A 43,885-nucleotide genomic window follows, 5' to 3' on the forward strand; every position below is an offset into this window, starting at 1 on the left:
GTAGTAATCGACCTGCACCGAGTGATCGACCACCAGATCGACCGGTACCAGCGGCTCGATGCGCCGCGGATCGACCCCACGCGCCACCGCCACCTGACGCATGGCGGCCAGGTCGCAGAGCAGCGGCACCCCGGTGAAATCCTGCAGGACAACACGGGCGACAACGAAAGGAATCTCCTCGCTACGCAGCGCGTTCGGCTGCCAGTTCGCCAGTTCGCGGATATGCTGTTCGCTCACCCGTTTGCCGTCGCAGTGGCGCAGCAGCGCCTCAAGCACGATACGCAACGAGACCGGCAGGCGCGAGATGTTGCCGACGCCGGCCCGTGCCAGCGCCGGCAGCGAGTGGAACAGCGCGTCCGGACGGTTCGGGAGATTGGGGCAGGAAAAACGCGAAAGTGTAGCGAACGGGGAGTGTGTCATGGCAAGTCTCAATCAATCCTGCAAAAGGGGCAGGTTCAATGATGACAGGAAAATCGTCTGTGCGTTCCCCCACAAACAATCGGGGTAGCAACCGAGGGCAATTGCACCAAACTTCAAAGTCCACCGCAGAGCCGCAAAGAAGCAAAGGAAACGCAAAGAAAGCCAAAATGTATTAATCGCCTTTGATTTTCTTTGCGAAATCTTCGCGTCCTTCGCGCCTTCGCGGTGGATGTAGTTTGATGCAATTGCCCTGCGCAAACCTGACAAAACCGCCTCGCCGGCTCCCTTATGGCATACTCCGGCCCATGACTCTTTCCCCGGAAGCCTTCCTCGCCCGCTGGCAGCATGCCGACGGTTCCGAACTGGCCAACTACCAGTTGTTCGTCACCGACCCGTGCAAGCTGCTTGGCGTGCCGTCGCCCGATCCGGCGCGCGAGGATACGCGGGACAACGCTTACGTCTTCGAGCGGCGTATCACCTTTCACCATGGCGACGGCAGCACCTCGATGGGGCGTATCGACTGCTACCGGCGCCGCACCTGCGTGCTCGAAACCAAGAAGATCAAGCTCGGTGCCGCAACCAAAGGCTTCGACGACGCCATGCAGCGCGCTCGTGCTCAGGCCGAAAACTATGCCCGTGCGCTGCCGGCCGAGGAGGGCCGACCGCCCTTCCTGATCGTCATCGACGTCGGCCACGTCATCGAGCTGTACGCCGACTTCACCTGCTCCGGCGCCACCTACACGCCGTTCCCCGACCCGCGCTCGCATCGCATCAGACTGGCCGAGTTGTGCAACCCCGCCGACGAAAGCATCCGCGCCCGCCTCAAAACACTGTGGCTCGACCCGCTGGCGCTGGATCCCGCGCGCGCCTCGGCCAAAGTGACGCGCGAGATCGCCGGGCATCTGGCGAAAATCGCCAAAACGCTCGAAGGCGCCGGCCACCATCCCGAACTCGTCGCCGGCTTCCTGACGCGCTGCCTGTTCTCGATTTTCGCCGAAGACGTCGGCCTGCTGCCCCGGCAGAACGGCAAAGGCACCTTCACCGCACTGCTCGAAACGCTGCACGGCAACCCGCAGCAATTCGTCCCCCTGCTCGCCGCGCTGTGGCGCGAGATGGACAGCGGCGGCTTCTCCGTGGTGCTGCGCGCAACGCTGCCACGCTTCAACGGCAAGCTGTTCAAACAGCCCGAGGTGATCGCGCTCGACCGCGAGCAGATCGGCCTGCTCATCGAAGCCTCAAGCGCCGACTGGACGCAGGTCGAACCGGTCATCTTCGGTACCTTGCTCGAACGCGCGCTGTCGCCCGGCGAACGCCACGCGCTCGGCGCCCACTACACGCCGCGTGCCTACGTCGAACGCCTGGTCCTGCCGACCGTCGTCGAGCCGCTGCGCGAGCAGTGGCGCAACGTGCAGGCCGCCGCGCTGCTGCTGGCCAACGAAGGCAGGCTCGACGCGGCACGCAGCGAAGTCGACGCCTTTCACCACCGCCTGTGCCAGGTGCGCGTGCTTGACCCGGCCTGCGGCTCGGCGAATTTTTTGTATGTCACGCTCGAACACATGAAGCGCCTCGAAGGCGAAGTGCTCGACCAGATGCAGGCTTTTGGCGCCGGACAACAACGGCTCGAAGCCGCAGGCCTCAGCGTCGACCCGCACCAGTTCCTCGGCCTCGAACTCAACCCGCGCGCCGCCGCCATCGCCGAACTCGTGCTGTGGATCGGCTATCTGCAATGGCACTTCCGCACCAACGGCAGCGGCCTGCCGCCGCAGCCGATTCTCAAGGACTTCAGAAACGTCGAATGCCGCGATGCGGTGCTGGCCTGGGATGGCGTCGAAAGCGTGCTTGATGAACACGGCGTACCGGTCAGCCGCTGGGACGGCGTGACGATGAAAACGCACCCGGTAACCGGCGAGCCGGTGCCCGACGAAAACCACCGCCAGTCCTTGCAGCGCTACATCAACCCGCGCCGCGCCGAATGGCCGCAGGCCGACTACATCGTCGGCAACCCGCCTTTCATCGGTGCCGCCAGCATGCGTGCCGCGCTCGGCGACGGCTACGTCGACGCCCTGCGCAACACCTGGCAAGACGTTCCCGAATCGGCCGACCTCGTCATGTTCTGGTGGCACCACGCCGCGCAACTCGTCGCCACAGGCGAGGTTCGGCGTTTCGGCCTGATCACCACCAACAGCCTCAAGCAGACTTTCAACCGCCGCGTCGTGCAGGGCGCACTGGATCAAGGCGTGGCGCTCGCCTTCGCCATCCCCGACCACCCGTGGGTCGATAGCGCCGACGGTGCGGCAGTGCGTATCGCCATGACCGTCGGCACGATCGATAACGTCGAAGGTCGCCTGCTCAGCGTGACCGACGAGCGCGAAGGCAAGGGCGAAGGGCTGGACGTGACGTTGCAGGAACAGCTCGGACTGCTGCATGCCGATTTGCGGATCGGAGCAAATGTGGCGGCGGCGAGGGCGTTGCGAGCCAACACTGAATTGAGCAATCGTGGCTTCTGCCTATTTGGCGCTGGTTTTATCGTACCGCCAGAGGATGCCATCCGCCTCGAAGCCAACGCGCCGATCAAGGCTTACCGCAACGGTCGTGATCTGACCGAACGGCCACGTGGCGTGAAGGTGATTGATCTTTTCGGACTCACCGCAGAGGAAGTTCGCGCTTGTTATCCGGCGACTTTTCAATGGGTGCTCGAACGGGTAAAACCCGAACGCGACAACAACAACCGAGAAAGTCGTCGCCTCAACTGGTGGCTGTTCGGAGAGCAAAACCCGAAACTGCGCTCTCAGTTGACTGGTCTGCCGCGCTACATCGCCACAGTCGAAACCGCCAAGCATCGAACCTTCCAGTTCCTCGAAGCCGACATCGCACCGGACAACATGCTTGTCTGCATCGCTAGCGACGATGCCATCCAACTTGGCGTGTTGTCCTCGTGCGTTCACGTTTCCTGGGCGCTTGCTGCCGGTGGCACGCTGGAAGATCGACCGCGTTATAACAAATCCCGCTGCTTCGAACCTTTCCCCTTTCCCGCCGCCACGCCCGAACAAGCCACCCGCATACGCGACCTCTCCGAGCAACTCGACGCGCATCGCAAGCGTCAGCAGGCCGCGCACGCCAGCCTGACGCTGACCGGGATGTACAACGTGCTCGGAAAGCTGCGCAGCGGCGAAGCGCTCAACGCAAAAGAAAAAACCATCCACGAGCACGGTCTGGTAAGCGTGCTGAAAACCCTGCACGACGAACTCGACGCCGCCGTGCTCGATGCCTACGGCTGGGGCGACCTCGCCGCGCCGCTGGCCGACCCGGTGCTGAAGGAAGCCGCCAGCGAAACCCTGCTCGTCCGCCTCGTCGCGCTCAACGCCGAACGTGCCGCCGAAGAAGCGCAAGGCCAGGTCCGCTGGTTGCGCCCGGACTATCAGCACCCGGCCGGGAGGCCGCAGCAATCGGTCATCGCCATCGACTATGCCGTACCGGCAAGGCAGGACGCGGTGGATGGCGTTGCCCTGCCGGAGATGGCCATGGCACGCGCCTCCTGGCCGAATACCTTGCCCGAGCAGGTCGCCGCCGTTATCCGCGTGCTGGCCGCGTCGCCCCTGCCACTCAGCACCGCCGATCTCGCCGCCCGCTTCACCGGCAAAGGCGCCTGGAAAAAACGCCTGCCGCAAATCGTCGACACCCTCGAAGCCTTGGGCCGCTTGCGGCGGCAGGGCGAATTGCTGAGCGCGAGCGATTGATTGCGCAATGCCCTTGATACTGACTAAACTCGTACCATGAAGTACACGCAATACTTCCTTCTTACGCGGCAGCGGCCGGATCGTTCGCCGATTGCTTTGGAATGGATAGCGCGCGTGGTGTTGTCGCCCGAACATGAGTTCGTGCAGGAAGATGGCCGCATCCGGCGCTGGAAACGTATCGACGAGGCCGAAGGCAGGTTCTTGCGGGTTGTCTTGCTTGACGACGGTGAAACGGTTCACAACGCTTTTTTTGATCGGAGTTTTTCGCCATGAACATCAAGTATTTTCAGGACACCGATACGCTTTACATCGAATTCCGCAAGGGTGAGATCAGCGAAACGCGCGATCTCGACGAAAACACCTTGCTCGATGTCGATGCCTCGGGGCAGATCGTGGCAATGACCATCGAGCACGCCAGCGACCGTGCCGATATCCCGCAGTTTTCATTTGAGCTGATCGCGGCCTGATCTGGCCATTTTTCGGCGCATTGGTAGTGTGTAGGCGATGCCAGGATCGCCGATTGACTGGCGTAGCAAGGGTGACTTAAGCACTGCCCGAACCAACCAATTTTTACACCATTTTTACGTTCGTCGCGGGACAATGACATCAGAGTCTGTGAATAAATCATTAGTGCCTGATTTCCACGCTCGTCACCCCGGCGGAAGCCGGGGTCCAGTTCGTTTATCTGATTTTATTTATGGATATCAGTGGCAGTGACTGGATTCCGGCTTTCGCCGGAAAGAGCGCGAAGCCTGGCCTCGGGCCACGGCTTGGGAGGTTTTATCCATTAATGCACCGCCTCTGAGGCCGGGTTTATTGGCGAACCCGGCAAATTGTTCAGGTTACCCAAACCATGTCGTTCGTCCCGAAGCCGTCTGTCGGTGCCTTTCCTTCCCTCCTCGCCTGGCAGCGATTTGCCCTGGCTTTGCTCGCCTGCGCGGCTACAGCGCTGATCGCCACCCCCCTGCTCAAGTATCTGGATCTGGCCAATATCGTGATGCTGTTCCTGCTCACGGTTCTGCTCATTGGTGTCAGCCTTGGTCTGGCCCCGGCCCTGCTTGCCGCATTTGTCAGCGTCGGGATGTTCGACTTCTTTTTCGTACCGCCGCGCTTCTCGTTTGAAGTGCATGACGGTCAGTATCTCGTTACCTTCGCCGTCATGCTGGCGGTGGCGATCATCACCGGCCAGTTGACCGCCGGCCTGCGCCGGCAGGCCGATGAATCGGCTGCGGAGGCCTTGCGTACGCATGCGCTGTACGAAATGGCGCGCGACCTGTCCGGCGCGCTGATGCTCGAACAGGTCGTGGATATCACGCGCGACTTCCTGCACAAGGTGTTGAACGCCGAGTCCACGATTCTGCTGCCCGACAGCACGGGCCGTCTGCAAGCCTGTTCCGGCCAGAAATCTGCCCGTCTCCAGATCGAGCCGCGGCTGGCGATCATGGCTTATGACGGGGGCAAACCGGTCGATTGCGTGCAACTGGCCGACAGCGGCTATGCCGAGCTCTATCTGCCGCTGAAGGCGTCGCAGCGCGTGCGCGGCGTGGTCGCGGTGGCGTCGAGCGAAAGCGGGCTGGCGCCGGAATTCCTGCACACTCAGCAGCAGCGGCTGGAAACGATGGCTTCGCTGGTGGCCATTGCCGTCGAGCGCGTGCACTACGTCGATGTGGCCCAGAACACGCAGGTGCAGATCGTCTCGGAACGACTGCGCAGTTCGATACTTTCCGCCCTCTCGCATGACCTGCGCACCCCGCTGACGGCGCTGGTCGGGCTCGCGGATTCGCTGACCATCAGCAAGCCGCCGCTCGCTGAAGCCGCGCTGGAGACGGCCGAGGCCATTCGCGAGCAGGCTGAACGGCTGGCCGGTCTGGTCGGCAATCTGCTCGACATGGCCCGCCTGAATGCCGGTGACGTGACGTTGCAAAAGGAGTGGCAGCCGATCGAGGAGGTCATCGGGTCGAGCATCAAGCTGCTTGGTCGCGCGCTGGCCGAGCATCCGGTCAAGGTATCGCTGGCGAAGGACGTGCCGCTGATCGAGTTCGACGCCGTGCTGATCGAACGGGTTTTCTGCAACCTGCTGGAAAACGCCGCGAAATATTCGCCACCGGGTTTAGCCATCGAGATCGCCGTGCACCTCCGTGACGGTAAGCTTGAAGTCGCTGTTTCCGACAGTGGCCAGGGTTTTGCCGTGGATAAAGATCATGCCGTGTTCGAGATGTTTGTCCGTGGCCAGCCTGAGTCGTCCACGCCGGGGGTCGGGCTGGGGCTGGCCATTTGCCGCGCCATAGTCGAAGCGCATGCGGGGACGATCACGGCGGCCAACCGTGCGCAAGGGGGGGCCTGCGTCACGTTTTCTCTGCCGCTCGGCGAACCGCCGCGCATCGAAGAGGAAGTCCTTGCTCAGGAAGACGGTCGTCAGTCGTGCAATCCGTGAGCGCAAAAGTCACTGAGCGAGTCAGCGAGCGTGCCGCGACAGTCCTTGTCGTCGAGGACGAAAAGCTGATCCGCCGCTTTGTTCGCACGGCACTGGAAGGAGAAGGCTGCCGCGTTTTTGAGGCGGCAACGTCAGCGCAGGGTCTGATTGAAGCTGGCCAACAGAAGCCCGATCTGGTGGTGCTCGATCTTGGCCTGCCCGATGGCAACGGCATCGACTTCATCCGCCATCTGCGTGGCTGGTCGGATGTGCCGATTCTTGTGCTCTCGGCACGTGCGCACGAGAAGGACAAAATCCAGGCGCTGGATGTCGGTGCCGACGACTACCTGACCAAGCCGTTTGGCGTTGGCGAACTGCGTGCGCGAGCGCGCGCGCTCTTGCGGCGGCAGAGTCGGGATGGCGAGGGCGCGACGCCGATCATGGAATTCGGCGACGTGCGCGTCGATTTCTCACGACGCGCGGTGACCCGGAAGGGCGATGCGTTGCATCTGACGCCGATCGAGTATCGCCTGCTCTGCGTACTGCTGGCCAATAGCGGCAAGGTGATGACCCAGCGCCATCTGTTGCGCGAGGTCTGGGGGCCATCGTGTGTCGAGAGCAATCATTACCTGCGTGTTTACCTTGGTCATCTGCGCCAGAAACTGGAAGACGACCCGACGCAACCGAAGTATCTTTTAACCGAAACCGGGGTGGGTTATCGCTTCCAGCCGTGAAATTCAGCCGATCCACCAGAAGGTCATGTTGAATCTCTTTACAACCCGTGGCACGAAGCCTGTCCTCGTGCCGCGAGTTGAATTTCATGGCTAATCAGGACATTCAATGAGCCATTCAAGCCCGGCTGACCGGACCCGCTTCAACGCCCTGGCACTGGCGGCGCTGGGCGTCGTCTACGGCGACATCGGCACCAGCCCGCTCTATGCGCTGAAGGAGGTATTCGGCAGTACCCACCATCCGGTACCGATCACCACGGATAACGTACTCGGCATTCTGTCGCTGGTGCTCTGGTCCTTGATGGTGGTGGTTACCGGCAAGTACGTCTTATTCATCATGCGTGCCGACAACCGGGGCGAAGGCGGCATCATGGCCTTGATGGCACTGGCCTTGCGCAACAGCAAAGAAGGCTCGTGGCGACGTTCTATCATTGGCATGCTCGGCCTGTTCGGCGCGGCGCTGTTCTATGGCGACGGCGTGGTGACTCCGGCCATCTCCGTCCTCTCGGCGGTCGAGGGGCTGGAGGTCATCACGCCGGCATTCAAGCCATTCGTCATCCCGCTGGCGCTGGTCGTACTGGTTTTTCTTTTTGTCATCCAGCGGCGCGGTACGGCCAGCGTCGGCAAACTGTTCGGGCCGGTGATGCTGCTCTGGTTCAGCGTTCTGGCGGTATTGGGTGCCCTCAATATCGTCGCTGAACCCAATGTCATTCGGGCGCTCAATCCGTACTGGGGCGCCTCATTTCTTGTGGATAATCCGAGACTGGGTTTCTTGTCGCTCGGCGCAGTTGTGCTGGTACTCACCGGTGGCGAGGCGCTTTACGCCGACATGGGGCACTTCGGGCGCAAACCGATTCAACTGGCCTGGTTCGCGCTGGTGCTGCCCTCGCTGCTGATCAACTATTTCGGACAGGGCGCACTGCTCCTGAGCAACCCGGCCGCCGTCGCCAACCCGTTCTATCTGCTGGCGCCCGAGTGGGCGCTTTTTCCGCTGGTGGCACTATCGACCCTCGCCACCGTCATTGCTTCTCAGGCGGTTATTTCCGGCGCCTTTTCGATCACCCTGCAGGCGATGCAACTCGGTTATGCGCCACGGCTCAAGGTGGAACACACGTCCGACAGTGAAATCGGCCAGATCTATCTGCCGGCAATCAACTGGATGCTTCTTGTTTCCGTGATCGCGCTGGTTCTTGGCTTCGGCTCGTCTAGCCGTCTCGCCGCGGCCTACGGCATTGCCGTCACCGGTACCATGCTGATCACCAATCTGCTGGCCTTTTCCGTCGCCCGCTGGCTGTGGGGCTGGAAACTCTGGCACGCCATCTTGGGCGTACTGCCCTTTGTGCTGATCGATCTGGCCTTTTTTTCCGCCAATTCGATCAAGATCGCCGACGGCGGCTGGTTCCCGCTGATCTTTGGCCTCGCCGTTTTTACCCTGTTGACGACGTGGAAGCGCGGTCGCTCGCTGTTGCACGACAAGCTGGGACAGGATGCGATTGAACTGGCCCCCTTTATCGAAAGCCTGGCACTCGGCGGCGCCACACGCGTTCCCGGAACGGCCATCTTCATGACCGGCAGGCCGCAAGGCGTGCCGCGCGCCTTGTTGCACAGCCTCAAGCATTATAAGGTGCTGCACGAGCGGATGATGATCGTGACCATCCGCATCTTCGACGTGCCCTATGTTCCCGAGATCGACCGCGTTGAAGTCGCCGCCCTCGGCCAGGGTTTCTGGCAAATCACCGTCCAGTACGGGTTCAAGGACGAGCCGGACCTGCCGGCAGCGCTCGCTCTTTGCGCCCATTTCGGGCTGCAATTCGACATGATGGATACCTCTTTCTTCCTTGGCCGGGAAACGCTGATTGCCGGCTTCGGAAAGGAAATGAGCTACTGGCGCGTCTTGCTGTTCGCCGCCATGTTCCGCAACGCCAGCAGCCTTACGGCCTTCTTCAAGATACCGTCGAACCGGGTGGTCGAGCTGGGATCACAGATTGTTATGTAGGATCATCGCCAGGCAGGCCGTCAGGATGGACATCTATAAAGGCAGTGCCGTGGTCGAATTTGCACATACGGTTACAACGCAGGCCGCGCCAGGAGGATTCTTCAGGCGCGATCACGCCTGACATGTTCATTGGAACTTTGCATTTCCTTCAAACCGTTTTTATAGCTTGAATTAATGGCAAAATCGAGGCGGCTGAATATTTGTGAAAGCTAATCCGATGACCTGGCTGCGCCTGTTGTTCTCACTCCTCGCCGCGCTGGGGGCAAGCTCCAGCCCGGCGCTGACGCCGCCGTTGGATAACCATCCCGGCTTTTTCGCCGGGGACTGGATCGGCATCGGCGCTGATGACCTGTTCTGCTACATCCGCTTGCAGCCCGATGGCAATGGCACGGTGCTCGTCAGCAGCGCCAGCGGCGACTGGCTGGGGGCGCACATTCGCTGGAGCAATCGGCAGCAAAGCATGGTACTGATCGAAGTCAGCCCATTACCTGCAGATCCAGGCCGACGCCTGCTGCCGCTGTCCGGGCTGACCCTGCGCAGTGGCATCAACCAGACCCTTCAACTTAAACCGGGTGAGCGAAGTCCGCTCTGCGAACTTCAATTGCGCGACAGGGTGGAGCACCGTGCCGGGCAGGCCGGGATGCTGTTTGACAACCCGACCGAAGTCAGGAAATCCGATGGCAGAAAATGATCCCGCCCAGCCCGAGCCCGGCTCCGTCCCGGGCCGCCCCAAACAGTCTTTGGCCGCCGGCTTTCTGAAACTCTGCTGGCCGCTGCCCGGCGCACTGACCGGGGCGGCCGTCGGCTTCCATGTTTACTTTCGCCAGCCGGGTCTGAATACCGATACCGCCGCACCGCTCGTTTTCGCCGGCTTCTGGGCCTTTTGCGGGCTGTTGGTCGGGATAGTGGGCAGCAGCGCTGCCGCCTGGCTGATCGAACGCGGACTACGCCGCTGGCTACCCGGCAAGCCGCTGATCACCACCAGCCTCACCCTGCTCTGGCTGATCGGGTTCTGCTACGTGCTGCATGCGCCGCTCGAAGCTCGCCTGCCCGAGCTATTCTGGCCAGCACTCCAGAAGTTGCCGGTGCGCCAGCAAGCGGTGCCCCCGCCTTCGCCATGCTCGCAGGCAGCGCCCACCGAGCGCAAGGCTCGTCAAGCATGGGATCTGGAATGCCGGTGAACACGGGATAGAGTGACCTGAGCAGGCGAGGTTGCAACACCCTGGATACCGGCTTTCGCCGGTATGACGGCAGTTTCAGACTTCTTCGGAGCGCAGCAATAAGTCACTGGCATGGACAGGCACGAGACAAGCCCGGCAGTGGATTTATTCTGTGATTTCTTAGCGGATCGCCCTGGCAATATCGGCACTCACTTGCATGAGTGCACGGCTTTGCGCGGCCACCAGAGGTTCGTAACCGGCACCGGACACTGCTTCGCGCACCAGGGTGCGCCCGCTCCTGGGCAGGACGGGTGATGCGAGCGGTGTTGTTTCGGCGGGTTTTCCGCCGGCCTTGGCGGGCGTCACGCTGGCCGCAGGGCTTGCCGAGGGCCGAATGGTCCACAGCACATCAAGGACGACCACTTCGCCGAGTCGGGCGTCAAAAGACTGGACATCGATCAATACCTGATAGTCCGCTTTCGTCTGCATGCTTTGTGCGTAACTCCACACCCGTGTGGTGCCCAGATCGTTAGCCAGATTGGCTGCGATCACACGGGAAATATCGCCCTTGAGCGAACCGGCCCAACGGTGGAATTCGCTCATGCTGACCTGGTTATTGCCGTTCTGTACCACCAGCAGCGCCTGGTCGACCGACTCGGGCAAACTCACCGGCCCGACAATGACGCTGGTTCCCGTGCTGGTTACGGGGGCGGAGGGCGCGGGTGCGGCACTCAGGGTGTAGTAAGACGTTTTGGGCGAACTGCTGCACGCCGACAACAGTAAAACCAGCAGACCGACAGTGACTGAACGTGATTTCATTTTTTGGACTCCTCTGGCGGCTTGCCGAAGATCAGCGATTGCGGTTGACGATCAAGGGAATCGCTCAGTGTTTTTATCGAGGCCGCAGTTCGCGTCAACTCGCGCAAGGCGTCGCGCAGATCGGTCTGCAAAGGCGAATCGCTGGCCATCACGTTCTCGGCGTGCTGCATCGCACGCCTGGCCTCAAGCAGCGTCTGGTTAAGCTCGGGAACGGTTTCGGCATCGAGGCGTTTGATCAGCGTATCCATGTTGCCGAGCAGGACATCCATTTTCTTGACGATTCTGGCGCCGGTTTCCTCCAGTTCGTCGAAAGTCCCCGGAATGGCGGGTATCTCGATCGGAAACTTGCTCGCATCGAATTTGACTTTTGGCGCTTTGGGGAAGAAATCAACGCCGACATACAGTTGCCCGGTGAGCAGATTGGCGCTGCGCAATTGAGCGCGAAAGCCCTTTTCGATGAACAACTGATCCCGCTTGATACGCTCGGCTCTTGTTTTGGGTGTTGGAAGTTCGGCACCACCGGTACGCGAGTTTGCACGCAAACGCTCAGGATAGAGATAGATTTCGACCGGCTGCACAAAATCAAAGATCTTCGGCTCAAACTCGGTATGGATGCTGATGACCTCGCCGATATTGATCCCGCGGAATTCAACCGGCGCGCCGACCGACAGGCCGCGAACGGATTGTTTAAAAACAATCACGAAGCGCTCGGTATGTGCATCCGGGCGTTTCATGGCTTCGCCGCGGGTGGCAAAGAGCTGGAATACGGCATCCTTCTCGGCGCGCTCGACTGGCGCCGCGTCGGCAGCCGTTGACGAAGCGGACGCCGCCGTTGCCGGTTTCTCCTGGCTGGCGGGAATGATTTCACTGCTCGGCGCGGAAGGCGCCTCAAAAGCGATACCGCCAATCAAAATGGATACGAAGGATTCGGTCTGCACTTGCAAGCCTGCCGCACTGAGTGACACATCGACGCCGCTCGCGTTCCAGAAGCGGGTGTCGTTCGTTACGTATTTGTCGTAGGGTGCATGTACAAACACCCGTATTGTCACCCCTTTGCCGTCCTTGTCCAGATCGTAAGCCACGACCTCGCCAACCGTCAGCCGGCGGAAATAAACCGGCACCCCGACATCGAGGGAACCCAGGTTGGCAGCACGCAGCACAAACTCCCGCCCCGGGGTATCCGCCGTCACGATAGGCGGCACATCCAGTGCGACAAAATCAACCCGTTTATTCGTCGACTCGCCAATATCCACCGCAATATAAGGCCCGGCCAGCAAGGTTCCGAGGCCGGTTACGCCGCTCGCGGTAATGCGTGGCCGGACTATCCAGAAACGCGTGTCTTCGAGAAGAAAATCCGACGCTTCCTTGTTCAGCTCTACGCTCGCAATCACCTGATTGTGGTCATCCGACAGCGCCACGGTTTTGACCAGACCAATATCGACGTCCTTGTATTTGACGTGGGTTTTACCCGCCTCAAGCCCCTCGCCCGTCTTGAAGCTGATGGTGATCGTCGGGCCGCGTTCAAGAATCACCTTGGCCGCCAGCCCGGCGCCGACCAGCACCGCCACGATCGGGATGATCCAGATAAACTGTGGCGCCCAGCGCCTCTTTGGCCTGGATACGGCCGCGGGCAGGTTCGGCAGGTCAGATTCTAGCCGCTGATCAGTCATTCACGTTCTCCAAATTACTTTCCGGTTCTGCGGGTTCTGCGGGTTCTGCCAAATCCCAGATCAGCCGGGGATCGAAGCTCTCCGCAGCAAATATGGTGAGTACCACCACCGCACCAAAGGCAATCGCACCACTGCCGGCACGAATCGACATCAAGCTGCCAAACTGTACCAGCGCGGTCAGCATGGCGGCCACATAAACGTCAATCATCGACCAGCGCCCCACGGCCTCAACCACACGGTAAAGCCGGGTTCGTTCGCGTGGCGCCCACAGCGAACGACGCTGTACCGAAACCAGCAGAAAGGTCAGGGAGAGAAGTTTGGCGGCCGGGATGGCAATGCTCGCGATAAACAAAATGATCGCCAGCGGCTGCGAACCCGAGGTCCACAGATAGATCACCCCGCTCAGGATCGTATCTTTCTCGCTACCGAAAAGCGATCCCGTTTGCATCACCGGCAACAGATTGGCGGGGACAATCAACACATAAGCGGCGATCAACAAGGCCCAGGCACGTGAAATGCTATCCGGCTTGCGAAAATGCAGGCTCGAACCGCAGCGCCCACAGGCCAGCCCGTGCGCTTCAGGCGCAGCACGCTGCGTCAGTCCGCAGGTGTGGCACGCAAGCACGCCTGCCGAAGCCCCGGTGACAAGCGCCGATGCGGCATTCATCGCAAGGCTCCCACGCGCGCCCAGAAAATGCGCACATCAAACCCGGCCACGGCAGCAGACACTGCAAACATCAGCAAAACAAAGGACCACAGCGCAATGCCCGGCACCACCGAGGCCATGGCCGCCAATTTGCTGATCGTCACCAGCAGGCCCAGCATGAACACTTCGACCATGCTCCACGGTTGCACAGCGTGCAACAATCGGAACACGCGCGGCACGGCGGGCGGCACGCGCCCCAGTTTAAGCGGCAGGAGAAGATAGATCAGTGCGCCGATCTCCAGTGCCGGCATCAGAAAAGTGGTGACGAAAACGAGCAGGGCGACGCTCGGCATGTCGTCGCGCAGCAGCACACTCACGGCGCCGAGCAAGGTGGTAGAACTGGTCAGGCCGCGCGAATTCATGCTCACGATCGGGAAGGAATTGGCGATGACAAACAGAACCAGCGCCGTCAGCGCGAAGACCAGACTGCGCTCAAGCCCCTCCGGCTGGTGACGATACAGATTACAGCCACAGCGCGTACAGCGCGCCACGCCGCCGGCCTCCAGGGGCACTTCGCGCAGCAGTAGATCGCATTCATGGCAGACAACAAGTGCCTCTGACGACATTGAAAATCACCTGTTTACAACGCATTGTCGGAGCGCGGATGGTAGCAGCCTATACATCCACTGGCTAGGGTCAGCCTTGTCCAATGTGGTATGAGCCTGAGCGAGGCGCGTATTTCCACCCAGAAATGAGCCTGAGGGAAAGAAATTGAGTATGAATTGAAAATGGGTCGATCATCACAAGCATGGTGATCAACATGAACGAAGCACGGCTGACCACGATTGAGCAGATCGAGCAGTTTCTCTATGCCAGCAAATCGATTGAGTTCTCGGCGGCAGGCGACGATAGCGTGCGTTATGCGCACAACAGACGGGTACTCAAGCGCTTTGACTACCCCGGCCGCAACAAACGCGAACTTGGGCCGCTGCGCAGGTACCTGCAGCAAACCAGCGGCTACAGCCGGGCTCAAATCAATCGCCTGGTGGCTGCGCTCGAAAGCGACGTCGTCTTGCTGAAGTTGCTTGCACATCCATTCGCGAGCCTTAATGTAGATCCGAACTGAGTACGGTGCACAGTTCTGGAGGTGCACAGGCATCCAGCCAAACTCGGGATGGATCAGATATCATCGAGCAGTGTCGAGGGAACGACTCACTTCTGAACCAGACGAATTTTCCATGAAACAATCAAGCGCAAAGATCGTCAGCTTTGTCAGGACGATTGAAACCTCGTCTGCCGGGACAGAGTTCTGGTCAGGCGACGATGCGGATTGGGCAACCCGCCTCGCCACCCAGGAGCTGGGAGATGCCGCGCCCGTCGAGCGCTTTATCGATGCCCGGGCACGCATCGCCTGGCAGCGTATCTCCGATCGTCGCCCGGATCTGGAGCGAGCACTGGAAAAACGCTACCAGGGCACGCTTTTCGGGTGGGCGATCATTTTGCTCGCCTTGATTGCTGGAATCCTCACCGATCAGATCGGCGATTCCAGGCAAGTCAATCTCCTGGCTCTGCCGTTCGTTGCGATCATCGTCTGGAACCTGGCAATCTATGCCTGGCTTCTTCTCCTGCGCCCCGTCCTGGGACTTTTCGGCTTCAAGGGTTGGGTCCGGCGCTGGTTGGAGAGGAGACTTTCCGGCCATCCGAAAGCCGGTCGTGACCAGCAGATCGCTGAGATGATTTCACTGAGCGTGCGTTGTCAGGCGGACTGGGCCAGAATGTGCCTTCCGGTTACAAGCGCGCGGGTCGAGCGGGTGTTCCATTTGGCGGCGGCCATGTTCGTGTTCGGGTTGATCGTGGCCATCTATTCGCGCGGGTTCTACACCGAATATCGTGTCGGCTGGGAAAGCACGCTTTTGGACGCGCCCGACATCAGCGCGGCCCTGGCCGCATTTTTCAACTGGATGCCGATCACTTTTGGCCTTGCCGCACCGGACCCATCGACTGTCGAACTGATGCGCTTCTCGGCAGGCGGCGGCCTGGTCGGTGCCCGTCCCTGGCTTCATCTCCTGGCGTTCCTCGCCATTGTTCTGGTAATTCTGCCGCGCCTTGCCCTGGCCTCCTTCGCCACCTTTCGGCTGAGGATGATCGAACGTCGGTTCCCCATCGACCTGACACGCGGCTACTTCCAGAAACTGGCGGCAAGGTTCGCCAGGAAGCACAGGGATGTTGTCGTCATTCCCTATGCCAAAGCGCTTCTCCCCGAGTCGGCTATCGTGCTCAATCAAGTCGTGCAGGACGTTTTTGGCACACCAGGCACTGTCAGGATTCTGGATACGGTTCAATTTGGCGGGGAAGACGACATGCCGGTGCTGGCCTCAAAAAGCCGGGACTCGATCCATCTTGCGCTGTTCGATCTGGCTTCGACCCCGGAAAGTGAGAATCACGGCGTCTTCCTCAAGGCGCTGAAACGTGAGGTGCCGACCGGACATTCCGTCATTTCACTCGTCGATAGCCGCGAATTCAAAGCGCGCTTCGGCAGCACAGGCGACCGGGTGGAACAGCGGACGAAGCTCTGGCGCCGCTTTCTGGCGGATTGCGGTGTGCCTTGCGTCATCGGTGATCTGGCCGAGGTGGGTAGCGATGAATTGCGCCGGAACTTCGAGTCGGCATGGGCGGAAGCAGGCGGTGGTCACCATGAGTAGCGAGAACCTCTCGATCAACCTGAGCCTCGTCTCGCATACCAACGTCGGCAAGACCACGCTGGCCCGCACCCTGCTGAAAATGGATATCGGCGAGATCGGAGACAGGCCGCATGTGACGGCGTTGTCCGAGCCCCATCTGCTGATACAGGACAGTCAGTCTGCTTCACTCACCCTCTGGGATACCCCTGGTTTCGGCGACAGCGTCCGGCTTGCCAAACGTCTGAGCCAGCGCGGAAACCCTGTCGGCTGGTTCCTTTCGGAGGTTTGGGATCGCTGGATGTCCAGGCCCCTGTGGTCAAGCCAACAGGCCATGAAGAATGTGCGGGAACAGGCTGATGTGGTCCTCTATCTGGTCAATGCCTCGGAATCACCATCGGCCGTCGCCTATGTCGAGGCGGAGATGCAAATCCTTTCATGGGTCGAGAAGCCGGTCCTGGTCCTGCTAAACCAGATGGGGCGACCGCGCCCGAAAGACGCCGAGGAAAAGGATCAGGCTGCGTGGCGCCAGTATATGGAGCGCTTCCCCTGCGTTTTCGGGATCCTGCCGATGGATGCATTTGCTCGCTGCTGGATTCAGGAGATCGCCCTCTTCGAGATGATCGGCAGGGCGATACCGGACTCCAAAAAGGCCGCATTCGAAGCGCTTCAGATGTCCTGGACCGCCGAACGGATCAATGACTACCGGCTGTCGGTTGCCGCCATCGGGAAATTCCTTGCCGCTTTGGCAGCGGACAGCGAGCGATTCGAGAGCGATGGGTTAAGCGGCAAGCTCAAGGCGATGGCGCGCAAGTTCGGGCGGTCTGACGAAAAAGATGTGCCGCCCGAGGCGAGGGCGATGGAGCGACTGGCAGAACGTGCCGCAGTCGCAATGAAATCGCTGACAGATCAGCTCATCGAACTGAACGGTCTCAAGGGTGAGGCGGCCAGGGAGATTCTGAACCGCGTTCAACAGGATCTTTCGATCGACGAGGAGATCAGCGAAGGCAGCGCTGCGGTGGTTGGCGCCGTAGTGTCGGGAGCGATTTCCGGCCTGGCGGCCGACCTGATGGCAGGGGGCCTCACCCTGGGTGCCGGAGCGATCGCCGGTGCAGTGCTCGGAGGGCTTGGTTTCGCTGGCGTGGCCAAGGGCTATAACCAGATGACTGGCAAGGACGGTAACGTCGTGCGCTGGAATCAGGAATCAATCGAGCGATTCTTCTCCGACAGCCTGCTTCTCTACCTTGCGGTCGCACATTTCGGCCGGGGCCGCGGCGAGTGGAGCCGATCCGAGCATCCTGAACACTGGCGTTCCGAAGTTCAGCGAGCGATCCAGGGTGATTCGGCCGATCTCCACAAGCTTGCCCAAGGCGGAGCGGAGCTTGAACGTCGCCACCTGGAAGAAGCATTTGGACGATGCGCAGCCTGGGCAATCGAGCGGGTGCTGCGCAATCTGTATCCCGACGCGAAGCTGCCAAAGACCGGTTTGTGATTGAAACAGAACGTTTGACATGAGCGGGGCACAAAAGGCGCAGCCTATTGGGCATCCCCTCGATGGAAGGGTTGGGTTTCATGCCCAACGGACGCTATTTCGCTGGGACGACCAGCACGGCTTTCGGATTTGTGCCGGCGATAGCAAGCAACGTTCGGACGGCGCCGCTCGGTTGCTTGCGACCTTGCTCCCAGCCCTGTAGCGTGCGGACAGAAACGCCCAGAAGCGCGGCGAACCGCGACTGCGATAAGCCTGTCTTTTTGCGCGCTTCAATGACTGGTGACGTGACGACACCAACTTGACCAGCTTTCATCTCGCGGACTGACTGCAACAGATCAGCCGCAAGATCGCGTTTTGCTTCGTAGGCTCCGAGATCAGCTTTGGTAAGGCGTTTATTTTTCAAGGGCACGGCGAATCTCCTTTAGCTTGGGCCCGGTGAGGTTGTCTGTCTTTGACTTTGCATATAGCGAAAGCAAGACAACTTCTCCTTCGGCGTTGCGAGTAACGTAAATGACCCGCACACCACCCGACTTGCCCGAGCCTGCTCGCTTCCAACGTACTTTGCGAATACCCTACTATGCCCTCTGCTGACTTCTCCACGGTATTCAGCGCCGGTTGCCAGACGCCCAGCTTCGATCCTTTGAAGCACCGGAGAGATCTCCCGGGGTAAGACACGTTACCTTCGCTGCATAGACGCCGGATTTATGACCGAAGGAAATCCCTGTGGGATAAAATGCGCCCTACTGCCGCAGATGGAGGGCTTTGCGGTCACGTTCCCACTCGCCCCGGATGCACCACGCCTCATATCCGGTTTTTTGTTCATCGTCCCGCAGTTTCGGATTGGGCGTCCCGGCCGCTCGCGGGGCTCGTAGCGTTCAGTCGGGCAACGGCAAAGCAGTTTGCCATTGCAAACCCCGCCTTCATCCTTCAGACCCCGTCTCGCGACGACGCCCTTGCCCCTCTCCTTGCCTTCGGCTCTGCGTAGTGGGGTTGGACGCACCGAAGGTGCGGCAAAACCCGGCCATAGGACTTCCACCTATGAAGTAACGCGCCATGCCCGGCGCACTCGTCTGAATTCACAGGCGCTGCGCGGCTATATCGCGCAGCGTCCGGTGGAATGATGGGTTCGGCCCCGCCGACCTACGAGATGCTATTGTTTCAGGCTGCTTCGGCATGGAGCCGTACGCCAAGGGCATGAGCAACTTTGAGAACAGTCGCAAAGCTCGGGTTTCCACTTTCGCTCAGGGTTTTCAGAGACTCTCGCGGCTAAGGCCAGCATCGCGTGCCACCTGCGACATTCCTTTTGCACGAGCAATATCACCGAGTGCACGAGCAATACCAGTTGCATCCTCAGGCGCCTCGGTGAGCCAAGCATCAAGGTACTCAGCCATCTCTGCTGGCGTGCGAAGTTGTTCCGCAACATCGTATGGCACAGTCTTCGTTTTGGTAGTTGGTTTGTGCAAAGTCTTGGGCATTTCAGTTTCTCCTACAGATTCCTTGCTAGCAGCCTGTCGGACTTAAGAAGTTAAAATATGCCAAAAGCAACGTATTGATTAAATGATGATTTTGTAAAATTTTTCGGACGTTGCATATGGGGTGATCTGGTTTTTTGGCCGTAAATCACACGAAAATATACAAATTGCATTGTTTAGCCAGCTTTACGGATCATGCACTTCTTGTAACTAGCTGTTTTTACATCGGAAGTAACTTTTCGGAAAGTCCGACAGGCTGCTAGTGCAATCGCTGTCTTAGCGTCTTGCTGTTGGCTTGACTTATCACCGCCAACCAGAAGAACAATGATTTCGCTTCCCCGTTGGGTGTAGTAGACCCGATAGCCCGGCCCGAGGCTAGGCTTCCTGAATTCCGGCTTGCGCCGGAATGAGCGAAGCCTGGCCTCGGGCCGGGTGTAGAACTTCATTACCAACCATGCACGGTTTAGCGGCTATTCGGCGATCAGCGCCGAAAGCTCCCGCTCCAGCAGAGCCGAATCGCCGAGGTTGAGTTCAACCAGACGGCGCAAATGCGTCACGCTGTCGATGTCGATGCTGATGCACAGCAGGCCGGCCTGGGGGCCCTCGACATGGGCAACCTTGGTCTGCATGCTGATTCGATCGCTCGCTTCGCTCTCGTTGAGTTGAACGTGCAGCATGCCGCTCGCACCTGCGCTGATGGGTGTGCCGGCCGGCAGACGGATCAGTGCGCCCTTGAGCGAAAGATCGAGAACAACAACTTCAAGGCTGCACTCGCCGAGAACCAGTCGGGCTGGTGCGTGGAAAGCGATGCGGGTGTGATGGCGGCGCTCGTCGGTCATGGCGGTTTCCTGGACAGTATTACTTGCCCCGCATGTTACCCCAAAGCAGCTTGTGCAGTTGTACCTGGAAACGAACCGGCAGCCGATCGGCGAGAATCCACTCGGCCAGCGTTCGCGGTTCGAGCGTCTCCTGCACCGGCGAGAAAAGCAGCGGGCAGAGCGCGTCGAGCCGGCGCTCGATAACGGTGTGGCGTGCCCATTCGTAGTCGGCACGGTCCTTGAGCACGAACTTCAGTTCGTCACGCGGGGTGAGCCGTTCAAGGTTCTGCCAGCGGTTTTTGCCGGATTCGCCCGAGCCGGGCGCCTTGAGATCGACAACCCGGCTGACGCGCGGGTCGACACCAGCAATATCGAGTGCGCCGGAGGTTTCGAGCGAGACATCATAGCCGGCGTCGCATAGCGCGGTGAGCAGCGCCAGACAGTTCTTCTGGGCGAGCGGTTCGCCACCGGTAACGCAGACCTGCCGCGCCTGGTAGCCGGCAACGGCGTCGAGAATGCGGGTCAGCGTCATGCGCTGGCCGCCAGAGAAAGCGTAATCGGTATCGCACCAGACACAGCGCAACGGGCAGCCGGTGAGGCGGACGAAGACGGTTGGCAGACCGGCGCGCGAGCTTTCGCCCTGTACGGAAAAGAAAATCTCGCTGATCGTCAGCGCCGGAGGTTTGCTACGGCCTGTCACCCGGCTACTTCTTCAGGCGTTGCTTCGCAGTGGCCGCCGCCGGGCTGTCCGGGTATTTGACGAGCACGCTTTCAAGCGTGATTTTGGCTCCCTTGGCATCGCCGAGTTCCTGCTGGCAGGTGGCCATGTTGATCATTGCATCCGGCGCTTTCGGGTGCTGCGGCCACTTGCTGACGACGGCCTTGTGCGCGTCAATCGACTTCTTGCAATCGCGTAGCGAGTAATATGCGTTGCCGAGCCAGTATTGCGCATTCGGCGTCAGCGTGCTGTCCGGGTGTTCTTTGACAAAGGCCTCAAAGGCGCCAGCGGCTTCCTTGATCTTGTTGGCCTTGAAGAGGTTGAGCGCGGCTTCGTATTCACGCGCTTCGACGGCCGGGTCGCTGGCGGCCTTCTTGCCGGGAACAGCCGCCGGTTTTGCCTCGTCTCCCGGCCTGCTCTCGGCGGCAGAGGCCGACTGCGGCTCCAGCTTGCGCAGACGACCGTCGAGGTCGATATAGAAATCCTGCTGCCGCTTCTTGGCCGATTCCAGTTCGTAGCTCAGTGTTTCGACCTGGCCACGTAACTTGGCGTTCTCTTCGCGCAGTGCCTGAATCTGGTTGACCAGCTCGAATTGGGCCTTCGACAGCGTATCGAGACGCTCATTGGTCTTGATCGACAGATCCTTGATCTGCCGCCGTGCCTCGTCATCGTCGAACATGCCGGCCTGTGCTCGCGGCGCAGCGAACAAGGCAAGCAGCAAGGTCAATGTCAGCAAACCCGTTGCCAGACCCTTTGCGCTGCCCGATGCAAGCCCCGAAGCGAATCGCAAGCGGTGCCCCGGCATCCTAGAACTCACCGTTGTAGAGCATGTCGCCGCGACGGTTCTCGGCCCAGGCGGCCTCGTTCTGGCCTTCGTTCTTCGGCTTCTCTTCGCCCAGACTGACCGATTCAACCTGCTCTTCGCGCGCACCCAGCAGGGTCAACATCTTCTTTATCGCATCGGCACGCTTCTGGCCGAGCGCGAGGTTGTATTCGCGGCTGCCGCGGTCATCGGTGTTGCCCTGGATCAGCATCTTGAACTGACGGTTGTCGGCAAGGAACTTGGCGTGGGCGGTGACCAGATCCTTGTATTCGTCCCTGACCTCATATTTGTCGTAATCGAAGTAGACGCTACGCTTGGAGAGTATGCTTTTCGGATCGGTGAGTATCGCCGGCAGACGGCTTCCATCGACGCCGCCGGCCGTCACCGTTGACACCCCGCCGCCACGCGTTTCAACCGGAGCGCCGTCTTGCCCGGAGGTATCGGGCGTCGAACTGCAACCCGCGATGAAAAATGCGAAAAGGGCGGCGATGATCAGTTGCTTCATGGTGTTTCTCCTGCGTCAAGATTCGGAATGCCCGGAGCCCGTTCAGGGCTGGAACGATTATCGGGTAAAGGGGCCCCACGCCGGCTCGCGCACATCGCCGGCCGGGATGGAAAGTCGTTGTTTGATGCGGCCGTCGATCGAGACGGCAGAAAGAACGCCGCGTCCGCCGATCTCGGTCGCTATCAGGATCATGCGGCCATTCGGCGCGAAGCTCGGCGATTCATCCTTGTTCGAGTCGGTGAGGATCTGCACCTGCTTGCTGGCCAGATCCATGACCGCCAGACGGAAACCGCTCTCGCGCCGGCTGATGAAGGCCATCGACTTGCCATCCGGCGAGATGCGCGGCGATACGTTATAGCTGCCTTCAAAGGTGATGCGCTGGGCGTCGCCACCATTGATGCCACTACGATAAATCTGCGGGCTGCCGCCGCGATCCGAGGTGAAATAGATCGACTGGCCATCCGGCGAGAAGAACGGCTCGGTATTGATTCCGGAGGACGTGGTCAGGCGCTGCACGCCGGAGCCGTCGGCATTGACCGTGAAGATCTGAGAACCGCCTTCCTTGGACAGCACGACGGCGAGCTTGCGCCCGTCGGGTGACCAGGCCGGCGCCGAATTGGAGCCCTTGAAGTTGGCGACGACGATGCGTTGGCCGCTGGCCAGTGAATGCACATAAACCACCGGCTTCTTGTTTTCGAACGAGACGTAGGCCAGACGGCTGCCGTCGGGCGACCACACGGGCGAGATGATCGGCTCCTTCGACTTCAGCGCAGCCTGCGCGTTTTGCCCGTCGGCGTCGGCAATTTGCAACTCGTAGCGGTTGGCTCCAGACTTCACTACATAGGCAATGCGCGTTGCAAAAACGCCGGGTTCGCCGATCAGCTTTTCATAAATGACGTCGGCAATACGGTGGCCGGCGGCGCGCAGCATCGGCGTCGAGGCAACAAAAGCGGCACCGCCGAGCGAGCTTTGCTTGTTGATATCGTAAAGACGGAAGCGGGCTTCCTGACGGCCGTCGCCGCTGGCACCGATGCTGCCGGCTGCCAGCGCGTCAGCGCCACGGTTCTTCCAGTCGCCATAGGACGGGCTGGACGACTCGGTCATCGCGACGCCGCTGCTCTCGATCAGCTTGAACAGACCGCTGCGTTCGAGATCGCTGCGGATAACCGAAGTCAACGCCCGCGAACTGGCTGGATCGCCGCCAAAGTCGGCAATGGCCAGCGGAATCCGGTTGGCGCCGGCACCGGTGATTTCGATCGTCAGTTCGGCACGGGCCGGTGCTTGCAGCAGCGCCAGGGCGCTGAAAGCAATCAGGCACAGGCCGCGCAGTTTGAGCAAAGATCGACGCATGGAGCAAAGGCATCCGTTAAACAATGCGCGATTATATCCCCTTGGGGTGCGCGGCGTTTGTAACGAAAAGTAATATTGCATCAGGACGGTCTCTTGCCTACTCATCAAGCGGCCGGTAAGGAATCTTCAATACACGCTCAAAGAGTCCGGGGTCATCGGGTTTGGGAAGTGGCGAGGATTTCAGGATGGCGCGTTCGATGGCCGCATCAAGCGTCAGATTGCCGCTTGATTTGCGTACCTTGACGCTCAGTACTTCACCCGAAGGAAGCTGGGTGACTTCAAAAACGGCTTCCGGGTTGCCCTGAATCGCTGGCGGCAGGACAATATTGCCGCGAATCTTGCCGCGCACCTTGGCCGCGTAGTCGGCCAGCCCGCGCGCGCGGCCGGCCGAAGCCTGCTCGGACTTGAGCTGGGCCAGCAGGTTGGCCTCGGCTTCGGCGCGTGCCCGCTGCTCCTGCGCCACTTTTTGCTGCTGAGTCTGTTTCAGGTCGCGCTTGAGTTCGTCTTCAAAGCTCGACCGGCGCTCAGGTTCGGGCTTTTTAGGTTCTTCCTTCTTCGGCTCCGGCTTCTTTGGCTCCTCCTTCTTCGGCTCGGGCTTCTTTGACTCTTCCTTCTTCGGCTCGGGCTTCTTTGTTTCTTCCTTCTTTGGTTTCTTTTCGTCCTTGATGGCGATATCCGGCTTGATCGTCGGCGCCGGCTCGACTCGAGGGACGGGCTTCGGTTCCGGCCTGGGTTCAGGTTTTGCTACGGGTGGCGGTTCAGCGATCGGCTCGCGTTTGGCAACGGGCGCCGCGACCGGCGCCGCACGCCAGACTTCAACCTCGACCGACGAGGGTGCCCGGCTCTTCCATTGCACACCAAGAAACAGGGCCGCGATGAGCAGCAGGTGAACGAGCGCCGAGAGGATTAGCGAGGTGACGTTCGACTCTTCAGGCGGCGGCTGGTGTGAGGCGAGTTCCACGGCATCGTCTTTCAAGCGCGGGACCCTACTTGCCGGTAGGCTGGACGAGCAGGCCGATGCGCTTGACCTGCTGGCGTTGAAGTTCGTCCATGACAGCGAGAACCGCTTCGTACTTGACGTTCTTGTCGCCGACGATGAGCACCGGCTGTTCCGGGTTCTTGCGCTGGGCATCGACAATCGCCTGCGCCAGCTCGCTACGGCTCAGGCTGCGCCCCTCGGACTTGCCCGGCGCACTCAGCGACAGCGACTGATCGGCGCGGATGTTGACCTGCAGCGCCTCGGCCGGAACCTGCGAGGCCTTGCCGACCGAAGGCACATCGATGCTGGCGGTGGTCATCATCGGCGCGGTCACCATGAAGATGACCAGCAACACCAGCATGACGTCGATGTAGGGAACGACGTTGATTTCGTTTTTAAGGCGACGTGGGCGCATGCGATCTCCTGGTTAGCGCATCTGGCGTTGCAGGATGTTGGAAAACTCTTCCATGAAGGATTCGAAGCGCGTCGACAGGCGGTCGATCTCGTGCGCGAAGCGGTTGTAGGCAACCACTGCCGGAATCGCCGCGAAGAGGCCGATGGCCGTGGCGACCAGCGCCTCGGCAATGCCCGGCGCGACGGCGGAGAGTGTTGCCTGCCCGACGTTGGCCAGGCCGCGGAAGGAATGCATGATGCCCCAAACCGTACCGAACAGGCCGACGTAGGGGCTGACCGAGCCGACCGAGGCGAGGAAGGCGAGATGCGAGTCGATGCTGTCGACTTCGCGCTGATAGGTGGCACGCATGGCGCGACGCGAACCGTCGATCACGTCTTTCGGATCGAGGTTTTTCTGGCTGCGCAACTTGGTGAATTCACGGAAACCGGATTCGAAGATGCGCTCCATGCTGCCCGTTCCATGCCGGTTATTGACGGCGCTCTGGTACAGGCTGTTGAGATCGCCGCCGCTCCAGAAGTCACGCTCGAATTGCTCGGTTTGCGCACGCGCCGTCTTCACGGTGAACCATTTGCGGAAAATGTAGTACCACGACATGAAGGAAACGCCGGCGAGCAGCAGCATGACAGCCTGCACCACGGCGCTGGCGTTGAGGATCAGATGCAGAATGGAGAGATCTTGCGAAACGTTCATTGCAGGGTTTCCAGTTTGGTGCGGATTAGTGCAGGTATTGAAGTGACCTTCATCAGGACGGGGTTTACACAAACAACATGGACCTTGCCGCTCACCAGCTCGGTCCAGCCGCCCTCGATTGTAGGATTGGCCCGCCGGATGTGTTGACGAAAAAATAACTGGGAGCGGGAAATTTTTTCGACTTCGAGGCTGACCGAGAGCAGTTCATCGAGCCGCGCCGGTTTCAGGAACTCAAGACTCACGCTACGCACGACAAAGGCAATGCCCGGTTCGCGCAGCAGATCGGCCTGGTCATGACCGATCTCGCGCAGCCATTCGCTGCGGCAGCGTTCGAGAAATTTCAGGTAGTTGGCGTAGTAAACAACCCCACCGGCGTCGGTATCTTCGTAATAGATGCGAACGGGGATGGTGAAGGCGTTGGGTTTCTGTTCATGCTTCATGGGCAGATTTTAATGCAATGTCGAGGAAAATGATGTAAGTCATTGTAACGTAAAACCCTTTACGTCAAATGTAAAGGAGGGCGAAGGGCGCAAGGATTACGCGTTCAACTTCGGCCTGCGTTACCTTTGCCAGCTTTGCGACTTTGCGATGGATTTTGAAACAGCTTACTGCCCTCGCCACAGCTCGTTTTGCCCGTTGCTGGCCGGGTTGTCGAGGCCGAGGTGGCGGTACACGGCAGCCGTGGCAATGCGACCGCGCGGCGTGCGCTGCAGGAAGCCCTGCTGGATGAGATAGGGCTCGAGCACGTCTTCGATGGTGTCGCGCGCTTCGCCGATGGCGGCTGCCAGATTATCGATGCCGACCGGTCCGCCGCCGAATTTGTCGATCACGGCGGAGAGCAGTTTGCGATCCATGATATCGAGTCCGCCGTGGTCGACATCCAGCATGATCAGCGCCAGATCGGCCACCTCCTGCGTGATGTGCCCCGCCGCCCTGACCTCGGCAAAATCGCGTACGCGGCGCAGCAGGCGGTTGGCGACGCGCGGCGTGCCGCGCGAGCGTCTGGCAATCTCCAGCGCGCCGCCCGGATCGGCCGGCACCTTGAGCAGTTGCGAGGAGCGCGTGACGATCAGCATCAGTTCTTCCGGCGTGTAGAACTCGAGCCGCGCGACGATGCCGAAGCGGTCGCGCAAGGGGTTGGTCAGCATGCCGGCGCGGGTGGTCGCGCCGACCAGCGTGAACGGCGGCAGATCGAGTTTCACCGAACGCGCGGCCGGGCCTTCGCCGATCATGATGTCGATCTGGAAGTCTTCCAGCGCCGGATAGAGAATTTCCTCGACGACCGGCGACAGGCGATGAATTTCGTCGATGAACAGCACATCATGCGGCTCAAGATTGGTCAGCATGGCGGCCAGGTCGCCGGCGCGCTCAAGCACCGGGCCCGAGGTCGAGCGCAGGTTAACGCCCATTTCGGCGGCGATGATGTGCGCCAGTGTCGTCTTGCCCAGCCCCGGCGGGCCGAACAGGAGCACATGGTCGAGCGTGTCCTGGCGCCGCCTGGCGGCTTCGATGAAGATCGAGAGCTGCTCGCGGATCTTGACCTGACCGACGTAATCGGCCAGCCGCTTGGGGCGCAATGCGCGCTCGATCGCCTCCTCCTGCGTCGATTTCGATTCCGCTGAAATCAGCCGATCAACGGGAGTCTCGCCAAAGCTGTCGTCCGGCTTGTCATCGTCGAGCTTGTCTATTTCGATCATGGCTAAATTGAGGGGTCTTCGTAATCGGGGTGCGCCAGCCATTCGCGGATCAGCACTTGACCGAGCGCAAGCAGTGTCGGCCCGAGGAAGAGCCCGATAAAGCCGAAAACGAGTACCCCGCCGAAGACGCCGACGACGATCAGCAACAACGGCAGACTGGAGGTCCGCGAAATCAGGATCGGTTTGACGAAATTATCGACGCTGCTGATGCCGAACATCCCCCACAGGATCATGAAGATGGCCCATCCCGTTTGTCCACCCTCATAGAGCCAGGCGGCCGCGCCAAGCCAGATCAGCGTGGCGCCGATCACCGGAATCATCGAGAAAAAGAAGGTGGCAAAGGTAAGCATGATGACGCCTGGAACGTCGGCAATGAGGAAGCCGATCATCGCCACCAGCGACTGTGCGGCGGCGGTACCGACGATGCCGACCATGACACCGGTGACCGTGCCAATAGCCAGTCTGAGCATGCGTTCGCCAAGTTCGCCGGCCAGCTTCTGGCTGCCGGTATGCAGCGCATCGGCGTAGTTCTCGGCATCGCGGAACATGAAGAACACAAAGAAAATGACCAGCACCAGTTGCAGCAAACCCTGGCCAAATAGAGCGACAGTCGCCAGAGCGATTTTGCGCGTGGGGTCGAGGAGTTGGCGCAGCAGGAGGTTCATTTCTTCCCGGCTGTCCACCAGCCTGTGCCAGTAATCGTTGATGCCCGGGCCGACGATGGGCAATTTGGCGAGCCAGACGGGCGGGTCGCTGGGTAGTCCGCTTTCAAGTATGGGCTTGAAATAGTGAATGGCCGATTCAACGCCCTCGGCAAGCGAGCCGGAGAGCAAGGCCATGGGCGCGACCAGCAGCATGAGCAGCAGCAGCGACATCAGCGCTGCGGCCAGACTGCTGCGACCGCGACAAAGAATGAGCAGGCGGTTACGGATGGGCGCCGTGGTGACGCAAATGACGCCGGCAAAAAGCAGCGTGCCGGTGAAAGGCATCAGTACGGCAATGCAGCCGACCAACAGCAGCGCAACGATGGCGATCTGGATGATCTGCTTCTGGGCAGAGGATATCTGTTGCTTCATGCTTTCGAGAGTAGTCTGAGCGCCTGACGGATGCCGTCCGAGATGGAAATGCCGGCGGCCAGCGGTTTCATCGCCGCCGTTGCCTCGCGGTCATTGTAACCCAGCGCCAGCAGCGCATTGAGGATGTCATGCTGGCTGTCTTCAACCGGCAAGGCGGTAGCCGGCAGGGCGTCGGCCAGTTTGCCCTTGAGTTCGAGCAGCAGCCGCTCGGCCGTTTTCCTGCCGATGCCTGGCACCTTAATCAGCCGTCCGACCTCCTGCCGGGCGATGGCTTGTGCCAGATCGTTGACGGAAAGCCCGGAAAGTACGGCCAGCGCCATGCGTGCGCCGACGCCGGAGATCCTGATCAACTGTCGAAAGGCGAAGCGCTCGGATTCGCTCGCGAAGCCGTAGAGAAACTGCCCGTCTTCGCGCACCACAAAATGCGTGAGCAAGGAAATCTTTTCGCCAAGCGCCGGCAGGTTGTAGAAGGTACTCATCGGCACGTCAACCTCGTAGCCGACGCCATGCACGTCAATGAGAACCTGCGGCGGGTTTTTTTCCAGCAGTATTCCGCTAAGACGACCGATCATGAGTATCTCCGAAAAGGTAAAAACTTAAGCTGTTTCATCAAACCAGCCGCCCGTTGCGCACGCGAAGGCCCTTGGTGGTCATGCTCCCCATGCCCTGCCCGCCGTGCGCGTGGGCGATGGCGCAGGCCAGTGCGTCGGCGGCGTCCGGGCTGGGATCGCCGGTCAGAGAAAGCAGGCGGCGTACCATGTGCTGTACCTGCCTCTTGTCGGCGTGACCGTTGCCGACAACCGCCTGCTTGACCTGCAAGGCCGTATATTCGGCGACCTCAAGCCCGCCGGCAACCAGCGCCGTGATGGCGGCCCCGCGCGCCTGGCCGAGCAGCAGCGTGGACTGCGGGTTGACGTTCACAAAAACGATTTCGACGACGCTCTGTTCCGGCTGGTATTGCAAGACGAGTTCGCGCACACCGGCATGGATCGTTCCCAGCCGCGACGGTAGGGAGGTTCTGGCTTCGGTCCTGATGCAGCCGCTGGCCACGTAGGACAGCGTACTGCCGGTTTTTTCGATGACACCGAAACCGGTGATGCGCAACCCCGGATCGATGCCGAGGATGCGGATGGTCCGCTTCTCGATCAGGCTCATTTGCGGCTTGCCCGTGCCAGATAAACGCCGCTCACCGCCAGCACCATGCCTGCCAATGCCAGCCCGCCCAGCGTTTCGCCGAACACCGCCCAGGCGATGATGGCGGTGCTCGGGGGCGTCAGGTAAAACAGGCGGGCGACATTGACCGCGCTGCCGTTCCGAATCAGCACATTGAGCAGACTGATCGCTGCGAAGGAGAGTACCAGCACCAGCCAGAGCAGAGCGAAGACAAACGAGGGAGTCCAGTCGATGACCATGGTTTCGGTGGCGCTGGCGGCCAGCGCGGTGATTACGGCGCTTGGCAGAAACTGGATCACCGAACCGGTGCGCAGGTCGAAGTGCGGGCAGAAACGTTTTTGATACAAGGTGCCTGCGGTGATCGCCAGCAGCGCGACCAGCGCTGGAAGCATCATAGTTCCCAGCGGCAAATTGCCCAGCTTGTTGGTAACTACCAGGGTGACGCCGACAAAACCGAGCCCCAGTCCCAGCCACTGCCTTGCGCTTACGCGCTCGCCGAGCAGCCAGCCGGCACCGCAGGCGGTAAGCAGTGGTTGCATTCCGACAATCAGCGAGGTAATCCCGGCCGGCAGACCATGCTTGATGGCGACAAAAACGCCGCCAAGATAGAAGGCATGTACAAAAATCCCCGAAACGCCGATATGGAAAATCTGCCTGGCATCGCGTGGCCAGGGCGCGCGGGTAGCCAACGCAAAAACCGTCATCAAACCGAGGACAAGACCATAACGGGTGAGCAGGAAGGTCAGCGGTTCGGCGTAAGGCAACCCGTATTTGGCACCGATAAAGCCGGTACTCCACAGGAATACGAACAGCAGAGGGGTCAGGGCTTGAAACGTCGGCATGGCGTCGGCTTGCTGGATAGGCCGACAGTATATCGGGTTCGTGCTTGAGCGCTGAGGTGCATTGATCATTGAAAGCGCAGTTCAGCGCAATGTAAATAGCGTAAGTCCTAATCCCCAGGTGTTTTGCCTCAGCGCTGACCTATGCACAGATCTCAAATACACCGTGGACCGAGGCCAGGCATCGCGATCGGGATGCTTCAGCGCTTTTCCGCTTCGTCACGTTGTTGTCGCTTTTTCTCCTGGTCATTCTGTCCCTGACGCTGGCGATCTCCCTGATTCTGGGTTCTTGCCTCGGCGCGAGGTTCGGCCGGACGACTGATTTCACGCGGTGCTTCATGTCGGGTTTCGCGCACCATCGGCGGCGGCGTTTCCATGCGTGCAGGAGTTGCCTGCCTGAATTGTTGCGCAGGCGGCTCGATGCGGATTGCACTCTGCGGCGGGTTGATGGTCGGTTCGTTGCGGCGCGAGGGGCGATCCTGAACACGCGTTTCGAACGGCTCCGGTCTGGACTGCGGTACAGGCCGCACGACTTCCGGCTGCGGCCGCTCGTTGCGTTGCGGCGCGAGAACAGGGGCTTGAGGTGCCGGCGCAAGTGCCGGTGGAATGGCCTCCCGGTTTCTCGTAGCGGCCGGCGCCGAAACCATCAGCTCGGTCCTGGACTGCGGTACAGGCCGTATGATTTCCGGCTGGGGCCGCTCGTTACGTTGAGGGGCAAGAACAGGCGCTTGAGGTGCCGGCGCGAGTTGTGACGCGTTCATGGCCGGTTCATCGCGGCGGGAGGGGCGATCCTGAACACGCGTTTCGAACGGTTCCGGTCTGGTCTGCATCACAGGCCGCACGACTTCCGGCTGAGGCCGCTCGTTACGTTGCGGCCCGAGAACAGAGGCTTGAGGTGCCGGCGCAAGTGCCGGCGGCGTGGCAATCCGGCTTCCTGTAGCGGCCGGGGCGGTAACCAGAGCTTCCTGTTGCTGGCGTTCCCGCCACGCCGAGGGTTGGCCTGGACGGTCCTGCCGGTTCTGCGTTTCGACTTGAGGTGCGGCCTGCACTCCGGAAGCCAGGGCATTCGGTCGAACCGGTGCCAAGGCTTCGGGTCTTGGCAGGGGGGCCGGCCTTACGCTCTCAGGCATTGGCCGTTCGCCTCGTTGCGGCATGGTGGCGGGAAGTTGAGCTGCGGTCGAAGCGACGGGTGGATTGTCGTTCAGGATGCCGGGATTTGCCGGGGTCGTTACAGGCGTTGCCTGACGCTCGCTATCGCGGCGCGTGAATGCCTGGTTTTGGCGATCCTGCCGGTTATATGGTCCGGTCTGTGCAGCGGCCTGCGGCGCAGAAACCGGGGCGATGGCCTGCACCGGATGATCACGCAGAGAACGATGATTTCCCGGCGAAAGCGCCGCAGGCGCAACTGGGCGGCGATGCGTAACGACATCAGCAGGTACGACGGTCACCGCTTGCGGCAGTTCGCGATGCCTGTAATGCGTTTGCTGAACCACCGCCTGCGGGTTGTTGACGATGTTCGTTACGTTGCTGATGTTGTTGACGTGCGTGATATTGACGTTGCGTATGTAGTTCGCGCTACTGCGATAGGCCGGTACATAGACTTCGTGCGGGGCGAGCGGGAACCAGCCGACGTTGGGTCGGCCGCCGATAGCAGCACCTATGCCGGGCGTTCCGATCCAGGCCACCATGGCTGGCGCGTAAACCGGTCGTGCAATCCGTGCGCCCGGAACCCAGCCCCACGCCCCACGTTGATGAACCCAGCGGCCATAATGGAAGGGTGCAAAACCCCACGGCTCATAACCTACCCAGTTCCAGCCCCATGGCGCGACCCAGACCCAGTGCCCGCTGCGGTAAGGCGCCCAGTCGGCAGCGACGGCGCGCGGTGTCCAGATGGCGCCATATTCGGCGTTCTCCGACCAGTTGCCGTAGGCGTCGAGATCTTCGGCGCCGGTCATTTCGGGTGAGACGTAACGCGCGTAGGTGTTTGCCGTCGGGCGCCGGTCACGCATGACGCTCCATTCGGTGAAGTCGTCATTGACTGCGCTCGACAGGCGGTAGCGGGTTTGCCCGCCGGCTTGTTGCCAGAACTGGGCGCTTTGACCAGCGCCGATATCGAGTGCGCTGTCGCTGGCCTCAAAATGCAGAGCCCCGAAGTAGGCCGTGGCGCTTGAGCTGCCCGAATCAGCGTCAAAGCGGTAGATACCGGCGTCGCGTGCGCTGAATCGACCGTTGCGAGTGACCAGCTCGAAGTCGCGTACGATTTCACGCGACGGCAGCTTTACGATGGCCCGGCCTTCGTTCAGATAGAGCCGAACCTGGTCATCGTCGATCCGGGTAATTTCCAGCATGCTGCCCGAGTCGAGGCGTACGCTCATTGAACCGATCTGGATCTCGGCCCGGGCGCCGGCAACGGTGGTCAGTGTATCGCCGCTGGTCAGCGGCTGGTTGAGTGCAGCGCTGTACGACTCGCCGGTGTTCGGGTTGTACAGATTGACGGCACCCGCGCCAGAGAGCCAGGCAATGCGCCCGATGCGACCCGCCGGATCGGCCTGGGCCGGCGTTACGAGAAAGAGCACACAGGCCAGCAGGGCAAGCAGGCAGTACCAGGGGCGTGAGGAGAAGAGCGGGCTGTTCATGTGTTACGGTCCAGTTCGGTCGGGCGTCAATTGGCCTGTAGAACTGCTTAACGGATGAGATGGCGTTTGGTCTACGGTGGACACACTTTGTTTCACAATCGCTATGGGACTGTTAACGCTTGAAGAACGGCTTTGTTCTCATTTTCCCGCATCCAGCCGGGATACAAGGAGCCGAGGGAAACTATTCGGCACAGACCCGGGTGGCCGTTCTGGTCGAAGTCAGGGACAACGTCAAGCCACCATCCCACTCTGAACCCTACTTGACTGTACTAACATCGCGAGGCATCGCCCACGAACTGGTGTTCATTCCGGATCGGGATCACGTCAATGTAATCGATTCGCTGCAGCTTGTGGAGGCCACCCTTCAGCATGGCTAGGAAGACTGAACGCCAGGACAAAATGGCGCCACAGCACCGCTACTCAGGGCCTTGGTCGGTGAGTGTTTACGCGTCAAAAACCACGCTGAACTCTTGTACGGCCAAGCCACCGAAGGATCAGTTACTTCTTGATATTCAGCTCAAGTTCCGCCTTTCGAACCTGAAGTACGTCCAGCCTCTTTTTCAGGTCACCCATTTCCTTCTTGATTTTTCGCAGCTCGGTCTGGCTCTTGAGCTTCAGCAAATAATCTGCGCCAAGTTCTCCCGTGATGTAACGCTCTAGTTCACCGCGCAGGATTCTGAGGTAGGGATTGCCCCACATCGCACCATCACGGTACTCAAGCTTGCCGGCGCGAATGCCCTTCACGATGAAGTCCTGGCTTACGCCATACTCCTTGGCGACCGTTACGTCGCTGAGGGTGGCTCCTTTGCGCGTCCATTCTCCGTGTTCAGCCATGGGTCACCTCAAGCGGCTAAACATACTTTTTAATGAAGTCGTAGTAACTGCGCGCACCATACTCGGAATGACGAATGACTGATTTCTTGATCTTGTCGATTCTGGCCACATAGTCTTTCAGGGTCAACGCATTGACTTTTCCGATTCGCTCCAGCCCAACGGCAACGCAGCGTTCGATAATGCCGCCGAGCAGGGGGTGATCGGTGACACGCTCGCTTCTGGCAAAGCCAAATTCTTTCTTGGTGGCAATGATGGCGTTCTCAAGGCCAAAAACGCAAAGGGTGTCGGTTAGCTCCGGGTGTATTTCATATTCTGCCTTGAGTTCAATCTCTATGGCCTGGCAGACATCAAGATGGCGGTCATCGTTAAAATCCATGTCAACCTCGAATGACTATTGTTGCGGGAATGTTGTTTTGCCTCTATTCACAACGCCGGCTCCCCTGTCAGCGCAAGCCTCAGAAACCCTTCTTGAACATCTTGTAATGGCGCTTCAGCCGATCGACGTAGGCCTTGTCCTTGATCATTTGTTCGAACGCCGCGAGGAAGGTTGCTGAGTGCGCAGTCTGCGGATTCAGTGGATCGAGCGTCGGATGACTCCATTCTGCGGCACTCCTCATTGCCGGTGACCCCTTGTGGTAGAAAGAGGCTTTCTCCCATCCATAGCTGATCGTTGCCCATACCTTGTTACCACTGTGTCGACCGAGAACACGGATGATCACCCGGCGGCAGTCGCAGTTTTTGTCGGTGCAGCAATACTCGAGATATTCATATTCGTCAGCCGGTACCGGATTTCCGGCAGGAATGCTCAGTGTCCGCGTCTCTTTGAACGCGATCTCGCCGAACTTTTCATAAAATGCCACCGTGTTCATGGGCTAATCCTCACTCAAGCAAAATCGTATTACCACAGCACACGCATTGCATTCGATCAATCAGGCACCCTTGTCAGTAATCGGTTCGAGCAGCGCCGCCAGATCGGCGTCGCTGAACTTTACGCTGCCTTCATGATCCTCGGAGAGAATTCCGGCGGCGAGTTCGGCTTTTTTCTCTTGCAGTTCGAGGATTTTTTCCTCGATGCTACCGGCGACGACGAGTTTGTAGACGAATACTTTCTTGCTCTGGCCTAGGCGGTGGGCGCGGTCGGTCGCCTGGTTCTCGACCGCCGGGTTCCACCACGGGTCGTAGTGGATCACGGTGTCGGCGGCGGTCAGATTGAGGCCGGTGCCACCCGCTTTCAGACTGATCAGGAAAATCGGCACTTCGCCCGCCTGGAAGCGGCGTATCGGTGTTTCACGATCCGTGGTGCTGCCGGTCAGAGTAACGAAATCGAGCTTGCGCCGTGTCAGTTCATCGGCAATCAAGTCAAGCATCGAGGTGAATTGCGAAAAGAGCAGAACACGCCGGCCTTCTTCGATCATCTCGGGCAGCATGTCCATCAGCAGGTCGAGCTTGGCGCGTTCCTTGACCTTTTTGGCGGCATCGATCTTGACCAAGCGCGGGTCGCAACAGACCTGGCGTAGTTTGAGCAGGGCGTCTAGGATGACAATCTGGCTTCGCGCAAAGCCTTTGGCGGCGATTTCTTCGCGCACGCGGGCGTCCATGGCGCTACGCACCGTCTCGTAAAGGTCGCGCTGCCCACCATCGAGTTCGACGCTGCGCACGATGATGGTTTTCTCCGGCAACTCCTTGGCCACCTCGTCTTTCTTTCGGCGCAGCATGAAAGGTTTGATACGCCGCGCCAGAAGGGCGCGGCGCAGAGTGTTGCCCTGTTTCTCGATCGGCGTGCGCCAGGTGCTGGTGAAGTGTTTCGAGTTGCCGAGGAAACCGGGCATCAGAAAGTCGAACAGCCCCCACAGTTCGCCAAGGTGGTTTTCCATCGGCGTGCCGGTCAGGCACAGGCGGTGGGCGGCGCTGAACTGGCGAACCACCTGCGCCGCCTGGCTGGCCGAGTTCTTGATGATCTGCGCTTCGTCGAGAATGAGCAGGTGATAAGCATGGGCGCCGAGCAGTTCACGGTCGCGCCAGAGCAACGGGTAGGTGGTCAGACAAACATCGTGTTCGGGGATAGACGCAAAACGTTCGGCACGGCTTGGGCCGTGCAGCGAGAGCACGCGCAAGCCGGGGGCGAAGCGCTCGGCTTCGCGCTTCCAGTTGAAGATCAGCGAGGTCGGCATGATCACCAGCGCCGGCTTGTCGAGGCGTCCGGCTTCTTTCTCGATCAGCAGGTGGGCGAGCGTTTGCGCGGTTTTGCCGAGCCCCATATCGTCGGCCAGAATGCCGCCCAGTTCGTTTTCGCGCAGATACTGCAGCCAGCCGAGTCCATCGAGTTGATAGGGGCGCAGCATCAGAGCAAGGCCCTGCGGCGGGAGGGCGGTGTGCGTGCCGCCGGCGCCCTGCAGGCGGCGAGCCAGTTCGCTGGCCGCGTGCGTGCCGTGCATCGTCCAGCCTGGAAGATCGCCGAGTGCGGCCAGCCGCACCGCATCGGCACGCGGCAGGCGCAGGGTCTGGCCGCCGGCTGGGCCGTCGAACAGGTCGATCAGCGTGCGCGCCAGCGGTTTGATACGTTCGGCGGCAATGCGGATACGCCCGCCTTGCGGGCCTTGCAACTCGATCTGCTCGTCGTCGGCAATGTGCGCCATGCGCTCGCCGTCGAGCCAGCGTCCGTCGCTGCGAAACAGGCTGTGCAGCAGCGGTGCCAGCGGCAGGCGCTCGCCGTCGACGACGATGCCCATGTCCAGACCGAACCAGCCGGCTTCGCTTTCAGTAAGCTCGGCATCCCAGGATTCGACGCTGAGCACGTGGTGGCGGAACTCGCTAGCCACCACCACCTGCCAGCCCGCCGCCCGCAGTTTTGGCGCGAGGTCAGTGGAGAAACCGGCCCACGCGGCTTCGCTCTCCAGCCCGTAGGCCGCCGGGGCGAAACCGCCGGTAACGGATACCGAACTGGCAATGACCGGCTGGAAGCCGAGACTGGCGAGGAAATCGAGTTGCGCGTTTTCCTGCTCGGGGTTGCGCATGACGCGAACGGTTTCGCCGCCGCTGACGGTAGCGTAATCCTGCGGGTCATGCGCCGACATCTTCGCTGTGCCGTAAGCGAAGTCGATTTCAGCGTAGTCGTAGTAACCATTGTTGAAGGTGCCGGCGTACTTGCGATGCTTGTAGACCGCCCAGCAGCGCAGCGTATGCAGAGTGATGATCGGCTGCAGGGGCTCATCGATTTTGCGCAATTGACTAACGGCGTCGGCGTTGGGGGGCGGGATGTCGGGGGCCATTTCGGCGAGTGCGTTAGCGACCAGCGGCAAGTCGACAGGATCGAGCGGCGATAGCCTGAACAGTGCGTCAAGCAGTGCTTGAGAGACTTTGCTTTCCACCGGGCCGGCTTCTCCGGATTCCGGGTCGAGGTACCACGGCGGTTCCAGAAAGAGCAGCGCTCTTGACGGCGGCTGGGTGGCCAGGTGCGGAACGATCTGCTGGCGCGTGTTAACCTGCCAGGTGATTTCACCAGGCCGTGCAGGACCAGTGCGCAGCAGATCGAGTGCCCCGCTGTGCGGCGCGCTCATCTCCGGGCAAAAGTAGCAGCGACCGCTGGCGAGCGCTGCGGCCAGCAGCGATGCGGCGTATTTACCGAACAGCGATACGCAGTCGCCAAGGTACCCTTTTCCGGAAATCTTCAGCATCAGACGGAAAATATCGAGGTCGTTGTCGTCGGTGAATTGCGGCGGAGCCAGCAAGGCGCGTTCGGCATTGCTCCATTCAGACGTGTTGCGCTTTAACGGCGCCGCCGGGTCAATTCGACCCTTGACCGTTCTCAGGACGAATTCCTGATAATAGTTGGAGCAGCCGACCAGGTAATAGATCGCCTGCGTCGCTTTGGCCTTGGCTTTTGGCTTTTTTTCTGCCGCCAGACTGGCCCGACGCAAGGTTTCTACCCAGTGCAGCAAGCCTGGATTGACCGTGGCGAGAGCTGCAGAGGGTGTTGCCGATGAGCCGCGCAGGCCAGCAGACTTGGCGCGCTGTTGCAGCATGAAAAGGAGAGCGGCCGCAGCGTGTTCACAGGAATAAGCTGTCTTGCAAGTACAATCGCTGTCGATAACCAGATAGGGCTGGCCTTCGATCTTCATTTCGCCAAAGAAAATATCGACCTTGATTCGGGTTGAGTTCCTGTTGCGGAGTTCACAGTGCATGTAATCTCCTGTGGACTCAACTTTGGCCACGCTCTCGATCAAGGCTGGCGCAGCGCGCAACTCGCGCTCCTCAAAATTCTCATTGATATCTTGCAGCGTATACCTTTGAGTTAGCGAGAGCATGACGCTGAATTCCGGCGCTGGCATTGAAGGTGCAACAAGGGAAAGCTACAGTACCATCAGTAAAGAACCGACGAACTATTCGTCCATGACCACATTGGTATAAACCTCCTGCACATCGTCGAGGCTTTCCAGAACGTCGATCAGCTTCTGCATGCGCACGGCGTCGTCGCCGGTCAGCTCGGTTTCGTTCCCGGCCTTCATCGTCACCTGCCCGAACTCGGCGTTAAAGCCGGCGGCGGCCAGGGCTTCCTTGACGCTCATGTAGTCGTTGGGCGGGGTGATGACTTCGATCGAGCCGTCGTCGTTGGTCAGCACGTCGTCGGCGCCGGATTCGATGGCGGCGTCCATCAGCGCCGCTTCGTCGGTGCCGGGAGCAAAGAGCAACTGGCCGCAATGTGTAAACTGGAAGGCCACGCAGCCGTCGGTGCCCATGTTGCCGCCGTACTTGTTGAACGCATGGCGAACTTCGGCGACGGTGCGCGTGCGGTTGTCGGTCAGGCAGTCGACCATCACTGCGGCGCCGCCGATGCCATAACCCTCATAGCGGATTTCGATGTAATCGACGCCTTCGAGTTCGCCGGTACCCTTCTTGATGGCGTTGTCGATCTTGTCCTTGGGCATGTTGACCCCCTTGCCCTTGTCGATCGCCAGACGCAAACGCGGGTTGAACCCCGGGTCGCCCCCGCCCATCTTGGCGGCTACGGTAATTTCCTTGGCGATCTTGGAGAATGTCGCACCGCGCTTTTCATCCTGGCGCCCTTTGCGGTGCTGGATGTTCGCCCACTTTGAATGTCCGGCCATGCTAACCTCTTGTCGGTACTGCGTTTGCAACAGCCCTGTCGGAATAACAAAGACTGCTGCCGATAGTTGATAAAATCACTTGCTGATCAAGCCGCGCATTCTAACATCTCTCGACTGACCCCATTTACCGGAGTGACTCATGATTGAACCCCTTGTCGTTGCCAGACACGAACAGACCGATCTGGGACTTCTTCCCGCACTGGCCAACCGCCATGGACTGATTACCGGCGCTACCGGTACCGGCAAGACGATCACCCTGCAAGTGCTCGCCGAGCGTTTCTCGAGCATCGGCGTTCCGGTGTTCATGGCCGACGTCAAAGGCGACCTTTCCGGACTGGCGGCTCCCGGCGTCGACAGCCCGAAACTCAAGCAGCGATTGCAATCGCTGTCGGTGAGCGATTGGGCGTCGATGAAGTTTCCGGCGGCCTTCTGGGATGTGAACGGCGAACAGGGACATCCGGTTCGCACGACGATTTCCGACATGGGGCCGATCCTGCTGGCGCGGCTGCTGGCGCTCAACGACACGCAGGCGGGCGTCTTGCAACTGGTGTTCAAGATCGCCGACGACAAGGGCCTGCTGCTGCTCGACCTCAAGGATCTGCGGGCCATGGTGCAGCACGTCGGCGAAAACGCCAGATCATTTACCACCGAATACGGCAACGTATCGGCAGCGTCGATCGGCGCCATCCAGCGCGGTTTGCTGACACTGGGCGAGCAAGGTGGCGATCTGTTTTTCGGCGAGCCGATGCTCGACATCAACGATCTGATGCAGACCGACAATGGCAAAGGCATCGTCAACGTTCTTGCCGCCGACAAGCTGATGTCTTCGCCACGTCTTTACTCGACCTTCCTGCTCTGGCTGCTTTCCGAACTGTTCGAGCACTTGCCTGAAGTCGGTGATGTGGACAAGCCGAAGCTGGTTTTCTTCTTCGACGAGGCGCACTTGCTGTTCAACGAAGCACCACCGGCGCTGCTTGAAAAAATCGAGCAGGTGGTACGTCTGATCCGCTCGAAGGGCGTCGGCATCTATTTCGTGACGCAAAATCCGCTGGATATTCCCGACACCGTACTCGGCCAGCTCGGCAACCGCGTACAGCATGCGCTGCGCGCCTTTACGCCGCGCGACCAGAAGGCAGTGAAAACGGCCGCCGAAACCCTGCGCCCTAATCCGGCTTTCGATGCGGCAGCGGCGATTACCGAACTTGGCGTCGGCGAGGCGCTGATTTCCTTCCTCGACGAAAAGGGGCGACCGACTGTAGTCGAACGTGCCTTCATCCTGCCTCCGGCCTCTCGTATCGGCCCGCTGACGGCAGAGGAGCGACAGGCCGTAATCAAGGCCTCGCTGGTCTATGGCGTTTATGAAAAAGCGCTTGATCGCGAGTCAGCCTTCGAGAAACTGAAAGGCCGCTCAGCAGACGCCGTAGCGCCACCACAGGCACCGGTGCCGGCACCCACAAGTGAGCAGGCTCCGGCTACCGGCGGTGGCTGGTTCGGTGGCCTTGGGGACATCATCGGTGGCAGTTCGGGCAGCGGCGGGCGCAACAAGGGTGGTGACTCGGTGATGGAAGCCGCCGCCAAGAGCGCAGCACGTGCCATCGGCTCGCAGGTCGGACGCGAAATCATCCGTGGCGTTCTCGGTTCGATTCTTGGCGGCTCACGTCGCCGCTAGCCGGCAGTCAAGGTCAAGCGAATGACGATGTTCATGGAGCTTTAACATGGTGCCCCTTGGTGAATCTGGTGACCTGGGGGTTCGCTGCTTGTATATCTGAATACGGCTTTCAATGACAAGCGCTTATTACCGTTGCCCGAAATGCGGGTACAAACCGGCACAGGCCATGCCGGCTGACGGGCAGTGTCCGGTCTGTGAGGTGTATTTCCATAAGTGGGAAGCTTCGCAGGCGGACCCCGAACCTGGCGAAGTGGCCGCACAGCGATCACCAAATGCTGGAACAGCGAGCATTTTACTTGCCGCGCTGCTGACGCCGCAGGCGCGAATGGCGACGGCGGTTTTTTATTCCCGGTGCGCCGCGCTGGTCTTCATCGCCATCTGGGGCTGGCGCTTGATCGCCATGGATTATCGCGACGGCGAAATCGGGCGTTCGTTCATGCACAACATCCTGTTGCCGATCCATGAAGCCGGTCATGTGTTGTTCCTGCCTTTCGGCGAGTTTCTCACCATCCTCGGCGGCAGTTTTTTTCAGATTGCCCTGCCGCTCGGCATAGCGATCGCTTTTGTACTCAGGAATCGCGACAACTTCGCTGCAGCCGTCTGCCTGTGCTGGGTCGGTGCCAGTTTTCTCGATCTCGCCCCCTATGTTTATGACGCCCTTGATCCGCAACTGATCCTGCTCGGTGGGCATACCGGCGAGGATGGTCCGCACGACTGGATCTATCTCCTTGAGTGCTTCGGTCAGTTGCAGCACGCGCCGGCCTGGGGCTTCGTCGTACATAAACTCGGCGCACTGATGGTCTTCGCCGGAGTGGCATGGGCGGCCGTTCTGCTCTGGCGCCAACGCGAGATGCTGGGTGCAGAGACGGTGTTATGAGCCGCCTTTCAGGGTTGAATACGCTCAAGCCAGAGTGCGAAGCGCCTTTTATGTTGTGCCTGGGTTATTATTTCGTCATTGTCGGGCCGGGTGCTGGCCAGGCAGTTTGTTCTGAATGCCTGCTCCTTCTCAAATGAAAGCCGATTCCCATGTCGCCCGTCCACAACGAGCCGATTGATAAAACACTGCAACTTGCACAGCAGTTGCATGAGGAAAATAAGCATTTCGTCAAGGCGGTGACCGATATCGCCGAGCAGCGGGAAGTCGTTGCCAGAGAAGACATTTACGCCAGAAACGGAATGAAGCTGGTCAGCAGCGGAACAAGGCTGACCGGGAAGTCTTACGAGCGGCTCATTGCGCACAAACTGCTGAAACCGATCGAGCAATCACTCAGCATGGCCGACACCCTCGATTGCGCTAGACTTGTCAGTCTGTGCTTCGAAGAGACACGCCTGGTCCCTTCACTGGCGCCCCTGCTCGACCAGCCCGGGCCGCTGGAGCGCTTGCAACTTGTCTTTGGCGACTTGCGACTTCCCGCACCGCTGACCCTGAAGCTTTCGGTGATGCAGCAGGATCGGCCGCAGCTCTTCCAGCACGGGTTGATCACGGCAATGATTTCCACTGTACTGGGAATCCGTGGCAAGTTGCCGCGCCAAGACCTCCAGACTTTGGCCCTGGCCAGCATTTTCCATGATGTTGGCGAACTGTGTATCGATCCGGCCATCCTCAGGCCGGAGCATCGCCTTACGGCCGAAGAGCGTCGCCATCTCTACACGCACCCCATTACCGGCTACCTGATGTTGCGCGATTTTCCGGAAATTCCCCCGGAAACGGCCACGGCCGTGTTGCAACACCACGAGCGGCTCGACGCTAGCGGCTACCCGTATCGTTTCTCTGGCGAGCAGATCGGTACGGTTTCTCGCTATCTTGCCGTCGCGGAAGTTGCGGCCACGTTGCTCGCCAGGGATGGTGCCGACAAGCGGATCAGTATGAAATTGCGGCTGAATCGCAAGAAGTACGATGCCCAGGCAGTCACCCTCGTCAGTCAGCTTTTCAGCGATTCGAAGTTGCCGCCGGCGCAGCCGCCGGAAGAGGTGGTCATGATGACCCGGCTAGCGCAGGCCGGGAAGTTGTTTGAAGATTGGATCGGGCTGCGCAAGACGCTGACGCCAGCCGATGTTTCGGCAGTTCCCTTTATCATCGAGCGCGTCGATGGTCTTCGCATGATGTTGCTCGAAACCGGCTTCGATCCTTGCCGGCTTGAAGACGCCCTGACCATGACGGGAAGCGACGACCCCGAAATCGTCCTCGAACAGACGGTGCTGATCGACGAGTTGGAATGGCAATTCAAGGCCTTGTCCAGGGAAGTCGAGCGCAAGCTGTTCGGCCGTGAGACGAAGCTTCCTTCCGGGCTGAACAACTGCTTTGACGACTGGCTGATAAAAGTGCGTCAGTTTGTCAGCGAGTAAGCGGCTCGTCGGCCGTCTGCGGTTGATCAGTACACCGAAAACCACCCTCTTTGTGAAGTTGGCTTAAGTCAGCAAGCAGAGAAGAATACCTCCCAGAACTTCATCTTGCGGCGCTGATACCCTGGATCTTCGAGAGCTGAGCAGCAATGCCCCGGTTGTCCGAGAGGGCGCGTTTCTTTTCACGGCATCGGCGACACTTCTCCGCCCTTGAAAGCGGGGCAGGTTTTTCGGCCGACTTGCCATAGCCGGCGGCATACACAGCAATCAATGGGCCCGCACGGTTACGGCGCCAGGCGGCGATATGAATCCGTTTCTGCTTGACCAGAATATCCATATAGCGAGTGTTTTTTATGGTGTTCAACGACAACCCGGTCGCATGCGCAGCTTCGCGATAGGTCATCATTCCGATCCGTTCCAAAGCGCCCACGATGAGGTTCATTCCGGCTGAATCTCTGTCCTCATCCTTGAATTCGGGCCGTGCAAGGTCTGGTCGATCACCCAGGCTAAACAAGGGCGTCACAAATCCTTTGCATGTCTTTCGCCATCCACTGACATGAACGAGCCGTCTTGTGCGAAGTGCTTTCAGGTAGCCGCCGCACGCCAGGGTAGTGATGCCGACAAAGGCTTCACGGGATATGTCGCTGGCCGACATATCCGACATATTCGCCAGGAGCGCGAGGATGCGCTGCATGGCCGGGCTGTTTTTTTCGCTGGGCACAAGCATCAGGTTATTCGAAAGCACGAATTATAGGTACTGGAATGCAAACCGAATACAGACCCATTAAAGCATTTACCATTAAAGCCCCATGGATTGAGAACTGCGTTTTCGATCAGCAACGGAAGCGGCTGACCAGCCGGGTCAGTTCGCTGGAAATCCTTTCCAGATCGTCGGCCGTTTCTGCGGTCGAGTGCATGGCGGCGCTGGTCTCTTCAACCATCGAGGCGATTTCCTCGACCTTCTGCGCAATGCTGTTGCTG

44 protein-coding genes are annotated in these 43,885 nt (G+C 60.0%); 15 read left to right on the top strand and 29 right to left on the bottom strand.

All coding sequences use genetic code 11. The features are described from left to right. The coding region (locus JNM42_RS16520; RefSeq protein ID WP_294272712.1) for an aconitase family protein at positions 1–420 on the bottom strand (420 nt) is incomplete at its 3' end. A gap of 305 nt (positions 421–725) precedes the next feature. On the opposite strand from JNM42_RS16520, the gene JNM42_RS16525 reads away from it, so the two are divergent. The 8 genes from JNM42_RS16525 to JNM42_RS16560 all read left to right on the top strand — a co-directional run bounded on the left by JNM42_RS16525 (position 726) and on the right by JNM42_RS16560 (position 10,478). Further along, positions 726–4,157: a DNA methyltransferase gene (locus JNM42_RS16525; RefSeq protein ID WP_294272717.1), complete on the top strand. Its 3,432-nt coding sequence runs from the start codon at positions 726–728 to the stop codon at positions 4,155–4,157. Between the two features lie 36 nt (positions 4,158–4,193). Beyond that, on the top strand, positions 4,194–4,430 hold the full coding sequence (locus tag JNM42_RS16530; RefSeq protein WP_294272719.1) for a hypothetical protein: 237 nt from the start codon (positions 4,194–4,196) through the stop codon (positions 4,428–4,430). Then, positions 4,427–4,624, top strand: a complete 198-nt coding sequence (locus tag JNM42_RS16535) for a DUF2283 domain-containing protein (RefSeq protein WP_294272722.1) — start codon at positions 4,427–4,429, stop codon at positions 4,622–4,624. Before JNM42_RS16530 ends, JNM42_RS16535 begins: the two co-directional genes overlap by 4 nt. Positions 4,625–5,010: 386 nt before the next feature. Beyond that, positions 5,011–6,591: a DUF4118 domain-containing protein gene (locus JNM42_RS16540; RefSeq protein ID WP_294272725.1), complete on the top strand. Its 1,581-nt coding sequence runs from the start codon at positions 5,011–5,013 to the stop codon at positions 6,589–6,591. Further along, positions 6,588–7,304, top strand: a complete 717-nt coding sequence (gene kdpE / locus JNM42_RS16545) for a two-component system response regulator KdpE (protein WP_294272728.1) — start codon at positions 6,588–6,590, stop codon at positions 7,302–7,304. The genes JNM42_RS16540 and kdpE overlap by 4 nt, the downstream gene beginning before the upstream one ends. A 106-nt stretch (positions 7,305–7,410) precedes the next feature. After that, positions 7,411–9,297, top strand: a complete 1,887-nt coding sequence (locus tag JNM42_RS16550) for a potassium transporter Kup (RefSeq protein ID WP_294272731.1) — start codon at positions 7,411–7,413, stop codon at positions 9,295–9,297. A 217-nt stretch (positions 9,298–9,514) separates the two neighbouring features. Continuing rightward, positions 9,515–9,988, top strand: a complete 474-nt coding sequence (locus JNM42_RS16555) for a hypothetical protein (RefSeq protein WP_294272734.1) — start codon at positions 9,515–9,517, stop codon at positions 9,986–9,988. Beyond that, positions 9,975–10,478 (top strand): hypothetical protein, encoded by a 504-nt coding sequence (locus JNM42_RS16560; protein WP_294272736.1) that lies wholly within the window; start codon positions 9,975–9,977, stop codon positions 10,476–10,478. The genes JNM42_RS16555 and JNM42_RS16560 overlap by 14 nt, the downstream gene beginning before the upstream one ends. A 159-nt stretch (positions 10,479–10,637) precedes the next feature. On the opposite strand, the gene JNM42_RS16565 is transcribed toward JNM42_RS16560, so the two are convergent. Genes JNM42_RS16565 through JNM42_RS16580 form a run of 4 tightly spaced genes read right to left on the bottom strand, consistent with a single transcriptional unit; the run spans position 10,638 to position 14,218 of the window. Further along, on the bottom strand, positions 10,638–11,276 hold the full coding sequence (locus JNM42_RS16565; RefSeq protein ID WP_294272738.1) for a PqiC family protein: 639 nt from the start codon (positions 11,274–11,276) through the stop codon (positions 10,638–10,640). Then, positions 11,273–12,946: an MlaD family protein gene (locus JNM42_RS16570; protein WP_294272741.1), complete on the bottom strand. Its 1,674-nt coding sequence runs from the start codon at positions 12,944–12,946 to the stop codon at positions 11,273–11,275. Before JNM42_RS16570 ends, JNM42_RS16565 begins: the two co-directional genes overlap by 4 nt. After that, positions 12,939–13,613, bottom strand: coding sequence for a paraquat-inducible protein A (locus JNM42_RS16575; RefSeq protein ID WP_294272744.1), 675 nt, complete (start codon positions 13,611–13,613; stop codon positions 12,939–12,941). The genes JNM42_RS16570 and JNM42_RS16575 overlap by 8 nt, the downstream gene beginning before the upstream one ends. Continuing rightward, entirely contained in the window at positions 13,610–14,218 is a 609-nt protein-coding gene (locus JNM42_RS16580; protein ID WP_294272747.1) for a paraquat-inducible protein A, read from the bottom strand. Before JNM42_RS16580 ends, JNM42_RS16575 begins: the two co-directional genes overlap by 4 nt. 194 nt (positions 14,219–14,412) lie before the next feature. On the opposite strand from JNM42_RS16580, the gene JNM42_RS16585 reads away from it, so the two are divergent. The 3 genes from JNM42_RS16585 (at position 14,413) to JNM42_RS16595 (ending at position 17,762) form a co-directional block, all read left to right on the top strand. Beyond that, the gene (locus tag JNM42_RS16585; RefSeq protein ID WP_294272751.1) at positions 14,413–14,718 is read left to right on the top strand and encodes a hypothetical protein; all 306 of its coding nucleotides are present in this window, start codon (positions 14,413–14,415) and stop codon (positions 14,716–14,718) included. A gap of 112 nt (positions 14,719–14,830) precedes the next feature. Next, entirely contained in the window at positions 14,831–16,294 is a 1,464-nt protein-coding gene (locus tag JNM42_RS16590; RefSeq protein ID WP_294272753.1) for a DUF2868 domain-containing protein, read from the top strand. Next, positions 16,287–17,762, top strand: coding sequence for a DUF3482 domain-containing protein (locus tag JNM42_RS16595; RefSeq protein WP_294272755.1), 1,476 nt, complete (start codon positions 16,287–16,289; stop codon positions 17,760–17,762). Before JNM42_RS16590 ends, JNM42_RS16595 begins: the two co-directional genes overlap by 8 nt. 94 nt (positions 17,763–17,856) lie before the next feature. On the opposite strand, the gene JNM42_RS16600 is transcribed toward JNM42_RS16595, so the two are convergent. The 18 genes from JNM42_RS16600 to JNM42_RS16680 form a co-directional block, all read right to left on the bottom strand. Continuing rightward, a complete protein-coding gene (locus tag JNM42_RS16600) occupies positions 17,857–18,171 on the bottom strand; it encodes a helix-turn-helix domain-containing protein (protein ID WP_294272758.1) in 315 nt (104 codons plus the stop codon). Beyond that, positions 18,155–18,283 (bottom strand): hypothetical protein, encoded by a 129-nt coding sequence (locus tag JNM42_RS19530; protein WP_366504469.1) that lies wholly within the window; start codon positions 18,281–18,283, stop codon positions 18,155–18,157. Before JNM42_RS19530 ends, JNM42_RS16600 begins: the two co-directional genes overlap by 17 nt. 729 nt (positions 18,284–19,012) lie before the next feature. Further along, on the bottom strand, positions 19,013–19,237 hold the full coding sequence (locus JNM42_RS16605; RefSeq protein ID WP_294272760.1) for an addiction module antidote protein: 225 nt from the start codon (positions 19,235–19,237) through the stop codon (positions 19,013–19,015). 467 nt (positions 19,238–19,704) lie between these two features. Continuing rightward, positions 19,705–20,073 (bottom strand): PilZ domain-containing protein, encoded by a 369-nt coding sequence (locus JNM42_RS16610; protein ID WP_294272763.1) that lies wholly within the window; start codon positions 20,071–20,073, stop codon positions 19,705–19,707. Between the two features lie 19 nt (positions 20,074–20,092). Further along, the gene (gene queE, locus JNM42_RS16615) at positions 20,093–20,752 is read right to left on the bottom strand and encodes a 7-carboxy-7-deazaguanine synthase QueE (RefSeq protein WP_294272766.1); all 660 of its coding nucleotides are present in this window, start codon (positions 20,750–20,752) and stop codon (positions 20,093–20,095) included. Between the two features lie 4 nt (positions 20,753–20,756). After that, a complete protein-coding gene (ybgF, locus tag JNM42_RS16620) occupies positions 20,757–21,560 on the bottom strand; it encodes a tol-pal system protein YbgF (protein WP_294272770.1) in 804 nt (267 codons plus the stop codon). A gap of 16 nt (positions 21,561–21,576) precedes the next feature. Beyond that, positions 21,577–22,098, bottom strand: a complete 522-nt coding sequence (gene pal, locus JNM42_RS16625) for a peptidoglycan-associated lipoprotein Pal (RefSeq protein ID WP_294272772.1) — start codon at positions 22,096–22,098, stop codon at positions 21,577–21,579. A gap of 57 nt (positions 22,099–22,155) precedes the next feature. Continuing rightward, positions 22,156–23,448 (bottom strand): Tol-Pal system beta propeller repeat protein TolB, encoded by a 1,293-nt coding sequence (tolB, locus tag JNM42_RS16630; RefSeq protein WP_294272775.1) that lies wholly within the window; start codon positions 23,446–23,448, stop codon positions 22,156–22,158. Between the two features lie 97 nt (positions 23,449–23,545). Next, complete coding sequence (locus JNM42_RS16635) at positions 23,546–24,424, bottom strand: energy transducer TonB (protein WP_294272778.1); 879 nt, start codon at positions 24,422–24,424, stop codon at positions 23,546–23,548. A gap of 10 nt (positions 24,425–24,434) precedes the next feature. Then, positions 24,435–24,842 (bottom strand): protein TolR, encoded by a 408-nt coding sequence (gene tolR, locus JNM42_RS16640; RefSeq protein ID WP_294272781.1) that lies wholly within the window; start codon positions 24,840–24,842, stop codon positions 24,435–24,437. 12 nt (positions 24,843–24,854) lie between these two features. Beyond that, positions 24,855–25,532 (bottom strand): protein TolQ, encoded by a 678-nt coding sequence (gene tolQ, locus JNM42_RS16645; RefSeq protein ID WP_294272784.1) that lies wholly within the window; start codon positions 25,530–25,532, stop codon positions 24,855–24,857. Beyond that, positions 25,529–25,972, bottom strand: a complete 444-nt coding sequence (ybgC, locus tag JNM42_RS16650; RefSeq protein WP_294272788.1) for a tol-pal system-associated acyl-CoA thioesterase — start codon at positions 25,970–25,972, stop codon at positions 25,529–25,531. Before ybgC ends, tolQ begins: the two co-directional genes overlap by 4 nt. A gap of 165 nt (positions 25,973–26,137) precedes the next feature. Then, entirely contained in the window at positions 26,138–27,229 is a 1,092-nt protein-coding gene (gene ruvB, locus JNM42_RS16655) for a Holliday junction branch migration DNA helicase RuvB (RefSeq protein WP_294272792.1), read from the bottom strand. A gap of 2 nt (positions 27,230–27,231) precedes the next feature. Continuing rightward, positions 27,232–28,305, bottom strand: coding sequence for an AI-2E family transporter (locus tag JNM42_RS16660; RefSeq protein WP_294272795.1), 1,074 nt, complete (start codon positions 28,303–28,305; stop codon positions 27,232–27,234). Continuing rightward, positions 28,302–28,877, bottom strand: coding sequence for a Holliday junction branch migration protein RuvA (gene ruvA / locus JNM42_RS16665; RefSeq protein ID WP_294272799.1), 576 nt, complete (start codon positions 28,875–28,877; stop codon positions 28,302–28,304). The genes JNM42_RS16660 and ruvA overlap by 4 nt, the downstream gene beginning before the upstream one ends. 37 nt (positions 28,878–28,914) lie before the next feature. After that, positions 28,915–29,460 carry a crossover junction endodeoxyribonuclease RuvC gene (gene ruvC, locus JNM42_RS16670; RefSeq protein WP_294272802.1) on the bottom strand — a complete coding sequence of 182 codons (546 nt, stop codon included), beginning with the start codon at positions 29,458–29,460 and terminating at the stop codon, positions 28,915–28,917. Next, on the bottom strand, positions 29,457–30,320 hold the full coding sequence (locus tag JNM42_RS16675) for a DMT family transporter (protein WP_294272804.1): 864 nt from the start codon (positions 30,318–30,320) through the stop codon (positions 29,457–29,459). The genes ruvC and JNM42_RS16675 overlap by 4 nt, the downstream gene beginning before the upstream one ends. A gap of 197 nt (positions 30,321–30,517) precedes the next feature. Then, positions 30,518–32,953 carry a DUF6600 domain-containing protein gene (locus JNM42_RS16680; protein WP_294272807.1) on the bottom strand — a complete coding sequence of 812 codons (2,436 nt, stop codon included), beginning with the start codon at positions 32,951–32,953 and terminating at the stop codon, positions 30,518–30,520. Positions 32,954–33,072: 119 nt separating this feature from the next. On the opposite strand from JNM42_RS16680, the gene JNM42_RS16685 reads away from it, so the two are divergent. Then, complete coding sequence (locus JNM42_RS16685; protein ID WP_294272810.1) at positions 33,073–33,330, top strand: hypothetical protein; 258 nt, start codon at positions 33,073–33,075, stop codon at positions 33,328–33,330. A gap of 121 nt (positions 33,331–33,451) precedes the next feature. Here JNM42_RS16685 and JNM42_RS16690 read toward each other — a convergent pair whose 3' ends face one another. The 5 genes from JNM42_RS16690 to JNM42_RS16710 all read right to left on the bottom strand — a co-directional run bounded on the left by JNM42_RS16690 (position 33,452) and on the right by JNM42_RS16710 (position 38,892). Further along, the gene (locus JNM42_RS16690; RefSeq protein ID WP_294272813.1) at positions 33,452–33,787 is read right to left on the bottom strand and encodes a hypothetical protein; all 336 of its coding nucleotides are present in this window, start codon (positions 33,785–33,787) and stop codon (positions 33,452–33,454) included. 16 nt (positions 33,788–33,803) lie between these two features. Next, positions 33,804–34,163, bottom strand: a complete 360-nt coding sequence (locus JNM42_RS16695) for a hypothetical protein (RefSeq protein ID WP_294272816.1) — start codon at positions 34,161–34,163, stop codon at positions 33,804–33,806. A gap of 79 nt (positions 34,164–34,242) precedes the next feature. Next, positions 34,243–34,656: a hypothetical protein gene (locus tag JNM42_RS16700; RefSeq protein ID WP_294272818.1), complete on the bottom strand. Its 414-nt coding sequence runs from the start codon at positions 34,654–34,656 to the stop codon at positions 34,243–34,245. Between the two features lie 60 nt (positions 34,657–34,716). After that, a complete protein-coding gene (locus JNM42_RS16705; RefSeq protein WP_294272821.1) occupies positions 34,717–37,968 on the bottom strand; it encodes a DEAD/DEAH box helicase in 3,252 nt (1,083 codons plus the stop codon). A 198-nt stretch (positions 37,969–38,166) separates the two neighbouring features. After that, positions 38,167–38,892 (bottom strand): YebC/PmpR family DNA-binding transcriptional regulator, encoded by a 726-nt coding sequence (locus JNM42_RS16710; RefSeq protein WP_294272826.1) that lies wholly within the window; start codon positions 38,890–38,892, stop codon positions 38,167–38,169. Between the two features lie 139 nt (positions 38,893–39,031). Here JNM42_RS16710 and JNM42_RS16715 point away from each other — a divergent pair, with 139 nt between their 5' ends. The 3 genes from JNM42_RS16715 to JNM42_RS16725 all read left to right on the top strand — a co-directional run bounded on the left by JNM42_RS16715 (position 39,032) and on the right by JNM42_RS16725 (position 42,907). After that, on the top strand, positions 39,032–40,561 hold the full coding sequence (locus JNM42_RS16715) for a helicase HerA-like domain-containing protein (protein ID WP_294272829.1): 1,530 nt from the start codon (positions 39,032–39,034) through the stop codon (positions 40,559–40,561). Between the two features lie 112 nt (positions 40,562–40,673). After that, positions 40,674–41,438, top strand: a complete 765-nt coding sequence (locus tag JNM42_RS16720) for a hypothetical protein (RefSeq protein ID WP_294272832.1) — start codon at positions 40,674–40,676, stop codon at positions 41,436–41,438. Positions 41,439–41,587: 149 nt separating this feature from the next. After that, positions 41,588–42,907: an HD domain-containing phosphohydrolase gene (locus tag JNM42_RS16725; RefSeq protein ID WP_294272834.1), complete on the top strand. Its 1,320-nt coding sequence runs from the start codon at positions 41,588–41,590 to the stop codon at positions 42,905–42,907. Between the two features lie 100 nt (positions 42,908–43,007). On the opposite strand, the gene JNM42_RS16730 is transcribed toward JNM42_RS16725, so the two are convergent. Next, positions 43,008–43,631: a hypothetical protein gene (locus tag JNM42_RS16730; protein ID WP_294272837.1), complete on the bottom strand. Its 624-nt coding sequence runs from the start codon at positions 43,629–43,631 to the stop codon at positions 43,008–43,010. Positions 43,632–43,885 lie beyond the last annotated feature (254 nt).

It is taken from the genome of Propionivibrio sp., from assembly GCF_016790145.1.
GTDB lineage: Bacteria > Pseudomonadota > Gammaproteobacteria > Burkholderiales > Rhodocyclaceae > Propionivibrio.

Bases quoted from the DNA above. Each gene is read 5' to 3' on its own strand.
- JNM42_RS16595 (WP_294272755.1), top strand. From the start codon at position 16,287: ATGAGTAGCGAGAACCTCTCGATCAACCTGAGCCTCGTCTCGCATACC.
- ruvB (WP_294272792.1), bottom strand. From the start codon at position 27,229: ATGATCGAAATAGACAAGCTCGACGATGACAAGCCGGACGACAGCTTT.
- JNM42_RS16610 (WP_294272763.1), bottom strand. From the start codon at position 20,073: ATGACCGACGAGCGCCGCCATCACACCCGCATCGCTTTCCACGCACCA.
- JNM42_RS16700 (WP_294272818.1), bottom strand. From the start codon at position 34,656: ATGAACACGGTGGCATTTTATGAAAAGTTCGGCGAGATCGCGTTCAAA.
- JNM42_RS16530 (WP_294272719.1), top strand. From the start codon at position 4,194: ATGAAGTACACGCAATACTTCCTTCTTACGCGGCAGCGGCCGGATCGT.
- tolQ (WP_294272784.1), bottom strand. From the start codon at position 25,532: ATGAACGTTTCGCAAGATCTCTCCATTCTGCATCTGATCCTCAACGCC.
- ruvC (WP_294272802.1), bottom strand. From the start codon at position 29,460: ATGAGCCTGATCGAGAAGCGGACCATCCGCATCCTCGGCATCGATCCG.
- JNM42_RS16585 (WP_294272751.1), top strand. From the start codon at position 14,413: ATGAACGAAGCACGGCTGACCACGATTGAGCAGATCGAGCAGTTTCTC.
- JNM42_RS16720 (WP_294272832.1), top strand. From the start codon at position 40,674: ATGACAAGCGCTTATTACCGTTGCCCGAAATGCGGGTACAAACCGGCA.
- JNM42_RS16680 (WP_294272807.1), bottom strand. From the start codon at position 32,953: ATGAACAGCCCGCTCTTCTCCTCACGCCCCTGGTACTGCCTGCTTGCC.
- JNM42_RS16605 (WP_294272760.1), bottom strand. From the start codon at position 19,237: ATGCCCAAGACTTTGCACAAACCAACTACCAAAACGAAGACTGTGCCA.
- tolR (WP_294272781.1), bottom strand. From the start codon at position 24,842: ATGCGCCCACGTCGCCTTAAAAACGAAATCAACGTCGTTCCCTACATC.
- JNM42_RS16710 (WP_294272826.1), bottom strand. From the start codon at position 38,892: ATGGCCGGACATTCAAAGTGGGCGAACATCCAGCACCGCAAAGGGCGC.
- JNM42_RS16570 (WP_294272741.1), bottom strand. From the start codon at position 12,946: ATGACTGATCAGCGGCTAGAATCTGACCTGCCGAACCTGCCCGCGGCC.
- JNM42_RS16555 (WP_294272734.1), top strand. From the start codon at position 9,515: ATGACCTGGCTGCGCCTGTTGTTCTCACTCCTCGCCGCGCTGGGGGCA.
- ybgC (WP_294272788.1), bottom strand. From the start codon at position 25,972: ATGAAGCATGAACAGAAACCCAACGCCTTCACCATCCCCGTTCGCATC.
- JNM42_RS16560 (WP_294272736.1), top strand. From the start codon at position 9,975: ATGGCAGAAAATGATCCCGCCCAGCCCGAGCCCGGCTCCGTCCCGGGC.
- JNM42_RS16590 (WP_294272753.1), top strand. From the start codon at position 14,831: ATGAAACAATCAAGCGCAAAGATCGTCAGCTTTGTCAGGACGATTGAA.
- ruvA (WP_294272799.1), bottom strand. From the start codon at position 28,877: ATGATCGGTCGTCTTAGCGGAATACTGCTGGAAAAAAACCCGCCGCAG.
- JNM42_RS16550 (WP_294272731.1), top strand. From the start codon at position 7,411: ATGAGCCATTCAAGCCCGGCTGACCGGACCCGCTTCAACGCCCTGGCA.
- JNM42_RS16715 (WP_294272829.1), top strand. From the start codon at position 39,032: ATGATTGAACCCCTTGTCGTTGCCAGACACGAACAGACCGATCTGGGA.
- JNM42_RS16705 (WP_294272821.1), bottom strand. From the start codon at position 37,968: ATGCACTGTGAACTCCGCAACAGGAACTCAACCCGAATCAAGGTCGAT.
- JNM42_RS16580 (WP_294272747.1), bottom strand. From the start codon at position 14,218: ATGTCGTCAGAGGCACTTGTTGTCTGCCATGAATGCGATCTACTGCTG.
- JNM42_RS16535 (WP_294272722.1), top strand. From the start codon at position 4,427: ATGAACATCAAGTATTTTCAGGACACCGATACGCTTTACATCGAATTC.
- JNM42_RS16540 (WP_294272725.1), top strand. From the start codon at position 5,011: ATGTCGTTCGTCCCGAAGCCGTCTGTCGGTGCCTTTCCTTCCCTCCTC.
- JNM42_RS16525 (WP_294272717.1), top strand. From the start codon at position 726: ATGACTCTTTCCCCGGAAGCCTTCCTCGCCCGCTGGCAGCATGCCGAC.
- pal (WP_294272772.1), bottom strand. From the start codon at position 22,098: ATGAAGCAACTGATCATCGCCGCCCTTTTCGCATTTTTCATCGCGGGT.
- tolB (WP_294272775.1), bottom strand. From the start codon at position 23,448: ATGCGTCGATCTTTGCTCAAACTGCGCGGCCTGTGCCTGATTGCTTTC.
- JNM42_RS16675 (WP_294272804.1), bottom strand. From the start codon at position 30,320: ATGCCGACGTTTCAAGCCCTGACCCCTCTGCTGTTCGTATTCCTGTGG.
- JNM42_RS16660 (WP_294272795.1), bottom strand. From the start codon at position 28,305: ATGAAGCAACAGATATCCTCTGCCCAGAAGCAGATCATCCAGATCGCC.
- JNM42_RS16565 (WP_294272738.1), bottom strand. From the start codon at position 11,276: ATGAAATCACGTTCAGTCACTGTCGGTCTGCTGGTTTTACTGTTGTCG.
- JNM42_RS16730 (WP_294272837.1), bottom strand. From the start codon at position 43,631: ATGCTTGTGCCCAGCGAAAAAAACAGCCCGGCCATGCAGCGCATCCTC.
- JNM42_RS16695 (WP_294272816.1), bottom strand. From the start codon at position 34,163: ATGGATTTTAACGATGACCGCCATCTTGATGTCTGCCAGGCCATAGAG.
- JNM42_RS16725 (WP_294272834.1), top strand. From the start codon at position 41,588: ATGTCGCCCGTCCACAACGAGCCGATTGATAAAACACTGCAACTTGCA.
- JNM42_RS16690 (WP_294272813.1), bottom strand. From the start codon at position 33,787: ATGGCTGAACACGGAGAATGGACGCGCAAAGGAGCCACCCTCAGCGAC.
- JNM42_RS16575 (WP_294272744.1), bottom strand. From the start codon at position 13,613: ATGAATGCCGCATCGGCGCTTGTCACCGGGGCTTCGGCAGGCGTGCTT.